General features: G+C 39.8%; 55 protein-coding genes (2 of these 55 running past the window's edge). 16 read left to right on the top strand and 39 right to left on the bottom strand.

The features are described from left to right. The 7 genes from GNP35_RS10055 to GNP35_RS10085 all read left to right on the top strand — a co-directional run. On the top strand, window positions 1-471 hold the end of the coding sequence (locus tag GNP35_RS10055) for an efflux RND transporter periplasmic adaptor subunit (RefSeq protein WP_155695957.1). It extends 741 nt beyond the left edge of the window; the window shows 471 of its 1,212 coding nt (coding positions 742-1,212); the start codon falls outside the window, past its left edge; its stop codon occupies window positions 469-471. After that, window positions 455-1,690 carry an ABC transporter permease gene (locus GNP35_RS10060; RefSeq protein WP_155695958.1) on the top strand — a complete coding sequence of 412 codons (1,236 nt, stop codon included), beginning with the start codon at window positions 455-457 and terminating at the stop codon, window positions 1,688-1,690. The genes GNP35_RS10055 and GNP35_RS10060 overlap by 17 nt, the downstream gene beginning before the upstream one ends. Window positions 1,691-1,693: 3 nt before the next feature. Continuing rightward, complete coding sequence (locus tag GNP35_RS10065) at window positions 1,694-2,365, top strand: ABC transporter ATP-binding protein (RefSeq protein WP_155695959.1); 672 nt, start codon at window positions 1,694-1,696, stop codon at window positions 2,363-2,365. Window positions 2,366-2,547: 182 nt separating this feature from the next. Then, entirely contained in the window at window positions 2,548-2,775 is a 228-nt protein-coding gene (locus GNP35_RS10070) for a glutaredoxin domain-containing protein (RefSeq protein WP_330997764.1), read from the top strand. A 358-nt stretch (window positions 2,776-3,133) separates the two neighbouring features. Beyond that, window positions 3,134-5,524: a TonB-dependent receptor gene (locus GNP35_RS10075; protein WP_155695961.1), complete on the top strand. Its 2,391-nt coding sequence runs from the start codon at window positions 3,134-3,136 to the stop codon at window positions 5,522-5,524. A gap of 12 nt (window positions 5,525-5,536) precedes the next feature. Further along, window positions 5,537-6,046, top strand: a complete 510-nt coding sequence (locus GNP35_RS10080; RefSeq protein ID WP_155695962.1) for a hypothetical protein — start codon at window positions 5,537-5,539, stop codon at window positions 6,044-6,046. Between the two features lie 56 nt (window positions 6,047-6,102). Beyond that, window positions 6,103-6,831 carry a hypothetical protein gene (locus GNP35_RS10085; protein WP_155695963.1) on the top strand — a complete coding sequence of 243 codons (729 nt, stop codon included), beginning with the start codon at window positions 6,103-6,105 and terminating at the stop codon, window positions 6,829-6,831. A gap of 87 nt (window positions 6,832-6,918) precedes the next feature. On the opposite strand, the gene GNP35_RS10090 is transcribed toward GNP35_RS10085, so the two are convergent. Then, on the bottom strand, window positions 6,919-7,338 hold the full coding sequence (locus GNP35_RS10090) for a MerC domain-containing protein (RefSeq protein WP_155695964.1): 420 nt from the start codon (window positions 7,336-7,338) through the stop codon (window positions 6,919-6,921). Window positions 7,339-7,556: 218 nt separating this feature from the next. Between GNP35_RS10090 and GNP35_RS10095 the strand changes: the two genes are divergently transcribed. Genes GNP35_RS10095 through GNP35_RS10110 form a run of 4 tightly spaced genes read left to right on the top strand, consistent with a single transcriptional unit; the run spans window position 7,557 to window position 13,028 of the window. Then, window positions 7,557-8,291, top strand: a complete 735-nt coding sequence (locus tag GNP35_RS10095) for an ABC transporter ATP-binding protein (RefSeq protein WP_155695965.1) — start codon at window positions 7,557-7,559, stop codon at window positions 8,289-8,291. Window positions 8,292-8,305: 14 nt separating this feature from the next. Further along, entirely contained in the window at window positions 8,306-9,721 is a 1,416-nt protein-coding gene (locus tag GNP35_RS10100) for a DUF3526 domain-containing protein (RefSeq protein ID WP_155696100.1), read from the top strand. Beyond that, window positions 9,721-11,004, top strand: coding sequence for a DUF3526 domain-containing protein (locus GNP35_RS10105; RefSeq protein ID WP_155695966.1), 1,284 nt, complete (start codon window positions 9,721-9,723; stop codon window positions 11,002-11,004). The genes GNP35_RS10100 and GNP35_RS10105 overlap by 1 nt, the downstream gene beginning before the upstream one ends. Further along, a complete protein-coding gene (locus GNP35_RS10110) occupies window positions 11,001-13,028 on the top strand; it encodes a TonB-dependent receptor (RefSeq protein WP_155695967.1) in 2,028 nt (675 codons plus the stop codon). The genes GNP35_RS10105 and GNP35_RS10110 overlap by 4 nt, the downstream gene beginning before the upstream one ends. A 169-nt stretch (window positions 13,029-13,197) precedes the next feature. On the opposite strand, the gene GNP35_RS10115 is transcribed toward GNP35_RS10110, so the two are convergent. Beyond that, window positions 13,198-16,098, bottom strand: a complete 2,901-nt coding sequence (locus GNP35_RS10115; protein ID WP_230961362.1) for a M16 family metallopeptidase — start codon at window positions 16,096-16,098, stop codon at window positions 13,198-13,200. A 21-nt stretch (window positions 16,099-16,119) separates the two neighbouring features. Further along, entirely contained in the window at window positions 16,120-18,417 is a 2,298-nt protein-coding gene (locus tag GNP35_RS10120; protein WP_155695968.1) for a winged helix-turn-helix domain-containing protein, read from the bottom strand. Window positions 18,418-18,769: 352 nt separating this feature from the next. On the opposite strand from GNP35_RS10120, the gene GNP35_RS10125 reads away from it, so the two are divergent. The 3 genes from GNP35_RS10125 (at window position 18,770) to dbpA (ending at window position 21,609) form a co-directional block, all read left to right on the top strand. Then, window positions 18,770-19,024, top strand: a complete 255-nt coding sequence (locus GNP35_RS10125) for a hypothetical protein (protein ID WP_155695969.1) — start codon at window positions 18,770-18,772, stop codon at window positions 19,022-19,024. 76 nt (window positions 19,025-19,100) lie between these two features. Continuing rightward, window positions 19,101-19,976: a TraB/GumN family protein gene (locus GNP35_RS10130; protein ID WP_155695970.1), complete on the top strand. Its 876-nt coding sequence runs from the start codon at window positions 19,101-19,103 to the stop codon at window positions 19,974-19,976. 247 nt (window positions 19,977-20,223) lie between these two features. After that, window positions 20,224-21,609, top strand: coding sequence for an ATP-dependent RNA helicase DbpA (dbpA, locus tag GNP35_RS10135; protein WP_155695971.1), 1,386 nt, complete (start codon window positions 20,224-20,226; stop codon window positions 21,607-21,609). 152 nt (window positions 21,610-21,761) lie between these two features. On the opposite strand, the gene typA is transcribed toward dbpA, so the two are convergent. Continuing rightward, the gene (gene typA / locus GNP35_RS10140) at window positions 21,762-23,600 is read right to left on the bottom strand and encodes a translational GTPase TypA (protein ID WP_155695972.1); all 1,839 of its coding nucleotides are present in this window, start codon (window positions 23,598-23,600) and stop codon (window positions 21,762-21,764) included. Between the two features lie 192 nt (window positions 23,601-23,792). On the opposite strand from typA, the gene GNP35_RS10145 reads away from it, so the two are divergent. Next, window positions 23,793-24,671, top strand: a complete 879-nt coding sequence (locus tag GNP35_RS10145) for a diguanylate cyclase domain-containing protein (RefSeq protein ID WP_196492483.1) — start codon at window positions 23,793-23,795, stop codon at window positions 24,669-24,671. 86 nt (window positions 24,672-24,757) lie between these two features. Beyond that, window positions 24,758-25,231 (top strand): chemotaxis protein CheX, encoded by a 474-nt coding sequence (locus GNP35_RS10150; protein WP_155695974.1) that lies wholly within the window; start codon window positions 24,758-24,760, stop codon window positions 25,229-25,231. Here GNP35_RS10150 and GNP35_RS10155 read toward each other — a convergent pair. The 35 genes from GNP35_RS10155 to GNP35_RS10320 form a co-directional block, all read right to left on the bottom strand. Further along, window positions 25,195-26,034: a hypothetical protein gene (locus GNP35_RS10155; protein WP_155695975.1), complete on the bottom strand. Its 840-nt coding sequence runs from the start codon at window positions 26,032-26,034 to the stop codon at window positions 25,195-25,197. The genes GNP35_RS10150 and GNP35_RS10155 overlap by 37 nt on opposite strands. A 67-nt stretch (window positions 26,035-26,101) precedes the next feature. Next, window positions 26,102-27,268: an N-acetylglucosamine-6-phosphate deacetylase gene (gene nagA / locus GNP35_RS10160; RefSeq protein WP_155695976.1), complete on the bottom strand. Its 1,167-nt coding sequence runs from the start codon at window positions 27,266-27,268 to the stop codon at window positions 26,102-26,104. Window positions 27,269-27,346: 78 nt separating this feature from the next. Then, window positions 27,347-28,630, bottom strand: coding sequence for a sensor domain-containing diguanylate cyclase (locus GNP35_RS10165; protein WP_155695977.1), 1,284 nt, complete (start codon window positions 28,628-28,630; stop codon window positions 27,347-27,349). Continuing rightward, window positions 28,608-29,024 carry an alanine racemase C-terminal domain-containing protein gene (locus tag GNP35_RS16305; protein WP_330997785.1) on the bottom strand — a complete coding sequence of 139 codons (417 nt, stop codon included), beginning with the start codon at window positions 29,022-29,024 and terminating at the stop codon, window positions 28,608-28,610. The genes GNP35_RS10165 and GNP35_RS16305 overlap by 23 nt, the downstream gene beginning before the upstream one ends. Further along, a complete protein-coding gene (gene alr, locus GNP35_RS10170; RefSeq protein WP_330997765.1) occupies window positions 28,913-29,710 on the bottom strand; it encodes an alanine racemase in 798 nt (265 codons plus the stop codon). Before alr ends, GNP35_RS16305 begins: the two co-directional genes overlap by 112 nt. Window positions 29,711-29,719: 9 nt before the next feature. Next, a complete protein-coding gene (gene dnaB / locus GNP35_RS10175; RefSeq protein WP_155695978.1) occupies window positions 29,720-31,120 on the bottom strand; it encodes a replicative DNA helicase in 1,401 nt (466 codons plus the stop codon). A 175-nt stretch (window positions 31,121-31,295) separates the two neighbouring features. After that, entirely contained in the window at window positions 31,296-32,258 is a 963-nt protein-coding gene (locus GNP35_RS10180) for a DUF4097 family beta strand repeat-containing protein (protein WP_196492484.1), read from the bottom strand. 19 nt (window positions 32,259-32,277) lie between these two features. After that, on the bottom strand, window positions 32,278-32,769 hold the full coding sequence (locus tag GNP35_RS10185; RefSeq protein WP_155695980.1) for a hypothetical protein: 492 nt from the start codon (window positions 32,767-32,769) through the stop codon (window positions 32,278-32,280). Continuing rightward, entirely contained in the window at window positions 32,769-33,395 is a 627-nt protein-coding gene (locus GNP35_RS10190) for an RNA polymerase sigma factor (protein WP_330997766.1), read from the bottom strand. Before GNP35_RS10190 ends, GNP35_RS10185 begins: the two co-directional genes overlap by 1 nt. Before the next feature lie 129 nt (window positions 33,396-33,524). Next, a complete protein-coding gene (locus GNP35_RS10195; RefSeq protein ID WP_155695981.1) occupies window positions 33,525-34,286 on the bottom strand; it encodes a PEP-CTERM sorting domain-containing protein in 762 nt (253 codons plus the stop codon). Window positions 34,287-34,511: 225 nt separating this feature from the next. After that, the gene (gene rplI, locus GNP35_RS10200) at window positions 34,512-34,964 is read right to left on the bottom strand and encodes a 50S ribosomal protein L9 (protein WP_155695982.1); all 453 of its coding nucleotides are present in this window, start codon (window positions 34,962-34,964) and stop codon (window positions 34,512-34,514) included. Window positions 34,965-34,991: 27 nt separating this feature from the next. After that, entirely contained in the window at window positions 34,992-35,219 is a 228-nt protein-coding gene (gene rpsR, locus GNP35_RS10205) for a 30S ribosomal protein S18 (protein WP_155695983.1), read from the bottom strand. Window positions 35,220-35,229: 10 nt separating this feature from the next. After that, complete coding sequence (gene priB / locus GNP35_RS10210) at window positions 35,230-35,535, bottom strand: primosomal replication protein N (RefSeq protein WP_210561020.1); 306 nt, start codon at window positions 35,533-35,535, stop codon at window positions 35,230-35,232. Between the two features lie 18 nt (window positions 35,536-35,553). Then, entirely contained in the window at window positions 35,554-35,892 is a 339-nt protein-coding gene (gene rpsF / locus GNP35_RS10215; protein ID WP_155695984.1) for a 30S ribosomal protein S6, read from the bottom strand. Between the two features lie 161 nt (window positions 35,893-36,053). Further along, window positions 36,054-36,641: a TlpA family protein disulfide reductase gene (locus GNP35_RS10220; protein WP_155695985.1), complete on the bottom strand. Its 588-nt coding sequence runs from the start codon at window positions 36,639-36,641 to the stop codon at window positions 36,054-36,056. A 61-nt stretch (window positions 36,642-36,702) separates the two neighbouring features. Next, complete coding sequence (rlmB, locus tag GNP35_RS10225; RefSeq protein WP_155695986.1) at window positions 36,703-37,464, bottom strand: 23S rRNA (guanosine(2251)-2'-O)-methyltransferase RlmB; 762 nt, start codon at window positions 37,462-37,464, stop codon at window positions 36,703-36,705. Window positions 37,465-37,472: 8 nt separating this feature from the next. Beyond that, window positions 37,473-39,971, bottom strand: a complete 2,499-nt coding sequence (rnr, locus tag GNP35_RS10230) for a ribonuclease R (protein WP_155695987.1) — start codon at window positions 39,969-39,971, stop codon at window positions 37,473-37,475. 75 nt (window positions 39,972-40,046) lie between these two features. After that, window positions 40,047-40,691 (bottom strand): tetratricopeptide repeat protein, encoded by a 645-nt coding sequence (locus tag GNP35_RS10235; RefSeq protein WP_155695988.1) that lies wholly within the window; start codon window positions 40,689-40,691, stop codon window positions 40,047-40,049. 66 nt (window positions 40,692-40,757) lie between these two features. Further along, complete coding sequence (locus tag GNP35_RS10240; RefSeq protein ID WP_155695989.1) at window positions 40,758-42,134, bottom strand: S41 family peptidase; 1,377 nt, start codon at window positions 42,132-42,134, stop codon at window positions 40,758-40,760. Window positions 42,135-42,268: 134 nt separating this feature from the next. Next, on the bottom strand, window positions 42,269-43,567 hold the full coding sequence (locus tag GNP35_RS10245) for an adenylosuccinate synthase (RefSeq protein WP_155695990.1): 1,299 nt from the start codon (window positions 43,565-43,567) through the stop codon (window positions 42,269-42,271). A 122-nt stretch (window positions 43,568-43,689) separates the two neighbouring features. Then, window positions 43,690-43,872 (bottom strand): DUF2065 domain-containing protein, encoded by a 183-nt coding sequence (locus GNP35_RS10250; RefSeq protein WP_155695991.1) that lies wholly within the window; start codon window positions 43,870-43,872, stop codon window positions 43,690-43,692. A gap of 65 nt (window positions 43,873-43,937) precedes the next feature. After that, window positions 43,938-44,813, bottom strand: a complete 876-nt coding sequence (gene hflC / locus GNP35_RS10255) for a protease modulator HflC (protein WP_155695992.1) — start codon at window positions 44,811-44,813, stop codon at window positions 43,938-43,940. A gap of 2 nt (window positions 44,814-44,815) precedes the next feature. Beyond that, complete coding sequence (gene hflK, locus GNP35_RS10260; protein WP_155695993.1) at window positions 44,816-45,961, bottom strand: FtsH protease activity modulator HflK; 1,146 nt, start codon at window positions 45,959-45,961, stop codon at window positions 44,816-44,818. A 109-nt stretch (window positions 45,962-46,070) separates the two neighbouring features. After that, window positions 46,071-47,360, bottom strand: a complete 1,290-nt coding sequence (gene hflX, locus GNP35_RS10265) for a ribosome rescue GTPase HflX (RefSeq protein WP_155695994.1) — start codon at window positions 47,358-47,360, stop codon at window positions 46,071-46,073. A gap of 113 nt (window positions 47,361-47,473) precedes the next feature. Continuing rightward, window positions 47,474-47,722, bottom strand: coding sequence for an RNA chaperone Hfq (hfq, locus tag GNP35_RS10270; RefSeq protein WP_155695995.1), 249 nt, complete (start codon window positions 47,720-47,722; stop codon window positions 47,474-47,476). 88 nt (window positions 47,723-47,810) lie between these two features. Beyond that, window positions 47,811-48,740 carry a tRNA (adenosine(37)-N6)-dimethylallyltransferase MiaA gene (miaA, locus tag GNP35_RS10275; RefSeq protein WP_155695996.1) on the bottom strand — a complete coding sequence of 310 codons (930 nt, stop codon included), beginning with the start codon at window positions 48,738-48,740 and terminating at the stop codon, window positions 47,811-47,813. Between the two features lie 36 nt (window positions 48,741-48,776). Continuing rightward, window positions 48,777-50,627 (bottom strand): DNA mismatch repair endonuclease MutL, encoded by a 1,851-nt coding sequence (gene mutL, locus GNP35_RS10280; RefSeq protein ID WP_155695997.1) that lies wholly within the window; start codon window positions 50,625-50,627, stop codon window positions 48,777-48,779. An 8-nt stretch (window positions 50,628-50,635) separates the two neighbouring features. Beyond that, window positions 50,636-51,946, bottom strand: coding sequence for an N-acetylmuramoyl-L-alanine amidase (locus GNP35_RS10285; protein WP_330997768.1), 1,311 nt, complete (start codon window positions 51,944-51,946; stop codon window positions 50,636-50,638). A 28-nt stretch (window positions 51,947-51,974) separates the two neighbouring features. Then, window positions 51,975-52,442, bottom strand: a complete 468-nt coding sequence (tsaE, locus tag GNP35_RS10290) for a tRNA (adenosine(37)-N6)-threonylcarbamoyltransferase complex ATPase subunit type 1 TsaE (RefSeq protein WP_155695998.1) — start codon at window positions 52,440-52,442, stop codon at window positions 51,975-51,977. A gap of 17 nt (window positions 52,443-52,459) precedes the next feature. Continuing rightward, window positions 52,460-53,932 (bottom strand): ribonuclease G, encoded by a 1,473-nt coding sequence (gene rng / locus GNP35_RS10295; protein ID WP_155695999.1) that lies wholly within the window; start codon window positions 53,930-53,932, stop codon window positions 52,460-52,462. Between the two features lies 1 nt (window position 53,933). Continuing rightward, window positions 53,934-54,497, bottom strand: coding sequence for a Maf family protein (locus GNP35_RS10300; protein WP_155696000.1), 564 nt, complete (start codon window positions 54,495-54,497; stop codon window positions 53,934-53,936). 6 nt (window positions 54,498-54,503) lie between these two features. Beyond that, window positions 54,504-54,983 (bottom strand): rod shape-determining protein MreD, encoded by a 480-nt coding sequence (mreD, locus tag GNP35_RS10305; RefSeq protein ID WP_330997786.1) that lies wholly within the window; start codon window positions 54,981-54,983, stop codon window positions 54,504-54,506. Between the two features lie 8 nt (window positions 54,984-54,991). Further along, entirely contained in the window at window positions 54,992-55,825 is an 834-nt protein-coding gene (gene mreC / locus GNP35_RS10310) for a rod shape-determining protein MreC (RefSeq protein ID WP_155696001.1), read from the bottom strand. An 87-nt stretch (window positions 55,826-55,912) separates the two neighbouring features. Continuing rightward, window positions 55,913-56,956 (bottom strand): rod shape-determining protein, encoded by a 1,044-nt coding sequence (locus GNP35_RS10315; RefSeq protein WP_155696002.1) that lies wholly within the window; start codon window positions 56,954-56,956, stop codon window positions 55,913-55,915. Window positions 56,957-57,105: 149 nt separating this feature from the next. After that, on the bottom strand, window positions 57,106-57,671 hold the 3' portion of the coding sequence (locus tag GNP35_RS10320) for a DUF6701 domain-containing protein (RefSeq protein ID WP_155696003.1). 5,866 nt of this gene lie beyond the right edge of the window; only the last 566 of its 6,432 coding nucleotides appear in the window; its start codon lies beyond the right edge, outside the window — the gene reads right to left on this strand; the stop codon is at window positions 57,106-57,108.

Genomic DNA, 57,671 nt, shown 5'->3' on the forward strand with positions numbered 1-57,671 from the left:
ACTAGCGAGCCCAACACTCCTTTGAAAGGAAAAGTTATTAAGATAGGAACTAAGTTTTTGTCAACATCACAAAGTAAAGGAAACGAACTTCCCATAAATATCGCATTAGATACTTCTTCACTAAAGTTAATCGATGGTATGACATGTGAAGTAGAACTGTTAGAAAGTAGTAAATCAAATACTATCACAGTTCCAATATCTGCAATTCAGTATGAAGAAGAAAAAGCGAGTTTTGATAAAGGCTATATTTCAGGCAGTATCAAGAAATACTTTGTATATAAAATTGTAAATAATATTGCTATTAAATCTTACGTACAAATCGGTATCTCAGATATTGAACGACAAGAAATAATAGAGGGGGTCGAGTTAAACGATATTATAATATCTGGACCATCTAGTCTTTTAGCAAATATCAAAGAAGGCATTGAGGTAACGGAAAATAATTGGATTATCAATGTACAAGATATATAGGTTGTTAATTATACTAAAGTCATCATTGGATGAGCTTAGAAGAAATAAACTTAGAACAGTATTAACTTCTTTTGGCATTACTATAGCGATAGCAGGTGTAACTGCAATTGCAGGAATTATGGCCGGAGTAGAACAAGATTTGACAAGAGATTTCCAAGAGCTTGGCTCAGAAACAATAATAGTCAAACCTAACATTTACCTATGGTATCAAACCAATAATTTATCTACTATGTCACTCAAAGAGCAGTTAGCTCTTCAAAGTCACGTCAGGGGAATTTCAAAAGTTGCAAGCTTTTCTCCATTTTCCTTCCAAGGTGACGGCATTTCTGGGACACAATTTTCTTTAGGAGACAAGAAAGCTAATGGTACAGTTTTAGCAATTTCTGAGTCATTAGCAAATGTTGTGAATAGATACCCGTTAAAAGGCCGTTTTTTTAAATTTAGTGACTCTGAATCTAGGCGTAGAGTATGTTTGGTAAACATTGGTTTAGCTAATCAACTTGATATCTCCGACATATCACAAACTAAATATTTACAACTAGGTAATATAAAGTGCCGCGTTATAGGTATTATGCCTGGTTCAAATAAAGATATTCTAGGCACAAGTGCCGACGTCTATTTGCCACTTGGTACAGCGGCACAATTAAATCTGAATGCTATTTCTTTAAGGTTTGCCTTTAAAGTTCTTGAAGACGCTAATGCTCAGGGCATTTTAAAAAATGTTTCAAATATACTGCGAGCTTCACAAAAAACACCAAGATCTTCACCTAATAATTTTATTATTCAAGATGCTAATGAGATAAAGTCATTGTCTAAAGAAGTTTACAGGAAAATCGCAGGAGTCCTATTTTTAGTTGTAAGCATTGCGCTGATTGTCGGTGGCATAGGCATCATGAATGTAATGTTGGCTTCTGTTAATGAAAGGACTAGGGAGATTGGCCTTCTAAGAGCAATTGGTGCATCGCAAGAGTATATTAAGGTAAAATTCTTAGTTGAGTCATCATTACTAACTCTATTTGGTGGTGTATTAGGAATTGCTTTGGGGTACTTAACCAGTATTGTTTTATCATCCATTTTGGGAACCTCTGGTCAATATATTCCACTTTGGTCTATTTACGCTTGTATAAGTTTTTCAATATTAATAGGTTTAGTTTGTGGTCTAGGACCAGCTATGAAAGCAGCTAAACTTCCTCCAATAGACGCCCTTCGAGCCTCGTAGCAAATGATAGAATTAAAAGCCATCCAAAAAAAGTATATAAAAGGGAAACAAGTAATAGATGCCCTTAATAATATTAATCTTCGTATTTCTAAAGGACAACTTCTATCAATTACTGGTTCTTCGGGTTCAGGGAAGTCTACATTAATGAATATTCTTGGATGCATAGATAATCCGAGCAGTGGCACATATTATTTAAATGGTCTAAATATTTCTGAGTACAATGATAAAGAGTTGTCAAATTTACGTAGTCAAGAAATCGGGTTCGTTTTTCAAAACTTTAACCTATTAGATCACTTAACAGCTGTTGAAAATGTTATGTTGCCACTAAATATCAAAGGAGTTTCATTTAAAAGCTCGTTTAACAAAGCTATGGAATTAATAGAACTTGTTGGCTTATTAGGTAGAGAACATCATACGCCTCTTGAACTGTCTGGGGGGCAGCAACAAAGGGTAGCTATTGCTCGTTCTTTAGCCAATAATCCAAATATTATTTTGGCCGATGAACCAACCGGCAATCTAGACTCAAAATCATCTTTAGCTATTCTAGATATTTTTTTAAAGCTTAACAAAATGGGCAAAACTATAATTTTAATAACACACGAACCAGAGATAGCGAAGGCTTTTGATAGAAATATCGTACTATCTGATGGTTCTATGATTAATGAAGGGGAATAGTTAACAATGAATAATAATCTTAAGGTCGTTTTACTTTTTTAATTTTAACTCCAGGTTCCGTAATTTTATCAAAACATCTTTTCAATCCGAGTGATGTCACTTCAAGCACTGCTGATAAAGTAGTTAATGGTAATTATGACTCATTTGGAATTAATTCCGAAAACCCTATCAATATATACACTGTGGAGTGGTGTAAGGCTTGCTCTAGATTAAAAAAATACTTACGAGTCAAAGGTGTACCATTTAAAAATATGGATGTTGAAAAAAGTAGTGAAGCGTTGGCTCACTACAAAAAGTTGGAAGGTGACCGTTACCCATTAATTCTTTTTAGTAATGTCAGAATAAATGGTTTTCACAAATTAGAATTAGATAACCAACTCCAAAAACTGCTTCAACAGCCAAAAAGTTAATACCCTATAACTGGGAAAGGTGGTGAATTAAACTAACTTTTGGTTAAACAAGAAGGTTGAATATATAGTTTTAAATGAGTAGTTAACATCAGGAGTACAATAAGGACTGATGATGCTCCCCCAAAACTTATGAATCAACCAAATACTTAAAGTTTTTGGGGCTGCTTAATTTAATAGACTTTTATTCGAGACCAGCAGATCTACCCATTTAAATAAAAGCATTAAGATTAAACTCTTAGTGCTTTTTTTTATCTTAAAAGTGCCTTTACCAGCTTGATGCTAAAAATGATATGTTATAACATCGCACAGCACATTTGTTACAATATATCATTTTTTAATATATGGATTTAGAGGCATCATGAAAAAATTATCAAAAGTTGTGAGTGCTCTGCTGGCATTGGCTGCTAGCAGCCAAGCTTATGCAGAGCCTGTAGCAGGTATTATTACCAACAAAGACGGCACTGCAATACCTGGTGCTGTAGTAAAAGTAATGGGGACATCGGCTTTTACAGTTACAAATGAAGAAGGCAAGTTTGTTTTAGACGTTAGCCCTGGTAGTTATGAATTACATGTTGTTGCAAAGCGTTATGTTCATGAAAATATTGAGGTGACTATTGAACCTAATAGCAATGAAAACGTGTTCGTTTCTCTCGACAAATCAGCTATCGAAATTATTGATATCACAGCGTCACCTCTACACAGTTCAAATATCGAATCTGCATTGCCTATTACGGTATTGCACGGTGAAAGCCTTCGCATGCGACAAGAAAGCACCTTGGGTGACACGCTAAGCAAAGAGATTGGCGTTCATAGTAATTTCCACGGCAGCGTTGCAAGTACACCTATTATTAGAGGCTTAGATGGTCCTAGAGTATTAGTAACGCAAAACGGACTTGATGCTGGCGACGCATCTCGAGTAGGGCCTGATCATGCAGTATCTACTGAAACATCAACAACGGAACGTATTGAAGTATTACGTGGCCCAGCTACTTTGTTTTACGGAAGTGGCGCTATTGGTGGTGTTGTGAACTTGGTTGATGAACGAGTTCCACGTTCTACTGAAACAAAAGGTGAATCGTTAACTGAATACAACAGTAATAATGAACAAGGTTTAGTTTCAGGATCTATTAATAGTGGCACTGGTAATGTAGCGGTGCATGCAGATGGCTTTTACCGTGAGAGCGAAAACTACCAAGCTCCTAAAAAAGACGGTGTCGACGAAATTGCAAACTCAGCAGCGGAGTCAACAGGCTTCACATTAGGCTCAAGCTACCTATTTGATAATGGTTTTGTGGGCTTTTCTTATCAGATGTTAGATCAAGAATACGGTATACCGGGCCACAGTCATGGTGATGAAGAAGTTGCTGTGCTAGCAGATCTAGAACAAAACCGCTGGCAGTTATTGAGTGAGTTTAATTTTGAAAATGAATTCATTAAAACCGTAAATTCCAAAGTTGCATATACAGACTATAACCACAGTGAACTAGAAGTTGGCGTAGTTGGTACCACTTTTGACAACGAAAGCCTTGAAGCAAGAATTGAAGTGTTGCACCAGGACTATTCTGATTGGCGCGGAGGCTTGAGTTTTCACTTTAAAGAAAGTGACTTTACCGCGGTTGGTGCAGAGGCCTTTACGCCTCCATCAGAAACAAGCTCAATCGCCCTAGCCTGGATTGAAGAACGTCATTTTGGTGATGTACTTTTACAGTTAGGTGCGCGAGTAGAACGCACTGAAATTACTGCGTCAAAAGTTAGACTGCCTGAACTAGAACTAATTGAATCTCACGACGAGCATGATGAGCACGAGGAACATGAGGAAGACTCGCACGATCATGATCATGACCACGCTCATGACGATCACGCAGAACAAACCATCACTAGAAACTTTGACGTAAAGCATACTTTTACACCTATAAGTCTGTCTGCTGGTGTTGTTTGGGATTTCACTGACGGCTATAACTTAGGTCTTTCTTTAGCGCATTCAAAACGTGCGCCATCTGCCTCTGAATTGTTGTCATTTGGTCCTCATATTGGTACTGGTTCTTACGAAGTTGGCGCTTTATTCTCACTTCATGATGATGAAGAAGGACATGAACCGCACTTTAGTTTGACTGAGCATGACATTGTTATGGAAACGTCGAATAACATCGACATTAGTCTTCGAAAGTTCAAAGGGGACTTTGGCTTAATCATAAATGCTTTTTACAACCAAATAGACGATTACTACTACGAACAAGCTACTCACTTTTCAGCAGGTGACGGACATGATCATGGCGATGAGGAAGAAGAGGCACATACGCTTCCTTTATACGTTTTTACTGCACAAGATGTGACCTTACATGGTTTTGAAGCTCAAGTTGTTTGGCAAGTTACCAATGAGTTTTCATGGCGCATTCAGGGCGATGTTATTCGTGCCCGTTTAAAATCTGGAGGTGAGCTGCCTCGTACACCACCAGCAAGACTAACAAGTGAATTTAACTATCAAGGCGAACGCATTTCCGCGGGCTTATTTGTGAGCAATTATTTTAAGCAAGACCACACAGCAGAGCTTGAAACATCAACGGATAGCTACGTAATGGTAGACGCCAACATTAATTACCACTTCACCGTTGGCCAACAAGACTTGGCCCTGTACTTAAAGGGCAAGAACTTAACAAATGAATATGCACAAGTGCATACCTCATTCCTAAAAGACTTAACACCGTTAGCTGGCCGTTCGGTTGCTTTTGGTATTCGTGGATCATTTTAATTAAGGAAAATCATGAAAACATTTCATTTAAAACCAATAATAATAGCGTGTGCTTTAGCCCTAACAGGTTGCGGCAATAGCGAAACAAATATAACTGAAATTGAGTCTACCGTTGATCCTGTAGAGAGCGAAGAAGGACACGATCACGCAGGCGAAGTTGGTGAAGGTCGTTTAGCCATTGCCGACGCTGAGCAAGCGCTGATCCATATATTTAATTTAGAAGACAACAGCTTAGTTGAGTCTTTAGCAATTACTAACCCAGCTGATTATTTGTACGCGAGTCCAGAGGGACGTTATGCTGTTGCCGTACAACGCTCTTTTGACACGGTAGAGTTTATTGACGGTGGAGTATGGCAAGAGTTACATGACGATCATTATGACCAACATGTAGACGAGCCTGTGTTAACAAGCTTCACTTTAACTGACGTTAAGCCAACGCATTATGTTCCGCGCGGTGACAAGGTTGCCGTATTTTTGATGGCAATAAAGACACGGGTGACAATGCTGGAATTAGCTTATTAAGTGATGAAAGTATTGGCGAAGAAGCAGTTATTGCCGAGCATCACTTTGATACTTATATGCATGGCACCGCTGAGATTCGTGGTGACTTTGTTTTAACAACATTAAGAGACAGTGAAGCAGAAAGTAGTCTGCCTGACAAAGTGGCTGTACTTGAAGTCCACGGTGATCACTTCCACCAAGAGCAAGTGTTTGATACAACTTGTCCTGCCTTACATGGCAGTTTCCAAACGGAAGATTACATCGCCTTTGCCTGTGGTGACGGTGTACTAGCCATTAAACAAGAAAACAGTGTTTTCACCGCTCAAAAAATTGCTAACCCTGCAGAAATTGCTGATGGTTCACGCATAGGTACATTAAAAGGCAGCGAAGAAAGTAACGTTATGATTGGCAAAGCCGGTGCTGACTTCTTTCTTGTCGATTTAGTAAACCAGAATATCGCACCATTTGAATGGCAACAAGAAGCAGGTGCTGTGTCAATTACCTATGGCTTTGATGGTCATAGTGAACATTTACTAATACTTGATAACGATGGACACTTGAACGTTTACTCTGCAGAATCAGATTGGCAGTTTGAAATGGCTATTGAAGTATTTGAGCCACTAGGCAACGACGCAAAACCAATGATTATTGCATCTAAAGCTCACGAGGTTATTTATATAATAAATGGCCAAGAAGTGACAGCGGTTGATTTACATGATGGTGAAGTAACTGGACACTTTGATTTAGACTTTGTACCAGGCAACGCTGCATGGCTTGGAGTAGCGGAAGAAGAGCACGACCACTAAAAGTGGTCTAAATTTCTTCTATTGAAGTTAAACAGAGCTAAACGCAAGTTAACCAATAACAAAATGGGCTAGCTTGCGTTATCGTAATTAGTTACAGCTTGAATCCGATTGATGACTCGTGCAATTGGTATGTAGTTGGCAACGTTTGAAGTTTCCTATATGAGCAAAAACAACCAAACTTGCACCTACCAAAGTTAATACCTTTTCTCCATACTCTCCAATCAAGTCATGGCCTAACAGTAGAGCCAGCACCATTAATACTAAGCCAGAACCACCCCACAGCAACAAACGATAACGTTGGTGCTTTTTACACCCAACGGTTAAGGCATAAATACTAATAGGGATCACGCCAACAATCATCCAAAAGTGAAATGCTTCATTTTGTAGCTGAAGCGCTGTTAAGCTTGGTAATAACACTAACAATATAGGCAACAATAAACAGTGTACGGCACACAATATTGATAACCCAACTGAAAATTTATCTGCAAATTCTTGTACTGTTTTCAATTTTTTTACCTTAAATGAAGAATAATCTGTGTTTAATTTCTAAATCACCACGCCAGTTATGTTATAACATATCATTTACAATTTGAAGTAAGGATCTACTTATCGTACCTACTTCAGATAACCAAAGCCTAAAACCATAAAAAGACTGAACAAATCTTGTTATCCAGAATGTTACAATATATCATCGCATAAATTAATTTTAGAACGTTGTAAATCATATGAGTATTTCTTCTAGTAATCCGGTCATCAGCGCCGAATCATTATCTGTTGTACTAAACAACAAAAAAATTCTTACCGACCTGAACTTTAATGTTAAATCAGGTGAAGTGTTCGCCCTTTTAGGTGGTAACGGTGCCGGCAAGTCGACTACACTAAAAACCTTCCTTGGAATGATTACTCCAACTTCGGGTTCAGCAAAAATCCTTAACTTACCTGTTGATCAGCACGCAACAGAATTAAGACAAAAAATTGCTTACTTACCTGAATCGGTCATGTTATACGCACATCTAACGGCACGAGAAAATATCAAATACTTTTTATCGTTAGCCGGGATCAATAAACGTGATGATGAAATTAACCATGCACTAGAAAAGGTGTCTTTGCAGCCAAAAGCATGGGATGAGCGTTTAAGCCAATATTCAAAAGGCATGCGCCAGAAAACAGCCATCGCCCTTTCAATTTTAAGACAAGCGCCGATCTTTTTCTTAGATGAACCAACGTCAGGCTTAGATCCGATCGCAATTGACGAGTTCAACCAATTAGTAAGCCAACTAGCGAGCTCCGGTGCAACCATTATGATGGTTACTCATGACGTATATGGCGCATGCCAAGTGGCTAATCACATTAGTCTGTTACGCGATGGTCAGTTGGTTGGTAATTTTAGTAGCCCAGAACAAGGTCACATCAATACGGAAGAAGTTCATGCTGCATTTGCTGCTAGGAGTCTTGCGTGAAATCCTCAGTATTAATGATAGCCATGGACGAATGGCGATATTGGTTTCGTTCAAAACTAGTCGTTACTATGATGGTGGTTGCATTGGTTTTAGCCGTTGCATCGGTGATCACTACAGGTTTGTCTTTAAGCCACGAAAGTCATGAGCGCAGCGAATTACAAAACAAAGCAGAACAAGCATTTGAATCACAACCTGACCGCCATCCACACAGAATGGTTCACTATGGTCACTACGTATTTAGAACACCGGCGCCGCTAAGTACCATTGATCCTGGTATTGATTCTTATACTGGCACCTCGATATTTCTAGAAGGCCACCAGCAAAATACAGCGATGTTTTCTGAACAAGGGAAGTCCAGTGGGTTAACTCGTTTTAGCCAACTAACACCAGCCTTTGTAATGCAAATTATTGTACCGCTTTTACTTATACTTATTGGTTACAGCATGGTTTCTCGTGAACGCGAGAACGGCACCCTTACGTTCATTATTATTCAGGGTGTGTCGTTAAATAAACTTATGTTTGGCAAATTTATCGCATTGTTAATGGCTGGGTTTGTCGCCTTATTGCCGTTGATTATTGGTAGCGCCGTAGCGGTCACTCAAGGCGAAGCGTTGTCGGTTGTATTGTCGTTCATCCTTGCTCATGGCCTTTATGTTGTGATTTGGTGTGCCTTGGTGGTGTTTGTTTCCACTTTAAACACTAAGAACAGCAGCAGCTTTTCTATTCTCGTTACTCTTTGGATTGTCTTGTGCATTGTTGCTCCTCGCATTGCAGCATCAACGGCTTCTTCAATGGTCGCTTCGCCAAGTAAGTTAGAAGCCGACTTTGAAGTTATACGTGAAGCACAAGCATTAGGTGGTGGTCACAATGTGTCTAGTGCTGACCTTAGCAAACTCAAAGCAAATCTAATGGCACAATATGATGTCGATGATGAGGGTGATCTGCCCGTCAATATCAGAGGCATTGTCGCGAGTAAATCAGAAGCGGACTTAACAAAAGTGCTCAACCGGTTTGCTGAAAAGCGCATGTCTGAAGAATTATCTCAAGCTCAAATAGCCCGCCAGTTTGGTTGGCTTACGCCTGTCTTGTCACTACGTACTGCGTCTATGATGTTAGCTGGTACCAACTTGGAAACTCATCATCGATTTCTTCGCGAAGCCGAAATACTGCGTTATGACTTTGTTCAAAGCCTAAATAAAGTGCATGCCGAAAAGCTGAGCTATAACGATGACGTTAATCGTTACAAAAATTCCGACGCTAACAATAAGGCAAAAGTAACCTCAAAAAACTGGGAAGTACTAGAGTCTTTTTCGTTCACGCCCGATACCGCTACTGCGCGTTTAATGAAAAGTATTGAGCCGCTCATGCAGCTTTTTGCATGGATTTTGGTGTTACTCATTTTGGCTTATAAAACAAGGAAGGTGATGTAATGACTCATTTTCTTCAAGAACTAAAACGAGAGCTGTTGTTCTCACTACGTCAAAAGAACGTAAAAATACTATTAGTGTTTGGTTTTCTTATCTCTGTATTTTCAGTGGTTACTGGCCTTATGGAGATCAATAAACAACAAGCGACCATCGAGCGTTTAGTTGAATATGATCAAGCAGATAGAGAGCATGTATTAAAAAAATACGACGAGTATGGCAACCTAGCTTATTACACACGTCACCTTACCTATTCACCACCTTCTGAACTGGCTTTTTCAGCCATTGGCCAACGTGATGTTCTTCCCTGGAAACACCGTGTGCGCATGTTAGCGCTCGAAGGCCAAATATATGAAACCGACTCCGACAACCCAGAGTTAGCCTATGTAGGTCGAATAGACTTTGCTTTTTTGATCAGTATTTTAGCGCCACTTTTTGTCATTTTGCTATTGCACGATGTTAGAGCGTCTGAACGTGCTGGCGGCCGTTATGACTTATTACTGACCACCAGCAAACACCCTGAGCGCCTTTGGTTAACTCGAATATTAGTGGGTGTACTTAGCTTATCAGTGGCGTTATTAACGCCTTTTATTATTGGCTCAATCATCTCGGGCGCAAATGGATTGGATGTTTTATTGGTCTTAGCCATTAGTGTTGCTCAACTTATATTTTGGGCTGCCATTTGTTATTGGGTTGGAAAAATTGATGCAAGTGCTCCACAACTGGCTTCAATGCTTCTGGGTTTATGGTTAGCAACTACGATTGTTGTGCCCGTTATTGGTGCTAAAGCAATTGAAGCGAGCATCCACAGTCCAAGCGGAGGTGATATCGTCATGACACAACGAGAAGCGGTAAATGGAGCTTGGGATAAGCCGTTTGAAGATACGTTTACGCCATTTTTAGAAACACACCCTGAGTGGCGTGATTACACAAAAATGAACGCCTCGTTTGAGTGGAAGTGGTATTACGCTTTCCAGCAAGTAGGCGACCTAACTGCACAGCCTTTGTCAGAAGAGTATCGACACGCACGCTTACTACAAAACGAGCGAGCTAGTCTTATTGCTTGGTTGTCTCCAGCTATGTTGGTGCAACGTTCAATGACACAAATCGCCCAAACCGACACACTTAGCATGATGGCTTATGAGCAATCAATTCGTGATTTCCACGCTCGTTTGCGCCATTTCTATTATCCATTTTTATTCAAAGCAAGTGCGTTTGATAAAAAACAAATTGAACAGCGCCCTAGCTATTCCCCAGATAAAATTAAAAACTCTAAGGAAACATTATGAACGTCCCATTCCGCTCATTGTCATACTTGAGCGTATGTCTATTTGCTGCCTATTCATCGTTAGCAACTGCGAACCAAGACTCTGAGACTAAGCAAGACAGTAACAAGAATAACGATATTGAGAACATTGTTGTTATTGGCAAGCACACGGGTGCACCTACCGCTAATTTAGCAGGTAGCTACGAAATCATTGGCCGTGACCAAATTGATTACTTAAAAGTAGATGACAACGTTGAACTATTCACAAAAATACCGGGCGTTTCAATATCTCGTTACAACCAAGGACCGGTTAATGCCGATATTTCTATCCGTGGTTTTGACGGTGACGGCGTTTCTCCGCACGCAAAGCTACTAATTGATGGTGTACCTGCAAACCGTCATAACGGTTTTGGTGAGCTAGATCAAATGTTTGCATTAAACATCGACTCAATCCAAGTATTCAAAGGGACCAGTGATGTTCGTTACGGTTTATTTAACATCGCGGGTAACTATCAAGTTTTCAGTCGAAGTGATGAAGATACCACAGAGTTAGAAATTACCGCTGGCAGCTTTGATACCAAAGAAATACAAGGTTTCTCAGGTCACAAAACTGGTAAGTTAAGTCATGCTTATGCTTTTGGTTACCGTGATACCGAAGGTTACCGTGATAATACAGATTTAGAGCGATTCGCCGTTTCGGGTAAGTGGTTCTATGAGTTGTCCGACGAAACCAGTGTTGGTTATATTCTTCGTTCATCATCATTTGATGCCGATGCTCCAGGTTATCAGTCACTTGCTGAGTCTAGAGCAAACCCAAGAGCTTCAGGCGAGCACGCAAACCAAGATGGCGGCGAGAAAAACACCTTGCACCACAGCGTCCATTTAACCACTGCATTTGATGAACTTTCGGTTAACGCAAGAGCCTATTATCAGACATTTGAAGTTGAGCGTTGGGTTCGTTTTAGTGAAGCGAGTTCCTTGTCTAACCGCTATGAAGATCAAGAGCAAGTTGGCTTTTTAGTGGATGCGCAATACCCAATTACGAGTGACCTAACGTTAAATACGGGTTTGTCTTATCAGTCTGAAGACATTCTTTCACAACGTTTTGCAGCCATCGGTCAAGCTAGACAACGCGGCGATGTGACTCGTCATCAAGAGAACACGTTAGATACGACTGGTATTTATGCATCAATTGAGCACAAATATAATGATCAATTCGAATGGAATCTAGGCTTAAGAGCCGACAAGCTTGAAGGTGATTTCACATCGGTTAGCACAGACGGTACTCGCACAGGCCGTGACATTTATGATTTTGGTTGGATTGTTCAACCTAAATTAAACTTGTTCTACCAAGCTTCGTCGGATATGCAATTCTTCTTCAACTTTGGTGAGTCATTTCAGCATCCATTTGGATCTTCGTTGTACACCGCTGGCGACGTGAACGCGAGAGATGTATCACGCAACGTAGGCTGGGAACTTGGTACGGCATTGTCTCTTAACAAAGAAACGAACCTTCGCCTGTCTACATGGCGTCAAACTGCAGAAGATGAGTTTGTGGTAATAGACGGTGACGCGCAAAACGTGGGTGAAACACTAAGAGAAGGCTTTGAAGTAGCCGTTAGCTGGACCCCTATCGACATGATTGACGTGTGGGCAAACTATTCATCTGTTGATACCGAGATTGTTAACTCAGGCTCTAGCAACGTTGACATGATTGGCAACGAGTTACGATCTATTCCTTCTTACACTACTTCTGTGGGTATTGATGCCTTTGTAACCGAAGCAATCACAGCTCGCCTGCACGTAGACGCACAAGGTGACTACTTTGTTAACGAAGCAAACGTGGGCGGTGAATTTGGTGGTTACACTATTACTAGCCTAAGTGTTGATTACAAACTCGATTGGGGGACGTTAAATTTAGGTTTAAACAACCTATTTGATGAATACCACGAGTACGTATACGACCTGACAATGGATGGTTCAGATACAATTCACTCTGCTGGTGATGGTCGCAACTACTCAGTGTCGGTACGCTTCGAGCTTTAAGGCTTTAGGCTTTAGGCTTGCGAAGTGTCAACGTTAGATAAGGCGGGCACTAAACAAAAAAAGGTGATGTTTATTAAAACATCACCTTTTTTATCAAAACTAACTCTGTATTAAACATAACGCTTAGCGATACTAACACCGCTAAATCTAGGTAATCGCCGTTCGGGTTTTACTTAGACGGATTACCTTCAATATCTAATACAACCGGCTCTCCGTAACCAAACTCTTTCATTCTAGCTAACTGAGTTTCTGCATCACCAGCAACAACATAAATCATTTGTTGTTCATTAAAGTGCTTGTCTATTACGTTATGAACGGCGTTTAACTCAAGTGATTTAACGTAATCTTGCTGTTGCTCAACAAAATTAGCTTCACGGTCAAAACGACTCATTTCAGTTAACATACCTAAAAGCTGATCTAAGGTTTCAAACTTACGTGAGTTACCTTTAATGATCATATTTTGAGTAACGGCTAAATCTTCCTCTTTGTAGGTCTCTTTGTAATTACTAATAAGGTCTTTAAAAATTTCTAAAGACTCCAACGTAACATTGGTACGAACCTGCGAAGATGCAATAAATGGAGATTGATAGCCTGCGCCACGAATATAAGAATACGCGCCGTACGTGTAACCTTTTTGTATACGAAGCGTTTGTGCCAGTCTTGCACTCATTCCACCGCCTAGGCGGTTGTTCGCTACCTGAATAGGATGGAACTCCGCGCTGTTACCACTTACTACAGGTTTACCTGCCATAATAACGGACTGTTTGGCACCCGGTACGTCTATAAAGTACAAGGTTGGCTTCTTACGCTGAGATACCATTGGTTGCTGAGGTAGCTCCACCGCTTCACCTTGCCACTTGTTTAATCTTGCTAACGCTTTGCTCACTTGTTTTTCAGTTACGTTACCCACCACATTAAACGTCGCCATTTTTGGCGTAATGTTTTGTTGGTAATACTGTTTAACATCTTCTAATGAAATATTACTGACAGTTTTTTCAGTGCCGCCAACTGGACTGCCCGCAACATGAGATTCTGTATAAAGCTTTTTATAAAATGCGTTTCTAGCGATGGTGCTTGCATCGCCCTTACCTTGGTTTATGCGAGTTAAGCGTGTTGATTTTAAACGGTCAAACTCACTTTCTTGCCAACGTGGCGACATTAACATTTCAGATAACAACGCAATGGTCGCATCAAAGTTTTTCGCCAATGAACTGCCAGATATCGTCACAGTTTCTAGGTTGCTTGAAACTCTTAAGCTCGCGCCTAACAGACCAATGGCTTCTTCCAGTTCCTGCGGAGTTTTGTTTTGCGTGCCTTCATTCATTAGCTGGGCCATGAGTGATGCTGTGCCAAGTTTATTGCCTAAGTCTAGTTGCTGACCACCTTCAATAACTAAGTTAAAATTTACAATTGGCAGCTCGTTTTGCTCTATACCATAAACCGTTAAGCCATTGCTTTGAGTTGTCTGCCACACGTCTGGCGTCGTTAAGGTAGGGAGGTCAGTAAGTGCTGGTTCGCTACGATCAAATTTTGTTGGCGTTTTCTCAAACTTAATGGCGTCATTCTCAACAAACTGTTGCTCTTTGCCTTGTTTAATCACTTCTTCAACAACGTTGGCTTTTACTGAACCAGAGACAACCAGCTCTTTTTGATCTTTTGGAACGAAGCTCGTAATGATGCTTGGTTTGTTTTTAATGTATTTTTTGAATACACGTTTCACATCGTCAACGGTAACTGACGTTATGTTTTTGATGTCTTGTTTAATAAATTCAGGCGAACCTGCAAATTCATTATACTGACCAAGCTTTTGTGCTTTATCCAAAACACTCTCAATTTCATAGAAAAACGACGTTTCTTGCTCCGCTTTTATCTTTGTTAACTGTGCTTCGCTAAAGCCATTTTTCTCAAAGTTATCTAGTGCTTCTTCAATCGCTTGATAAATCGTATCTAGCTTTGTGCCTGCATTACCGCGAACCAACAAAGTAAATGTGCCGGCAATTTCTTCCGAGCTGTTCCACGCATAAACACCTGGCGCTAACTTTTTCTCTTCAACAATGGTTTTATATAACGGCGCTTGTTTGCCTGATGATAAAATTTCGCCCAAAGCATCAAGTGCGTAAGCGTCTTTGTGGTAGCTCTCTACCGTAGGGAAGGTTAAGCGAATTTCTGGGATTTTCGCAAAGTTATCTAAATGATAGAGCTTCTTAGTTTCCGTTAAGCTAACAGGTTCCGGCGTCATTTTACCAACTGGCTTACCTGCTTTTATTTCACCAAACCATTGCTTTACTTTTGCTTTAGTTTCTTCAATTTCAATGTCACCTGCAATCACCATAGTGGCATTCGATGGAACATAAAATTGGTCATAAAATTCGCGTACATCCGCTAGGGTTGCAGCTTGTAAGTCTTCTAAGTCACCAATTACCGTCCAGTTGTATGGATGATCTTTTGGATAAAGTGCTTTTTTAACAACATGACCAACATGGCCATAAGGACGATTATCTACACGCTGGCGTTTTTCGTTTTTAACAACCTGCTTTTCACGCTCTAATGTGCCTTTATCAACGGTGTTAATCATATAACCAAGGCGATCTGAATCTATCCAAAGCAACTTATCAAAAGCATCTTTTGGTACAACTTCGTAATAGATAGTGCCGTCGCTCCAAGTACCGCCATTTCGAGAGCCACCTAGTTCTGGGATCATTTTACGGTTGGCACCTTTTGGCACATTCTCAGAGTCATTAAATGACATATGTTCAAAAAAGTGAGCAAAACCGGTTCGCCCAGGCTTTTCACGACTAGAACCAACATGAACTATGGTAGAAATGGCAACGATAGGATCTGACTTGTCTTGATGCAGGATGACTTTTAACCCGTTGTCTAAAGTAAACGACTCATAAGGCAGCTCAAAACTGTTTGGCGCTTCAACTTGGTTAATCTCTTGTTGTGCGTCCTGTTTCATCTGTTTAACAACGGCATCGGCATTTTTACTGTCCGTTACGGCAAAGTCTACTTTTCCGCAAGCGACTAAAACCATTGCAGAGGCTAAGGTAAGTGCTAGTTTAGTTTTCATAATCTATCCATTTGGTTTTTGTTATTTCCAGCTTGTTCGGTTAATTTGTGTATCGGTTTGCGTCGCTGTTGTTATTGCTATCTGTGTATCGTCTTTATTTACGGCAAAACCTACAATTTTTTGCGGCATGTCTATGTACGACGTTTCACCTGTTATTAATTCGGTTCGCACCAACTGAGCGTTTTTTCTATCGTAAACATAGAAGTAGCGATTACTTAAGCTCATTAGGGAGTGATAAATATTAATGTCTGCTTCTATTTCTAAGTCTACCGAAGTATTCAACCCAACAAGTCTGGTCCCAGTTGTGTAATAAACGTTACCACTAGGATCGTTTAGCATATGAATTGCATTTGCAGGTATGAGCATCTTGATATTATTTGAGATTAAATCGTATTCCCATACCTGGGTTTTTTCATTAACTGAAATTACCGTGTAGATTTTCCTTTTATCAGGGCCAATAGCTGAGCTATTTATGAAATGTTCATCTTTATATTCAATTTTTCTTTTTACGCCCGTGTCTGCCTCAACAAGGTAAAGTTCATACTCTGCTTGTAGTAAGTAAAAACTTCCGTCATTAGCTATTCGAGGAGGATAAATGATCCTGCTATATTCTTTATCATATGTGGTTATTTGCGATAGCTCTTCACCCGCCAGCCAATACTGATAGGCTCCACTTCGATTAGAGACAAACATAAGCTGATCATTAAAAAAGCGTGGGAAAAAGCTTTGTCCATCTGCTTGAAACTTCCTGTCTTCAATAAGGTTAAGCGCCATATCATAAATAGAAATACTACTTTTTGATTCGGCCCTGCTAACGGTAAGGGCTTGTGTTTTATTAATGGGCGATAAATTATTAATTGGCTCGCCGTTAGTGATGTTTAAGTGTGTTGTTAATCCGGTATCTAAATCCAACGTTGTTAAACCTGAATCCGAAGGCCAGATTAAAGAGTTGCTGTCGGTATACCAGTTTACGTTTTTGAGTATTGTAAATTTTGGAAACTCAAAGACTTTTTTGCTTTCTTTTGACTGAAAGTCATAGATATAAACATTAGTTGGTTTTGTGTGCTCTTCTTTAAGGTAAAACATCTTTTGGCCATCTGGCGATATTCCAAATTGGCGAATACCTTTGTACAAATCGTTTGACGATAAAAACATGCGAGATTGTTGGGCTTCTATGTCCCACAGTAATAGGTCAGTGGCATTATCGCCTTTACGAGAATAATATAAATTCTGCCCTTGTTTATCTAACTCCATTTTATAAAAAGGACTTAAAGGACAAGGCATTAAATTTTTTACAAAATCGACTACAGGAAAAGCACTAGCATCAAAAAGCCCAATGTGGCAGGTGGATGCTTTGCTATCACGTACGTATGCGATTAAATTAGACGACTCTACTTGCCAGGAAATAACATATATATCGAAATTTTTATATTCTAACTGCGTATTCGTGTTACCCACTAAACTACCAACAAAACTCTTTGTACCCTCGTCTGACTTGTTTAAATAGGAAAACATTGAGCCATCAGGGGAAACAATTGGTCTGGATTCCGCGCCAATCAGCCAACTTGCGGGCAGTGAATTGATCTCTATATCTCTTTCTATGCTGTTATCTTGATGGACATCATAATTGCCTGCAGCTTGACTACTTGCAACATCGTCGGCGGAGTTCGACGATGAATAAAACGCATAAACAAAATAGAAGACAACGAGCAATAAAATGGCCACTGCAATCGCTTTTATATTTAGTTTTGCCGTATTTGTCTTTTCACTTCCGGGTTTGCTCTGAGCGTCTTGGTCTTGGTCTTGGTCTTGGTCTTTAGAGTATTGAGTGTCTTGAAATAAACTGTCCTTTGATGCAGTTACTTCATCAATGCTGTTGGTTGTGTTGTTGTTAGAGGCACTGTGGTTGGTATTGTCGTTCGTAGCATGATCATTACTAACATTGTCGCTTGTGGCACTCGTGCTATTAGTTTTTATGTTATTAGTTTGATTAGTACTGGTACTAGCCTGAACTTGAACAGGAACATACGTCAGACTATAGCCTTTTCGATAATGTGTTTTTATATATATGTGATTAGAATCGGGAAGCTTTAGTTGCTTTCTAAGCTCTGAAATAGCTCGATTGATTGAGTTGTCATCAACATAGGCATGCTGCCAAACATGGTCAATTAGCTCTTGGCGAGAAATGATTTTATTACTATTCGAGATGAAGTAGTTTAATAGTTTTTCAATAAGTGGCTCTAATTCCCTAACGATGCCCTCACACTGAATTTCACTTTTTTCAGCATTATATCGCCACGCACCAAATTCAAACACCATTACTAACTTCCATTTTTTATTATTTTTACACCGACAGGTTACAAATTCATAAACTAGATAGCAAGAACATTATTTGCACAACAACGTTCAATCTTGAAACCTTATGAAAACCTAATACCAACAATAACATTTAATCACTATATTTCTATTTTTCAATAACATAACAAAATTACAAAACATAAATCCTTATGAATTTATTGTTAAGAGTTCCATAAGCGACATATTCACTTTTCATCTCTAATCTTGTCCCCACTGCAAACGAACACTCATCTCAGTTGATTCGAAATGCAGATATTTTTTAGCTGTATTTTAATTAACAAAATAGATTGGTTTAGCCAATAAGGATTTAAAAATGGAAAGCTTAAACAAAAATCAACTAGCTCTACTTACTTGCGTAATTGCTTTATCTTTTTCTGAAACGGCACAAGCATCTGCTACTGCACTTTCTCCAAGTAGCCCAGGGACGCCCTACAGCCAGTTATCTAATAAAGTGATGGCGATATCAAATGAGCGCATTGATAAGCAACTCAACCAAGAAATTAACAAGGTTAATGATGTGATGGCGACAAGAGTTTTGGCCAAGATTGGTGACTTCTCGAGCTACTAATAACTGAATAATTGAATAATTGAATAATTGAATAATTGAATAATTGAATAATTGAATAATTGAAAGGTAAATAAAAATGAAAAATCTAATTAAAAAAAGTTTAAAAGCCACTGTATTAGCAAGTGTTTTAGCAACATCATTTTCTTCTTTTTCAAACACGGTTTGGGAGGTTAAAAAAGGTGAAGATGTGGTTCATATTGGTGGCACTGTGCACCTACTCCCAATTACAGAGTACCCATTACCAAGTGCGTTTACTGATACGTACCAAGCTGCTGACAGCATAGTATTAGAAACTAAGCTTCCTACGCCTGATGATCAAGCGGGTCAAATGGCAATGCTTAAAGCAATGGCCTATGCAGATGGTGAAACATTGAGCCAACATCTGTCAGAGCAAACGAATGAAAGTCTTAAACAATACTTTTCTGCCGTTGGTATTGAATTTGAAAAGTTAAATAAATTTAAGCCTGGGTTTATCTCTTCAATGATTTTAAACATAGAAACTCAAAAAGCAGGCATGGCTGGCGCGGGTGTTGATATGTACTTTTCACAGCTTGCTAACCAAGATAATAAATCTATTGAATACCTAGAAACGTTAGACTTTCAAATTAATATGCTTGCGAATATGGGCGTTGGTAACGAAGAGTACGCGATTAAACATAACTTAGCAGAAGCAGAGGAAATAGTTCCGTTGTTGAAAAAGCTCATTAAAGCATGGAGAGTTGGTGATGAAAACGCCATCAATGAGTTGGCTTTAGTGCAAATGAAAGAACAATTTCCTAGTAGTTTTAAGGCAATGATGACAGATAGAAACCTTGATTGGGTGCCAAAGATTGAAGCGCTTTTTAATGACGACGATCAAGAGTTTGTTTTAGTTGGTGCAGCCCACCTTGTTGGTGAAGATAGTGTAATCGAGCAGCTAAAAGACAAAGGGTATAAGGTAACAAAACTATAACCTAAATATTGCTAAGATAAATTTATTAAAAACGGTCTATTTTCATTTACCGAATGATTATGGGCCATTTCTGTTTCAACCCTTTAAAATCATTATAGAAGCGGAGCTCTAGGGCTTTTAACAATCTCAAAAACGATAGGTAATTATCAACTAATCAACTGCTGTTTTTTCGAACAAAGGTGAGAAATTATTATTGATCAGTGCTAGAATGCGCTGGTAAATCCTTCCATTATTTTGAGAATCCATTTTGAGTCAATCTTCATTTTCCACACTTGGGCTAAAGCCTGAGTTATTAAACACTTTAGAATCGCTAACTTATACAGAAATGACGCCTATTCAAGCTGAATCTTTACCTCTTATTGTTGAGGGTAAAGACGTAATAGCACAAGCTAAAACGGGCTCAGGTAAAACTGCCGCTTTTTCTCTTGGTTTACTGCAAGCATTAGATGTAAAACGTTTTAGAATCCAAGCAATGGTATTGTGCCCTACTCGCGAGTTAGCCGACCAGGTAGCAAAAGAAATTCGTACATTAGCCCGTGGCATTCACAACATTAAAGTGCTTACTTTATGCGGTGGTTCTCCTATGGGTCCACAAATTGGCTCTTTAGAGCATGGCGCTCATATTATTGTTGGCACGCCAGGACGCATTGAAGATCACCTATCTAAAAAACGTTTAGATTTATCAGAATTAAAGACGCTAGTTTTAGACGAAGCTGACAGAATGCTTGAGATGGGTTTCCAATCATCTATGGACGCAGTAATTGATGCCGCTCCTAAACAACGCCAAACATTGCTATTCAGTGCTACATACGGCGACGAAGTGGCAGGTATTGCTAATAAAATCATGATTGATCCAACTTCAATTAAAGTTGAGTCGAATCATAATAAAGAAACGATTAAACAAAGCTTTTATGAAATTGATGACAATGAACACCGTTTGTTGGCAACTCAATTATTGGTTATGGAGTTTCAGCCAGAGTCATGTGTCATTTTCTGTAATACCAAACGCGAAACACAAGATGTTGCCGATGAGTTATGGGACATGGGATTCGATGTTTTAGCACTGCATGGTGACCTAGAACAACGCGAGCGTGACCAGGTATTGGTTCAATTCTCTAATAAAAGTGGCTCTGTATTAGTAGCGACAGACGTGGCGGCTCGTGGTTTAGACATTGAAGACTTAGATTTAGTAATCAACTATCAATTGGCACACGATACTGAAACTCACATTCACAGAATAGGCCGTACTGGTCGTGCTGGTCAAAATGGTCGCGCGTGCAGTTTAGTTGGTAAAAAAGACGGTTATAAAATGGGTCTAATTGAAGACTATTTAAGCCGTACTATTACACCTGAAGCATTACCAAGTGAAGCGGTATTAGGTAAGACTGTACCTGTAGCTGCGATGAAAACGATTCGTATTGATGGCGGCAAGAAACAAAAAGTACGTGCTGGCGACATTCTTGGCTGCCTTACTGGCGACGGTGGCATAGACGGAAGTGAAGTAGGTAAAATCCAACTTCATGACATGTGGGCTTACGTTGCTGTTAAAAAAGAAGTAGCGAAAAAAGCCGTTAAGAAAATTGAAAACGGTAAGCTTAAGGGACGTAAGTTCCGTGCTTGGACTTTGCGTTAATCTAGATAGTTATTTAATTTGATAAGGCCTCACCGTTGTAAAGCGAGTGAGGCTTTTTTATGCGCAAAAAAAATCCCCAACCAAGTTGAGGATTTAATCTTTATAACGAACAACTTAAGTGACCACGCTAGGTAGCCACTTATTGCTAACGATTAAATATCGTTAGGCTTTGAACGTGATGCACGCTTACGTTCGTTTTCCGATAAGAATTTCTTACGGATACGAATGCTTTCAGGCGTTACTTCTACTAATTCGTCATCATCGATAAATTCTAAAGCTTGCTCTAGAGTCATTACAATGTGTGGAGTCAGTGTTTGCGCTTCGTCTGTACCAGATGAACGTACGTTAGTTAATTGCTTACCTTTAAGTACGTTTACTGTTAAGTCGTTATCACGGCTATGAATACCAACAACCTGACCTTCATAGATGTCAGTTGCGTGTCCAATCATCATACGGCCACGAGACTGTAGATTGAAGATTGCGTTTGTTAGGGCTTTACCCGTCGCGTTTGCAATCAATACACCGTTCATGCGTTGACCGATTTCACCGCCTTTATGTGGACCATATTCGTAGAATGTATGGTAAATCAAACCAGAACCAGACGTTAATGTCATGAATTCAGTTTGGAAGCCAATTAAACCACGGCTAGGCATGATGAAGTCCATACGGATACGGCCTTTACCATCTGGTGCCATGTCAGTAAGTTCAGCTTTACGAAGACCCATTTTCTCCATGATCGCGCCTTGATGCTGTTCTTCAACATCAATCGTAACCGTTTCGTATGGTTCTTGTTTTTCGCCATCAACGTCACGCATGATAACTTCTGGACGTGATACTGCTAACTCGAAGCCTTCACGACGCATGTTTTCAATTAGGATACCTAAGTGTAATTCACCACGGCCTGATACTTTGAATTTATCAGCATCGTCAAGTTGTTGAACACGTAGTGCAACGTTGTGAACTAATTCTTTGTCCAAACGCTCTTTGATGTTACGTGAAGTAACAAACTTACCTTCTTTACCAGCAAACGGAGACGTGTTTACTTGGAACGTCATTGTTACTGTAGGCTCGTCAACTGAAAGTAAAGGAAGACCTTCAACTTCTGATGGACAACAAATAGTGTCAGAGATTTTTAATTCGCCAAGACCAGTAATCGCGATGATATCACCGGCACTTGCATCTTCTGCTTCGTAGCGGTCTAGACCTAAGTAACCAAATACTTTACCTACTTTACCGTTGTGGATTGTACCAGCAGCAGTTTGGATAGTTACTTGTTGGTTAGGCTTAACAGTACCACGAGTAATACGACCGATACCGATAACACCAAGGTATGAGCTGTAATCTAACTGAGAAATCTGCATTTGGAACGGACCATCAACGTCAGCTGCCGGAGGTGGCACTTGGTCAATGATTGTTTCAAATAATGGTGTCATGTCTGTACCAGTTTCGCCTTCTTCATGAGAAGCCCAACCGTTAAGTGCAGAAGCATAAACAACTTGGAAGTCTAACTGTTCGTCAGTTGCGCCAAGGTTATCAAATAGGTCAAATACTTGATCCATAACCCAATCAGGACGAGCGCCTGGCTTATCAATTTTGTTGATAACTAGGATTGGCTTAAGACCTTGAGCAAACGCTTTTTGTGTAACGAAACGCGTTTGAGGCATAGGACCTTCTTGCGCATCAACGATAAGCAATACAGAGTCAACCATTGACATAACACGTTCAACTTCACCACCGAAATCGGCGTGTCCTGGAGTGTCTACGATGTTTACACGGTAGTCGTTCCAGTTGATTGCAGTGTTTTTAGCAAGAATAGTGATACCACGTTCTTTTTCGATGTCATTCGAGTCCATAACACGTTCGTCATGGTCAGTACGCGCATCTAACGTACCTGATTGTGCTAGTAGTTTGTCTACAAGCGTTGTTTTACCGTGGTCAACGTGAGCTATGATAGCTACGTTTCTCAGGCCTTTATGGGCATTTGAGCTCATCAATTCTTCCTCAAAAAAGGGTATTATGTCGACTAAAGATCAACTGGATTCTATCTGGCGCGGGATTATACACGAAACAAGAACAGAATGAGTGTATTTAATAAAAATAGCTCATTTTTTTTACAACTTGTTATAGCAATTCAAATAAATATCCATAGAATGGGGACACATACATGGAGTAATTGTGCAATTATGAATACGGATTCTTTCAACTTTATGCAGGAAATTTTCAACACTGTTCTCAAAAACAGTCTTGATTTGTTTGCTTACATCGACAAAAACCAAAAATACCAATACGTGAGCAATAGTTACGCTCAGTTTTATGGACATAAAGCTCAGTCGTTAATTAATAAAAGCCCACAAGATATTTTTGAGTCTTTAACTTACGAAGATAAAATTCTTCCCAATTTAAATAAGTGCCTTACTTCAGCTCTCCCTATTAATTATAAATCTTGGGTAAAACCAAAGGGGAACAACGAAGAAAGCTTTCTGTATATCACCTATTTGCCTCATTTCAGTGAAGAACACCAGGAAGTAGTGGGTATTATTGTCATTGCCAAAGACGTGACAAAGTTTAAAAGAGCCGAAACTCTACTCGCCAAATCAGCTAACACCGATGCATTAACCAATATTCCAAACCGATTATTTTTAACCAATAAACTAAACGAGTTAAGCCAGAACGCTAATCGTCATACGGACCGCTACGCTATTTTATTTTGTGACTTAGATGGGTTTAAAAGCGTTAATGACAAATATGGTCATGCAGTAGGTGATCGCATATTGAGCCAAGTCGCTCAGCGCTTAAAACATGAAATTCGTGAAGAAGACATTATTGCTCGTTATGGCGGCGATGAATTTGTCATTCTGATCACCGACAGGGCCTCTTTAGTTACAATAAATGCGATTCGAAATAAAATATTTAGCGCTATTTCCCAGCCATTTCAATTTTCGGGTGACAATATCAACATTGGCATCAGTATTGGTTCCGCAATATACCCTGACCACGGCACAGAGCCTGATGATTTATTAATCAAAGCGGATGCAGAGATGTATTCTAGTAAAAATTCGTAACGATTCCGGTAGCTTTTTTGGTTCTTAACAGCTAAGTTTATAGAGTTAACCCTTACCCCATAATTAACTAAAAGAACCTTTTTACTATGAATGTAGAGTTTATTAATCCTTTTCTTAGCTCACTAATGAACGTGTTAGAGACCATGGCAATGACCAAGCTTGAGCCTGGTAAACCATCCATGAAAAAAGAAGAGGTATCTAGAGGCGATGTATCAGGCATTATAGGTATGGCAAGTCCTCAAACTAAAGGCTCACTTTCTGTTACTTTTGAAGAGTCATTAGCATTATCTATTATGGAAAAAATGCTTGGGGAACGCCCAGATACAATAAATGAAGAAGTTACCGATATGGTAGGTGAAATTACCAATATGGTAACCGGTGGTGCCAAAAACATGTTAGGTGATAAAGGATACGATTTTAATATGGCGACACCTACTATAGTGTCTGGTAAAAATCATACTATTAGTCACCAATGTGAAAGCTCAACGCTAATCATTCCTTTCACTTCTGAGCATGGCAAAGCTTATATTGAAGTATCTTTCGACGTATTAGTAAAGTGATCCCTGTTAGGTAAACCAACGACCTTTGGTGTAAATAGGTGAACTTCCGAGTTTTCACCTTTGCCAAAGGTTGAGTCGTAACTACTAAAGCTCTCTCGCATTGTCATTACCAACCTATTACCAACAACATCAAACCTTTGTAGTCGCGTACCTGCGGCTTTAACAGAAAAAACAACATAAGCCCTTCCACTGCCATTATAGTTGGCCAGTAATTCAATAGGTGTGCCATCAGCTTTAACCGTTAATGTCATTTCTCCATCAAATTTATCTACATATTCACGTGTTCGCTTATTAGTAATAATTGCTTCAACAGGCAATGTAAAGTGTAACTTTGAAGCTCCTTCAACTTGTTCTTTTAACTTCTCAACTCTTATCAATGTTGCCGATTTTAAAAGCTGATTAAGTGAATCAATTGGCGACAGTAAGTTATTAATATTACTCATGCTAAAGTCGTTAATGGCATCAATAGTCGGTGTTGAAGCATCTTCATCTTTTAATTTTGCCGCTGACTCTTGCTTCATGTTTTTCAAAACGTTCGTTGAGTATGACGTCGTTAGTCCATTCATATCCTCTCTAACCATCAACGCAACTTGGCCTGACTTCTCTTTGCGTTTTTTACCGTCACCTTCAACGTTATTAAATGACACGACTACATGCCCTGACACAGGTACCGCGCCACCTAGGTCACTGAGTGCGTCATTGAGTTTGTTCATTACTGAGTGAGTTGATATAGCTGTGGCACCAGTATCTGGTGAAAGAACAAGAAGTAAAAATACAGCGATGCTAGGTGATAATAATTTCATTTGTAATTCCTATTTACAAAAAGCCCTACTTACATGACCAACAAACCTAAAGTAAGTTCATTTTTCACTAATACGTATGGCGTTGAATTAAGTTCAAGTATTCATCCAACTGAATAAAGTTTGCTTCACTGCCTTTAACTACTGCGAACTTATTTGCATCTAAGCCTATAAATTCGGCGGGGTAAGTTATCGCCATTTTTAAACATGCTTCATTTGAAAGATGTAAATGTTGTTTTGTATTTTGAACAGCCATAAGAAGGTTTAAGTGAGCGCCAGCCAGCGTACCGGATTCGTTTGTTAGCTTGCCATTGCACACAGATACCGTTTGATTAAATAAATTAAAGCTCGTTTGGTCACTGCCTATAGAAGACATAGCATCAGAGACCAAATACAGCTTACCTGTCTTCTTTTCTGAGCTATCGGGAAATGCGGAGCTATTGGTTAGCTGATTTTTTATTTTCCAAGCTAACTTTGCAGAAACATAATCAACATGAAAACCATCTAAAATTATACCAGCATAAACACGCTCGCTATTTAGTGCCGCACCTACCGCACCTGGCTCTCTTCCGGTAAGCGGAGACATTGCATTATACAAATGAGTAAAACCACTTGCCCCAGCATCTATCGCAGCCTTAATGGATACGTACGATGCATTTGTATGGCCAACGGAGACAATACAATTGTTGGCAATTAAGTACTTAATATCCTCTAGCGAGACGGCATCGGGATCTAGTGTTATTAGCTTGATACCAATGTCGGATCTTGAATATAACTTTTTCTCTGCATCACCTAGTGTTCGAATAGACACTTCTGGATGCACGCCCTTTTTAGGCTCACTGATATGAGGACCTTCAAAGTGAATACCTAAGACACCAGCCAAACCTTGCTCTATAGCAGCGGAAACACTATCCGCAGCTTGTTTCATAACTTCAATTTTGTCGGTAATCACTGTTGGTAGAATATGAGATGTACCACTAACATTGTGAGCATTCACAATACGCTGCAAGCCATGAATGCTAGGATCATCGTTAAATAAAACCGCGCCCCCACCATTAACCTGTAAATCTATAAAACCAGGTGAAAGAATACCATTTAAGGATATTGCCGTTGGGAAGTCAGATAGCAAGGTATTATGATGTATCTCATAAACGCAACCGTTTTGAATTTCTAATACTGAATTTTGAATTAAACGATTGCCGTCAAATAAGTATTCTGGCGCTATAAATTTGTTCATAACGAGTCTGTTATATAAAAGGTGAGAGTCACTATTGAGTACGTCGTTTTATTTTACTGAATTAAGATAATGCCAAGGTTAACTGGGACTGTAAACGGTTACTTGATTACGGCCATTCGATTTAGATTTATAGAGCGCTATATCGGCTTGTTTTAATAACTCATTGATGGTTCTTGTGGTGAAGTCGCTTTGTGCTATGCCAAAGCTGCAGGTAAGCTTAAATTCAATATCAGAGCTAACACTGAAAGCACTGTCTTCAATTATTTGTCTCAAAAATTCAACTTTTTTGATTAAAATAGGCGGTGGATCACCTTCTAAAATAATGACAAACTCTTCACCTCCAATGCGAGCCACGATATCTCTAGCTCGTAAATTTTCTTTTAATAAATCAGTCAAGTGTTTGAGTACAACATCTCCAACATCATGTCCAAAAGTGTCATTAATAGTTTTAAAATGATCAATATCCATCATGGCCACAATAAAAGAACGTCCAGACTCGTATGCCGACTCAATAGCTTTACAGCCGTCAGAGTTTAATCCTCTGCGATTCAAAGCCTCAGTCAGCGTGTCTGTTTTCGCTAACTTTTCTAAGTTGAGTGTTTTATCTTTAATTTCCGTAATATCACGTTCAATCGAGGCATAATGAGTAACAATACCTTTACTATTTTTGAGTGGAACAATATTTAGGTCGACCCAATAAGGTTTGCCATCTTTTTTGTAATTGATGACTTCCTCTCTAACAGGTAAAAACTGAGTTAGATGATCCATTATTTTTTTAGTGGTGATCGGGCTGGTTTTTTCACCACTAAGTATGGAGGGCGTTTTGCCTATAACTTCTGTACTGCTATACCCCGTTAATTTACTAAATGCTTCATTAACGTATACAATTTCGGGCCCAGCGCCTTTAGTATCAACAGCTTGGCTAATTATGACGGCATCATTCGCTTTTGCGACAATGTCTTTAAATGGGATAATTTCTTTTTGGTCAGAGATGTTTGTAAACGTGAGAACGTAATTATCTAACTGCGTTTTCGTGCTTTTTTCTATGTAAGCGTTACATAAAAACCATGAGTAAACGTTGGTTGTGTGATTCAGAACCCCAATTTCATAATTGCACAGTGGCTTTTGTGTTCGAGCAACAACAACTGCGGGAAACTCTTCTGTAGCCAGTAAGTCTCCGTGTTTATCTACAATAGTCCAAAACGGGTCGGTGATAAGATTAGAGGTTTCAAGATCACTAGTGAGACCAAGCCAGTTAATACAGGTTTGATTTGCATATTCTATTTTAAACTCGTTATTAAATACAATTATGCCAATTGTTAATGAGTCTAGTAGTTGTTCATGATCTATTGTTAAATTCATTTTTTACCCGAGAGAAGCGTTTTTCTACTCGCCCTGTAACTCCACATAACAATTCATAAGGGACTGTTTTAGCATAGTCTGCAATTGTTTCTAAAGGCAAATTTTCGCCCCAAAGAATTGCTTCGTCACCCACGTTTATTGTTTTTTCATTACCAATATCAATTGAGATCATATCCATTGATACTCTTCCTGATAATGGATATTTTACGCCGTTAACTAAAATAGGAGTGCCGTTTTCTGCATTCCTAGGATAACCATCGCCATATCCTATGGCTATCACAGCTAAACGCGTGTCTTCTTTTGCAACCCAAGTGGCACCATATCCAACACTTTGCCCTTTTTTACTTCTCGAATCGCAATGATGCTCGACTTTAGTGTCATCACTGGTTTTAATTCATAATTTGAGGCACTTGTATTATTCACTGGCGATACGCCATAAAGCATGATGCCTGGGCGAACCCATTGATGATGACTATTTTTAATAGACAATATGGCAGCCGAGTTTGCAAAAGAGCATTCACCTTTATGGTGATTTTGTAGCTCTTCAAATACCGAAAATTGATAATCATTTAACGAGTGTGTGACGTCGTCGGCGCAACCAAAGTGGCTCATTAAAATAGGCTCACCTAAGATATTCTTGTGCCTAGATATTTTTTCTCTTATCGCAGGAAACGTCTCAGGAGGTAAACCTAGTCGATGCATGCCGGTATCAACCTTTAACCAAACTCTCACCGAGCGTGGTATGTCGGCCGCCATAAAATCATCAAACTGTTGCTCCGTATGAAGAACCGTATCTAAACCAAGGTTAGAAATAATTTGTAATTCATCAGCTTCAAAAAAGCCTTCAAGCAAAACTATTGGTTTGGTAATACCCGCCGCTCTTAGTGCGACAGCTTCGGAAAGTCTGGCAACACCAAAGGCGTCGGCTTGATGGAGGCTTTTTGCAATTTCAGTGGTGCCGTGGCCATATGCATTTGCTTTTAACATTGCCAAAATTTTACTGTTTGGGGCATTACGCTTAACAACGAGTAAATTATGTTGTAACGATTCTAAATTTATTTCAGCAACTGCAATTTTCATGTTTTTGGATTAATCCTCGATGATGGCATTACCAGCGTAGTTATCAAATCTTGAATAATGAAGTTGGGTGGTTAGTCTAATACGACCTATAGGACCGTTACGGTGCTTACCAATAATAATTTCCGCGGTACCTTTGTCGGCCGAGTCTTCGTGATAAACCTCGTCTCTGTAGATAAACATAATTAAGTCAGCATCTTGCTCAATTGAGCCTGATTCCCTTAAATCTGAGTTTACCGGACGTTTGTCTGCACGTTGTTCTAGTCCACGGTTAAGCTGAGCTAGTGCAATAATAGGAATGTTTAATTCTTTTGCGAGTGCTTTTAATGACGCGGAGATATCGGCGATTTCTAATGTACGGTTGTCTTTATACTCTGGAGAGCGCATTAGCTGAAGGTAATCAATCATGATCATGGACAAACCACCGTGCTCACGAGCAATACGTCTTGCGCGAGATCTCACTTCAGTTGGCGTAAGGCCAGATGAGTCATCTATGTATAGCTTACCGCTTTCCTGCATTATCCCAAGCGTACTTGCTAAGCGAGCCCAATCGTCATCATCTAAGTTACCGGTTCTTACTTTAGTTTGATCAATACGGCCTAATGAGGCAAGCATTCTCATCATGATTGAATCGGCTGGCATCTCTAAGCTGAATACTAATGCTGGGTAGTCAGATGTTAGCGCGGCAGTCTCCACCAAGTTCATGGCGAACGTTGTTTTACCCATTGATGGACGAGCGGCAACTATAATAAGGTCTGAGTTTTGAAAACCACTGGTCATTTTGTCGAGGTCAGAGAAACCGCTCGTTAAGCCCGTTATACCGTTGTTATCACTGCGCATTAACTCTTCAATTCGGTCAACGGTAGAACTCAAAATAGAATTTAGATCTTTTGGTCCTTCATTGGCGTTCTCTCGTTGCTCAGCAATTTTGAATACCTTTGACTCTGCAAAATCTAACAGTTCTTCACTGCTTCGACCTTCAGGGTTGTAACATGCGTCAGCAACTTCATTTGCCGTGCCTATTAACTCTCTTACTACAGCTCGTTCTCTTACAATCTCGGCATAAGCAACAATGTTTGCAGCACTTGGTGTGTTTTTCGCTATTTCACCTAAGTAAGCAAAACCGCCAACACCTTCTAATAGTTTGTCTTTTTCTAATGCTTCGGAAACCGTAATTAAGTCGATAGGGTTATTTTGTAATACTAGTCCCGCCATGGCGTTAAAAATGGCTTTGTGCTGACGTAAATAAAAGTCGTCTTTAACAACTTTTTCAGCTACCCGATCCCACGCATTATTGTCTAGCATCAGACCACCAAGTACAGATTGTTCCGCCTCAATTGAATGTGGTGGTAACTTTAGAGAATCAACTTGCTCTTTTTGCTCTCTACTTGGTTTATAAGAAGACTTTGCCATGTATTGCCAGACCTAATATTTAAATATTTGAGTACATTTGAAAATGTAATGAACTGACATTTTATGGGTAATAGTAACTAACCGCAATAACAATAAACCACAAGATTTTTGGTCTTGTGGTTTATTTATCTTTTGTATCAGCTTTGTTGGTAATTGACAGAGGCTTTATTGCCAATTAGTCCTTTTTAAGGATACTAATATCACCATTCACTGTATTCATATCAAACTTTATAAGTGCACCTGCGGTTTCGAATTCTAATGATTCACCTGGTCCATATCTGTTTTTCTTTGACTGCTTGCTTGTTAGTTTATTTACGATATCACCACCAGTATGAGTCTCTATTTGAAACCTACCAGAAATACTTGCAGGAACATAAAGGTCAACCTCTCCACCCACCGTAGAAATATAAACTTTGCCTTTTTTATCGTAGCTATAATCTAGTTTCACATCGCCATTAACAGTGTTAATTTCAGCGTCAGGAACCCCTCTCAACATTAAGTTCATATCGCCATTCACGTTGTCGATGGACAAATCTTGAGCGGTAGTTTCAATATTAATATCGCCGTTTACTGTGCTGACTTCCATTTCGCCTTGGCTGTTTTTGTCATCAACTTTGCCATTAACAGTACTTAACGTGATAGCACCATCTAAATCTCGGCTTTTAATTCGGCCATTGACGGTTTCAAGGTTAATTCTCTTTTTAAGGTCCGATGCGCTAATATTTCCGTTAACGGTATTAATACGTGAGCTGCCAACGATGCCTTCTACGTCAATTGAAACATTTACCCCTTCAAACCTTAGGTCACTTTGCTTAGGGACATAAAACGTAAGTGCAGCACTAGAATCTTTCCAGTTACCCCAGCGTTGTTCTGGCATTTCCACTTTAAAAATGACCCTATTGCTGTTGCTTTCAAATTGATAACCGTCAGCTTGGTCATCTAATTCACCAACCACTCTTACTTCGTTTTTGTCCCAACTTTTAATAGTGACAACACCCGTCATAACATCAATGGATACTCGACCATCCGCTTTTGCGGTAAGTGTTTCATCTATTTTCTCGCCTGCCCTCAAAGTTGCAGAAGAAAAAACAATGACGCTTAATAAGCTAAATTTCAGTAGACTCTTAGTTAAATTCATTACAATTATTCCTACTCTGTTAAATTTGAATATATTTAGGTTGATGACTTTTCGCAATAATATCGAGCTGTCGTTGATATACATGCGTTAACATTTTCATCAATGCTGGGTCACCAGGCTGCGACTTCAATGCTTGCTTTAGTGATTGCTCAGCCTGCTCTAACTCTTTTAAAGACTGTTGCCAGTTATTTGTTATTTGAGGGTGGTCACTCACTCTTTTTAAAAGCTGTTGTTTTTGCAGCTCAAAACTGGCCGTTACGGGCTCTAACCATGGCATGGTGTCTGTATTTGGATTGGAGCCATTAATGTAAAAGCCCGCTAAAAAAGCAATCGGTAAAAATGCTGCTGCTATACTTTTCCAATTTGAGTAAATCGTAGGCTTTGCGTGTTCTTGCTCAGTTTTAGCTACGGCTTGCTCTATACCAGCCCAAAGATCGCGACTCGGCTCTAACTCTTTAGGTAAGTCGTTGATTGCTTGCTCAAGAGCTTGCTCATTGCTTGAATAATTCATTAGGCAACCACTCCTCTATTTTGTTCTTCTAACGTTAAGGCCTCTTTTAATAGCTTTTTCGCTCTGTGATACTGAGCTTTGCTCGACCCTACCGCAATATTTAATTCTTTTGATATTTCTTCATGACGCCAACCTTCAATGGCAAACAAAACAAATACAATACGAGCTTGCTGCGGTAAATTGGCGATATGTTTGTCCAACCCACTTCTAAATAAAGCAAAATCATGTTGCTCGTCATTTGTTGGAATAGTGTCAACCATGGCTTCACCTGACGTGCTGTCTTTATCAACAAACCAACTTTGCCACCAACGTTTTTGTTTACGCATATAATTTATCGCTTGGAAACTCGTAACAGAATAAAGCCAAGTGCTAAATTGACTATCACCTTGGAAGTTTCCGATTTTTTTCCAAACCTGCACAAACACCTCTTGGCATATGTCTTCCGCTAATTCCGCGTCACCAGAGAGCCTGTAACACAGCGCATAAACCTGTTTACCATACTTGTCGTAAAGTGGCTTTAACGCAGTTTGTTTGCCCTGCTTTAATTGCTCTATCCAACCTTGCTCATCATCAGCATTGTTTTGACGTTGCTTAAACGCTGCAGGTTGAATTACATTTCCAGTCACGGTCCTATGCTCACTATATATTTGTCATTATTTTTGTTTGTTATAGCTTTAGTAACCATCAAACCAAAAAAGGTTTAAACAGGCAAAAAAAAAGACCTTAAAAAGGCCTTTTCTTTATTTAGTAATAAGTTAACTACGTATTTTCAATGTTTTTCTTGTTAACGCTAGTAAACCTAAACCAAACAGTGCAATTGACGAAGGTTCTGGCACTTCATTAAATACTTCTTCCGATGTACCTTGAATTCCAACAGTAAAGCCATTCCAAGTTTCATCGCTTAAGCTTCTCCACGAAACGTCCGTAAAAGAACCTGTAAATTGGATTGTTCCATGTGGTTCACCTGTTCCAAGTAAACGGTATTCAAAGTCGCCATTGCCAAGATCTATAACTTGTTTATACGATGAGCCCGCACCGAAGTACCCATTGGCATTACCATCTAACCCGCCGTAAGACAAAATGTCGAAGTCTTGGTCAAAAGCGTATCCATTCAAATTTAAACTAACATAAGAAAAAACTAAGTTTGCAACAGACTCAGAAAAATTTAATGTTTGGCTTCCTTGACGATTCAGAGCAATCATCTCTGACGCCGTTGGTGTGTTGTCTACTAACGCACTTGTATATGGCGAAATAGATGGGTCTTGAATGCTATTAAAGTAATCAACACCTGTACCTGTTTGAAGAAAGTGAATGCCCTGAGAGTTAGCGTAACTTACGTCAATCACTGATGTAGACGTTGTCATAGTACCGTTAACTTCAGTGATTCTATTGATTGTTGGATCAACAGTTCCCGACTCCCAGTCAGCCCAGTAAATTAATTCAGCATGTGCATTAGAAGCAGTAAATATTGTCGTTGATAGTAGCCCTATTAGGGAAAGTTTCTTAAATATATTCATGGAATTTTTTAGCTCTCATTGATAAAAATTAAGACGTTTATCTTATACAAGCAAAAAATGAACCACGATATTATACCTTTAGAAACAGATAGATACGATTTGGCAGCCAGGGCTTGTAAAAATATCTGACATCTTTGGTTTGGTGTTATTTCTAATCATGAGTTCTAGGCAAAAAAAAACACCGCACTAGGCGGTGTTTTGTATTAAAAAGATAAATCTTTCTAATTATGCTTCAGCAATAACTGCAACTTTAACGTTGGCCATTACTTCTGCGTGCAATTGAACTGCAAGTTCAAATTCACCGATTTCACGGATTGCACCTTCAGGCATTTTAACTTCAGCTTTAGCTACTTCAACACCAGCTTCAGTGATCGCGATAGCGATGTCACGTGTGCCAATTGAACCAAACAATTTGCCTTCGTCACCAGCTTTAGAAGCAATAGTGATTGCTGCTAATGCATTAAGTTTCTCAGCGCGTGCTTGTGCAGCAGCTAGTTCTTCAGCAACTTTCGCTTCTAATTCAGCGCGACGTGCTTCGAACATTTCTAAATTTGCTTTGTTTGCTGGAACTGCTTTTCCTTGAGGGAAAAGGAAGTTACGAGCAAAACCCGATTTAACGTTAACATTGTCACCAAGTGAACCTAAGTTGGCAACTTTGTCTAAAAGGATTACGTTCATAAGTATTAAACCTCTTAATTACCAATCTTATTGATGTAAGTCTGTGTATGGTAGCAATGCTAAGAAACGCGCGCGTTTGATTGCACGAGCTAGTTGGCGTTGATACTTTGCACTTGTGCCAGTAATACGGCTAGGTACAATTTTACCGCTCTCTGTAACATAGTTACGTAGAGTTGCTAGATCTTTATAATCGATCTCTTTTACGCCATCTGCTTTGAAACGGCATACTTTACGACGTCTGAAATAACGTGCCATTAGTATTCTCCTAATTGAGTCTTTCTATATGTTGGGCGTGAATGGCAATAATGGCTTGGCCGTTTTTGCTTTCATGTCGGTTTAAAAAACCAGACACTTGAACTTCATCACCTACAATAAAATTTTTGATTAACTGCTGCTGTTGCTCACCACAAGTTACTACATGAAGCCGGACATACGCATTGCGATTAAATCCATCTTCCTGTTGTATTGATTTATGCTCAATTGAAAACTGACCATGAATCACACCTGCAGGGCTGGTTGTAAACTTGGGTGACTTGCAAACTTGGCCGGTTAAAACCAACTGATTAAACACCTAAGCTAACTCCCTAAATTAAGCAGCTTGTTCTTTTTTCTCTTCTTTTACTAAAGGAGAAGCTTCAGTAACAGCAGCGTCTTTACGGATAGTCAAGCTACGTAAAACAGCATCGTTGTAACGGAAAGTCTCTTCTAATTCAGCAATAACTTCGCTAGTCGCTTCAACGTTCATAAGAACATAGTGCGCTTTGTGAAGTTTCTCAATTGGATAAGCTAGTTGGCGACGACCCCAGTCTTCAAGACGGTGGATAGTACCATTTGCTTCAGTGATAGAACCAGTATAACGCTCGATCATACCAGTAACTTGTTCACTCTGGTCAGGGTGAACCATAAAAACGATTTCGTAATGACGCATCGTTAGATTCCTTATGGATTAGTAGCCTCATCGACAAGCTCAGCCAAACTTGAACAAAGGCAAGGAACAAAATTAGTAATAGCTGATTTGGGCGCGCAATTATAAGGATTTTTGCGCGTTACACAAGTTAATTGAAGGAAATTTGAACGGTTTTATTGAAGTTACTCTGAATCATCATCTTCACCGTCTTCAGACTCGGGTTTTGGGGGTGCTTCAAAGTCCGCTTTTAGCTGCTCGTAAGCTACTCTCAACTCTGGATCGTTTGGATCAAAGCCGGTATGTCTGTAGATTATCTCGCCTTCGTGGCTAACAAAAATTGTGGTTGGTGTACCAATTACACCAAAGGCTTTTGCTACGGCATCACCTTCCAACAAAACGGGAAACATTAAACCTCTACTTTCCATTTCTTTGACTGGTTTTGCGCCTGGATTTTCCCACCAACTAACCGCATAAGTAGGAATGCCACTTTCAATATAATCTGCCGCTATATAGTCCAAACCAGGCTGAAAGCGTTTACAGTAGGGACACCATGTTGCCCAAAAATGAAGTACGTAAGGTTTTTCAGCTAAGGTTGCTGATGAAACTGTATCGCCTTGTCCATCGACTAACACCCATTCAGGCGCTTCGTCTAATTTTACAATTGGATTACCATCTTCATCTAATTCAACTTCAGGATCATCTGCTGATACTTGAACTGAAATAGATAAAAACAATAAAATGAGTGTGGAAAAGAGTTTAGATAACTTCAAAATACGACCCTAAATAAATGCTCAATCTTTGACTATTATTATAGACCAAGGTTGAGCATATTTAATTGCAAATTATCGAGTTTCTTTGACGAACCGCTTCATACAAAATGACACCCGTTGCTACAGACACATTTAAACTAGAAACTGAACCAGCCATAGGAATTTTGACTAATTCATCACAATTTTCACGTGTTAACCTGCGCATTCCTGTGCCTTCAGCGCCCATAACAATGGCTAATGGTCCTGAAAACTTCATTTCAAAAACATCCGCCGTTGCTTCGCCGGCGGTACCAATAATCCAAACGTTATTGTCTTGAAGTATTTTTAAGCTTCTTGCCAAGTTAGTAACAACAAATAGTGGCATGACTTCGGCAGCGCCACAGGCAACTTTTCTAGCGGTGCCATTTAGCTTTGCAGATCTGTCTTTAGGGACAATAACACCGTCGATGCCAGCGGCGTCTGCTGTACGTAAAACTGCACCTAAATTGTGAGGATCAGTTACGCCATCTAAAACTAATAAGAATGGAGGCTTATCTCTATTCTCCACACTTTGAAGCCATTGCTTTAAATCACCTTCATCACGCTGTTTAGCTGGGCGAACTCTTGCTACAACACCTTGATGTTGCTCACCATCACATTTGTCGTCTAGTGTTTTTCTTGACGTGTACTGTACCGAGAAGCCTAATGAATAAGCTTGCTCTAAAATCGGTTTCATACGATCGTCTTCTCGTCCTTTAAGGACAAATAACTCAATAATTCTTTCCGGCTCGTGTTCAATGATGGCCGTTAAAGAATGGATGCCATAGGCTATTTCAGAACTCATATCTTTCTCTAATCACTTTTTTTCTTGGCAATACGTTTTGCCGCTCTAGACTTAGGTTTTTTCTTAGGTTTGCGTTTTCCCTTAGCCGCTGTTTCATCTTTTTTAGGCTTACGCTTAGCACTTGGTTTGGATTTTTCTTTACGCTTACCCTTTGAATCCGAACCTTCCTTTTCAGACTTTGATTTTGACGTTAACTTGCCACTCTTTAACTGTTCTCGCACACTTGGCTTTTTAGAACGACTAGAACCAGCATTTGTGCTTCTGCGTTTGCCACCGCTGACACCTACTAATTCAAAATCAATCTGCTTATCTTCTAGATTCACAGACACAACTTTGACTTCAATGGCATCACCTAAGCGATATACCTGTCGGCTATTTTCACCAATTAAGGCGTTTCTTTCAGGGCTAAAGTTAAAGTAATCTTTACCTAACGCGGTAATGTGAACTAAACCTTCTATATGCAAATCTACCAAGCGAACAAATAGTCCAAAAGAAGTTACAGAGGCAATAACGCCCTCGTACTCTCTATCGATATGGTCTTGCATAAACTCACACTTAAGCCATGACTCCACGTCTCTTGTCGCGTCGTCGGCACGGCGTTCAGTCATTGAACACTGCTCACCAAGTTGTTCTAGTTCATCTTCTGTATAAGCATAATGGCCTGAAGTGCTCTGACCTTTTTTCTTCACTATGGCTTTAATTGCGCGATGAACAATTAAGTCTGGATAGCGACGAATAGGCGAGGTGAAATGCGCATAACCTTCAAGTGCCAATCCAAAGTGACCAATATTATCTGGCTGATATACGGCTTGGCGCATACTCCTAATCATCATGGTTTGAATTAACTCACCATCTGGACGCGATAAATACTGATTAACCTGACTGCTTAACTCTTTAGGTGTTGGCTCATCACTAAAGGTCAGTTCGCCACCCAATTCACTTAAAAATGCTCTAAATGTTGCTAGCTTGCTAGGGTCTGGTTTGTCATGTACGCGGAATAAAGCATGGCCATCATTGCCTTCAATAAATTGAGCGGCAGCCACGTTTGCCATGATCATGCATTCTTCAATAATTTTATGCGCGTCATTTCGTTCAACCACTTCAACGTGGTCAATCTTTTGCTGTGCATTAAATATGAACTTAGGTTCGATAGTATCAAACTCAAATGCACCGCGTTCGGCACGAACCAACTTAAGCGCTTTATAAAGATTATTTAAATCTTGAACGTGTGGCCATACATGCTGATAACGTTCTTGAAGTTCTTTGTCACCCTTCAGCATAGCTGAAACTTTAGTGTAAGTTAAGCGAGCATGTGAGTGCATCACGGCTTCGTAAAAGGTGTGCTCTTTTAATTTACCCGATGCGTCAATATCCATTTCAGCCACTAAACACAATCTGTCTGTTTGCGGGTTTAATGAACATAATCCATTGGATAGTGCTTCAGGTAGCATTGGAATTACTTTTGATGGGAAATAAACTGAATTTCCTCGTTCAATAGCTTCTTTGTCTAAATCTGAGTTATGTTTTACGTAATGGGAAACATCAGCAATGGCAACATAGAGTGTCCAACCGCCTGTTGATTTAGGCTTACAAAAAACGGCATCATCAAAGTCTCTTGAGTCTTCACCATCTATGGTAATGAGTGGCATTTCTCTAAGATCAACTCGGCCCGCTTTGTCTTTTTCTAATACTTCAGAAGATAATTTAGAAACGTATTTATCAATGCTTGCTGACCACTGGAAAGGGATATCGTGGTTTCGAAGTGCAATATCAACTTCCATGCCTGGTGCCATATGGTCACCTAACACTTCAGAGATTTTACCTATGGCATTGCTGCGTTTACTTGGTCGCTCAATAAGGTCAACAATCACCATTTGACCGTGACGAGCACCATTCTCTTGACCTTTCTCAATCAAGATCTCTTGTTTAATTCGACTGTCGTCTGGGATCACAACGGCAACGCCCATTTCCACGAAACAGCGGCCAATGATAGGTGCAGAACGACCTTCAATAATATTTGTAATTCGTGCTTCAGTTTTACCTTTGTATTCGCCAATTGGCTGCGCTAATACGTAGTCACCGTGCAGTAAGCCACGCATTTGGCTGTGACTGATGTACCAGTCATTTTTACCGGATACTTTGCCGTCTGGCTGAAGAAAACCAAATCCGTCCCTATGGCCTAATACTTTTCCTTTAACGATTTCTTTCTCGTCAGGAATGGCGTATTTCTTAAATTTATTAAAGATAAGTTGTCCGGCATTTTCCATCGCTCGTAGTCGGCGCTTAAGTGCGACAATGAGTTCTTCATCTGAAATTGAACAAACTTTGATTAATTCATTAAATGTTAGGGGCTTATCGGCCTGCTTAATCGCGTCGAGGATAAATTCGCGGCTGGCAATAGGGGTAGAATACTTTTCTTTCTCCCGAGCATAATTCGGGTCTTTTTTGGCATTAATGTTCACTTTTTTCAGTTGTAATAAAAGACGCCGCGTTTGCGCCGTCCTCATTAGTATACCAACTGAGCAAATTAATGTTCGAAACTTTTATTAAATATGATGATATTTGTGTATTTAATAACTAACTCATTGAGCTTTTGCGGCTTTTACTGATTTAGGGTGCATCAGTTTTTCTAGTTTTTTCAACTGCCTAGTGGCTTTGCTATGTAACTTTTCATCGGCAATAATGGCGTGATGAAGCCAACGGTATGCGTTTTCAAAATCATAGGGGCTGCCAACACCTGCTAGTTGCAAATCGATTAAGCGCAATTGAGCTTGTAAATTACCCAGTTCTGCGGCGCGCAAAATATAGGTGTATGCCTTTTCTGAATCTTTTTGTACAAAACGTCCAACGTGGTAATAACGCCCAAGCTGTTCGATGGCCGCAACGAGGCCTTGTTTTGCCGACTCGCGAATATAATACATACCGAGTTCAGCATTTTGTTCTACACATACACCCCAAGCTAACATGTCGCCATATAAAAACTCATAACTTGGCAAGTGAAGCTTTACAGCTCTGTCTTCTATGTCTCGAGTTAGCTGGCACCTATCTGCTTTAACTCTATCTAAGTGCTTGTTTTGTTTTATTAAATCAAGCAACTCATCTTGTGTGTATATTTGTACGGCTTGTAGGGGTTCATCATTTGCTGCATATAAACGTGCGCTAAAAAGCGAACAAGCCAGTAGGGCTAGGGAGGAAAGTGTAACGAGCAGATAATTAAATACTTTCATAATAACCTTCAAGAAAGACAATGGAACTGAATACTAGTACTCAGTTCCAAAGCAATTACTAGGCCATTATAAAAGGTTTTGTGCCTTTATTGGGCCTTTTGTCCAATCAATTTTTTGCTTCGCTTTCTTCTCCGTCGCGGAGCTTTGAGCCGTAACTAGTCCATGTTTCTGTGTCCCGTTACTACATGAACCTGTTTTAAGGTAATTAATTCCTTCAGCGTACATTGGGTCCGTATCAACGCCCCAATCTCCCGTAACCACTTCGTCAACTTGGCAGTCAACTTCTAATCCATCGTAGTACTCACCTTCGCCTGCAGCATTTACAGAGTCAAAGTTAATAGCAAATACAACGTCGTCACATATTTCTGTCGGGCTCATACCCACTGGTTTGCCACAGGTTTGATTACCTACGGTAACCACTTCGATGAATGGCTTAAGTGAGTTAATAACAAGCTCACTTGATGAACAACTGCCTTCAGATGTCAAAACAACCACTCGGTCAAGATTCATTTTCTCAACGCCTTGCCCCAAGCTGAAAGGAACGGTTTGGTTGTTGGCACTTTGTTTATTGTTGTAGCGATATTGAACAAAGGTTTCGTCAATGACTGCGTCACCTGCAATTTGACTACTTAACTGGTTCGCCACACGAATTAAACCACCACCATTATAACGTAAATCTAAAACTAGCTCGTCAATACCATCTGATGAAAATGAATCAAATGCGGTGTTCAGCTCTTCTTCAGATACAGAGTCAAAAGAGTTAAAGACTAAGTAACCTACATTTTTTTCTTCTTCATCTAAAGTAACCTGTTTGACTTCTTTAGCCAGTACCGTATTTGCTGTGATACTGCCTTTTGTAATGGTCGCTTCTTTTACATCACCGTTTGGTTTTTCAAACTTAATATCAATTGAGTACCCATCTTCATTTGGTCCAAAGAAATCACCAAGCGTTTTTGAGCCGCCATTTACTTCTGCAATAATTTCAGACATTGGCTTACCATTAATCTCTGTCATGGTATCGCCACGGCGCAAACCATTTTGAGCTGGTGTACCCGCTTCATATACGTAACGAATCAATAAACCATCTTCGGTTTCATTAACACTATGAGAAAATCCATAACCAAAAAAGACCGAGTTTACGTAGTCATCATATTCTTCAGTTGACATGGAAAAGCTAAACTTATCTTGGGCCACACGCATCGAATCAATTGCTGATGAGATATCCGCATAAGCTTCTGGATCAAACTCAGTTGGTAAATCTCTATTCCAGAAGTACCAGTTTTTCATATAAGTGAACAGTTTTGCATTGGCGTCTGGCGCTGAACAATACGAATACCCACCACCTGTAAGCTCAACCTGCTCAACACTGTCTGAGCCTCCCCCGCAAGCACTTAGGAGACCCGTTGCGAAGATTGCTGCCACTAATTTTTTACTACTAAACATGCTTATTCCTACTAATTAATTTTAGTTTTTATTATTAGCGGTCAGCATACAAAAAAAGCCGTCGAATGACAGCTTTTTAAGAAGGGTATTGGCACTATAAAAATGTAACTAATTGTTATAGTGCAATAGAGCATTTATTCAGAGAACGGATTTCTCAAAATAAATGTTTCGCTACGGTCTGGACCAGTAGAGATAATATCCATTGGGATACCTGTAATCTCTTCTAGGCGTTTAATGTAAGATTGAGCAGCCTTTGGAAGCTTATCAAACTCAGTAACACCAAAAGAGTTTTCAGACCAACCAGGTACAGACTCATAAAGAGGTTTTGCGCTTGCATAACCTTCTGCTGCCATAGGTGGAACATCTACAATTGAACCGTCTGCTAATTCGTAACCAGTACAAATCTTGATTTCTTCAAGACCGTCTAGAACGTCTAGCTTAGTTAAACAAAAACCAGTAATTGAGTTTAATTGTACTGCGCGTTTCATTGCTACAGCATCAAACCAACCACAACGACGCTCACGTCCTGTAGTTGCACCAAACTCATGACCTTTAGTACCTAAGTGATGGCCTACTTCATCGTTTAATTCAGTTGGAAAAGGACCCGAACCAACACGAGTTGTGTAAGCTTTTACGATACCTAGAACGTAATCGATATGACAAGGACCAAAACCAGCACCAGTGGCAACACCACCAGCAGTCGTGTTAGACGAAGTTACATAAGGATATGTACCGTGGTCAATATCAAGTAGCGTGCCCTGTGCACCTTCAAATAAGATTGATTCGCCAGCAAGACGAGTCTTATCAAGTAAGTCTGTTACATCAACAACCATTGCTTTTAGCATATCTGCTACAGCCATTGCGTCATTGTATGTTTTATCGAAATCTACCGCTTCAACACCGTAATAGTTTACTAGTGCAAAGTTGTGGAATTCTAAAACTTCTTTTAATTTTTCTGCGAATAATTCAGGATTGAATAAGTCACCTACGCGTAAACCGCGACGAGCCACTTTATCTTCATACGCAGGACCGATACCACGACCGGTAGTACCAATTGCTTTATTGCCACGCTTGATTTCACGAGCTTGGTCTAATGCAATGTGGTAAGGAAGAATTAACGGACATGCTTCAGAGATTAATAAACGTTCTTTTACAGGAACGCCACGATCTTCGAGCATCTTCATTTCTTTTAATAACGCTTCTGGAGATAGAACAACGCCATTACCAATGATACATTTAACGCCATCGCGTAATACGCCAGATGGTATTAAGTGAAGAACGGTTTTTTCACCGTTGATAACTAGAGTATGGCCAGCATTGTGACCACCTTGATAGCGGACCACATAAGAAGCCTTATCTGTCAGCAGGTCTACAACCTTACCTTTACCTTCGTCACCCCATTGGGTGCCTAAAACAACAACGTTTTTGCCCATATTTAATTCACTCAGAAAAAATTAGGCGGGGATTCTACCAAAAAAGTGGTGTAAAGATCACCCGCTTTATCGAAAAATTAGAATAAAAACTGCTAGATGCCTGTTTTAACGATTAAAAATATCTATCGAAACCAAAGCAAAAGAAGCCCAATAGTGAATAACACTAGACCAACTTGGCGAATTACCCCAATCGGTTCCTTAGATAATTTTTGAATGTAACTTCGCCATGTTTTGGGAAACAGCAGTGGCATCATGCCTTCTACTATCAAAACCATCGCGATAACCACAAACCAATCGATATCCATATTGCACCTCTAAAACAACAAAGGGCCCCTAAGAGCCCTTTATATTTTATCTAATTAAAGACAGATTATTTACCTGACGTACTCTTCATGTAACGGAAGAATTCACTGTCTGGTTGAATAACCAAAATATCATTTTTGCTATTAAAGCTATTTTTGTAGGCTTCTAAACTACGAACAAATGCGAAGAACTCTGGGTTCTTGTTAAATGCATCTGCGTATACTTTAGCAGCCAATGCGTCACCTTCACCACGAAGAGTTTGGGCTTCACGCTCAGCTTCAGCAAGCATAACGGTAATTCTTGCATCAACATCTGCACGAATGATTTCCGCTTTCTCACGACCTTCTGAACGGTGAGCTTTCGCTACTTCTTGACGTTCGGTACGCATACGTTCGAATATTGAATTACTTACCCTTACTGGTAAGTTAATTTGCTTCACTCGAACATCTAATACTTCAATACCTAAGTCGCTTGAGCTTTTTGCAGCTTGAATAGCTTGCTGCATTAACTCTTGGCGCTCGCCAGAAACAATCTCTTTAATGGTTCTAGAACCAAAAGCAGTACGAAGACCGTTATTAACTTTCTGTTCTAATAGCGTCTCAGCGTTTAGCTTGTTGCCACCAGTTGATAGATAGAACTTAGCAAAGTCAGATATGCGCCATTTAACAAATGAGTCAACTATTAAGTCTTTTTTCTCTACTGTTACAAAGCGATCTGGCTCACCATCAAGTGTTTGAATACGAGCATCAAGGGTTTTTACTTTTTCAACTAAAGGAAGTTTAAAGTGCAAACCTGGTTCGTTAACGACTGGCGCACCAGCGTCATCACGTTTAACTTTACCAAACTGTATTACAATACTTCTTTGGCCTTCGTTAACAACGAATAGCGAGGAGAACGTCATGAATGCAAACACGACGATTAAAATCATACTAAATGTTTTCATGCTTAGTTTCTCCCATCATTAAAGCGGTCACCACGACTTGGGCGATTGCTTTGTGTCGGCTGTGTCGTTTGACCTGAGCCTGTATTGTAATCTGTTGCTGGGCGTTGACCAGTGGCTGGTAAAACACCTTGCTGCTGCATGATTTTGTCTAGAGGTAAGTACATCATGTTGCCATTACCTTTAGTATCAACTAACACTTTTGATGTATTTGATAATACTTGTTCCATCGTTTCTAAATATAAACGTTGGCGCGTTACTTCTGGCGCTGCTTTATATTCAGGCAGTAGTTGGTCAAACTTAGCTACTTGACCTTGTGACGCTAAGATCTTGCCTTGTTTGTAAGCTGTCGCTTCTTGAACCATACGGTTAACTTGGCCACGAGCACGAGGCTCAACTTCACTTGCGTAAGCTTTTGCTTCGTTAACATAACGAACTTCATCTTCTCGGGCGGCGATAGCATCATCAAACGCATCTTTAACTTGCTCAGGAGGACGTGCGTCTTTGAAGTTAACATCAACAATTGCTAAACCTAACTTGTAAGGTTCAATAATTGCTTCCAATTCTTCACGCGTGCTTTGACGAACAATTTCACGACCAGATGTTAAAATGTCATCCATTCGAGAGTTACCAATAACCGAACGCAATGCACTGTCAGTCGCCTGACGTAAGCTGTTTGTTGGATCTGGAACAGAGAATAAATAGTTCTTTGGATCTAGTACTCGGTACTGTACTTCCATTTCAACTTGAACCACGTTCTCATCTTGAGTCAGCATGAAACCTGATGCAGGAATTGTACGAACCGTTTGAATATCAACTGGAATAACCTTGTCAATAAACGTTGGGTTAAAACGAAGACCTGGCTCTTTTAATTCAGTGTATTCACCAAATCTCAATACCACACCGCTTTCTGCTTCGCGTAATGTATACCAACCCGATAAGAACCAAATAACAAATGCAACAACAAGTACTATAGAAATACCAATGCCGCCAGGTCCTTTACCTTCTTTACTCGGCTTGCCGCCAAATAAACCATTAAATCGATTGCCTAAATCTTTAAATAACTCGTCCAAGTCAGGTGGCCCCTGATCTTTGCCGCCGCGATTTTTCCACGGATCGTTATTATTATTTCCCGGCTCATTCCAGGCCATAAGTTACTCCAGTTTCATTCAGAAAAGTTACTGTTTAATTTAGCAAAGTCGTTTGCATAACTCTATGAAATTGAGTCAATACTGCAAACAAACTGCACTGTCTGTCTATTTAGTGGCTACTTTGCCATTTTTCAATGCCATAGCCCATTTGTTTATTCAAACGTTGCTGGTCTATTTTGCTAATACGCACGCTTAAAACAAAATGACCATTTTCGTCTATTTTCTCATCCAAGATTCCGTTGAGCTGATACAACTCTGCTCTTAGTTTACCTTCTTGTGGCGGTAGAATAAGCTCTACATCCCACATTGCAAGACCAAGCAACTCTGACATTGCTTGTTGAATAAGCTCTAGGCCTTGGGCTTTTTGAGCAGTTAACCAAACGGATACCGGCTTGCCTTCATCGTTTCGCTCAATGTGTGGCTCAGCGTCTTTTAATAAATCAATTTTGTTAAAAACAAGTAATTGAGGAATATCGTCCGCTTCAATCTCCCTTAACACTTCTTCAACTTGGAAGATATTGTCACTACGTCTAGGATCAGCAACATCAATCACATGAAGTTGAAGGTCAGCTTCTCTCGTTTCCGTTAACGTTGCTTTAAACGCCGCAACCAAGTCATGTGGTAAGTGACGAATAAAACCAACGGTATCTGCAAGAATTGTCTCGCCAACATCCGCTAAATCTATTTTTCTTAATGTTGGGTCTAACGTAGCAAACAATTGATCAGCCGCATACACATCGGCATTTGTCAGTGCATTAAACAATGTTGATTTACCGGCGTTGGTGTAACCAACTAACGATACCGTTGGTACTTCCGCTTTTTTACGAGAGCGACGGCCTTGTTCACGCTGTTTAGATACTTTTTCTAGTCGAGAAAGTATGTGAGAAATTCGAGCTCGTAATAAACGTCTATCTGTCTCTAACTGAGTTTCACCTGGACCTCGTAAACCAATACCACCTTTTTGACGCTCTAAGTGAGTCCAACCTCTGATTAATCGGGTAGAGATATGTTTCAACTGCGCAAGCTCAACTTGTAACTTACCTTCATGAGTTCTTGCTCGCTGGGCAAAGATGTCAAGAATAAGACCAGTTCTGTCCAATACTCTACATTGAAACAGCGCTTCTAAGTTACGCTCTTGAGAAGGCGATAAAGAGTGATTAAATATTACAATGTCCGCGCCTTCCGCTTGCACCGCATCTGCTATTTCCTGAGCTTTGCCGGTACCTACATAATATTTTGCGTCTGGGGAGTGTCTGCTTGTTGTGACTACAGCAAGCGTAGAAACGCCTGCAGAGGATACTAGTAATCCAAGTTCTTCGATGTCTTCTCTATCATTTTCAGCAGAGAAATTAACGTGTACTAAAACGGCCTGTTCGCCGACTTCATATCTATCAAACAAATGTTTATCCTGGGTTGGGGTTGATTAATTTTGCACAGTTAAAATGCAAAAAAGGAAATACGTTTATACGTATTCCCTTTCAAAATTAGTTTAATAATTATTGAAAATAATAATTATTGTTCTGGTTCTTCATTACCAGCGTAATGCGGGTTGGTCTGGAATGGTCGCGCAGGCACAATTGTTGAGATTGCATGCTTGTAAACCATTTGACTCAATGTATTTTTTAACAAAATGACAAACTGATCAAATGATTCAACCTGACCTTGTAATTTTATACCGTTCACTAAATAGATCGAAACTGGGATTCGTTCACGACGTAATGCATTTAAAAACGGGTCTTGTAAGGACTGCCCCTTGGCCATTGTCAATGTTCCTTCTTTTTAGTTTTATTATTTATTGTTTTTGTTAGGTAAACCTTGCACATTAACGATAATACAACTTTGTCTAAGACTAGCTTAGCGAGTTTATTACCCGTTGCAAGTTTTCTTTTTGTTTTCCTACTTCTAGGTACATCACGTTAGGCCAACTACGTAACCACGTAAGCTGCCTTTTAGCCAACTGCCTTGTTGCTACAACACCACGAAAAACCATTTCGTTCCAATCAAGCTCACCTTTCAGATGTTGCCACATTTGGCGGTATCCAACGGCTCGTATTGACGGCAAATCTAGATGCAAGTCAGGTCTTTGGATCAAACGCTCCACTTCCCCTTTAAACCCTTGCTCTAACATAATATCAAAACGTTGTTCTATTCTTTTATGTAGCTCAGTTTTATCATCGCACATAAAAGCGAACTGCTTGATATTATAAGGTATCGGCTGTTTTTCCTGAGACATTAACTCAGTCATCGACTTTCCACTTATCAGGTACACTTCGTATGCCCGATTGATTCTTTGCGGATCGTTTGGATGAATTCGCTTTGCTGCTACCGGATCAACTTCAGCTAATAAGTCATGAACATGTTGCCAACCTTTATCGTTTGCCAACGTTTCTATTTGTGTTCTTATTTCGCTGTTGGCTTCCGGTAAATCAGATATCCCTTCAACTAAAGCCTTAAAATACATCATGGTACCGCCAACTAATATAGGGGTTTTCCCCTTATTGAAGCTTTTTTCGATAGCCTCTAACGCATCTTTTCTAAAATCAGCTGCCGAATAAACCTCAGCTGGATCTAAAAAGCTAATAAGTTGGTGCGGGTATTTAGACAGCTCATCTGGCGTTGGTTTTGCGGTACCAATGTCCATGCCCTTGTATATAAGAGCGGAGTCGACACTTATCAAGTCACCATTGATTAAGTCGGCCAGCTGCATCGCTAAATCAGTTTTTCCTGATGCTGTTGGACCCATAATAGAAATTACGGTTTTATTTTCGTTTTCAAACATTGATCAAGGTTTCTCTGAAGGTTGTCGTTTAAACGGTTAAAGCGTTTTAAATAATTGCTGCAGGTCTACAGGTTTTGCCACCAAAGACCATTTTATCGAAAAGTCGCTACTTTGTTTAAGTATATGCAATTGTTTGAGTATTTGCGCCTGTTCTAATGGAATACTGTCTGTTTGATTTAAGATATTAGTAATTATTCCAGTGGTAAGTTTGTCACGTTTAAGTAACTCGCTAAATAGCTCAGGCAAATATTGGCTATTACTTCTACTTCGAACAAACGTTGGCACTTGCTTTATAATCAAATAGTGTTGATGAATTTTAGTATCAAATCCACTGGCTAATATTTCTTGCTCATAGGCCTTAAATTTAATGAGTTCTGCCTCAGTTAATTTAATTCTAATAGGCACAAGTAATGGAGCTGGCTTCAACTGTTCCGTCGTTAATGAGCTTGTAGAGTGCGAGTTAGAGTTAGAATCAAATAACTCCGATAGATCTATTACCCAATGTTCATTTTGATATTGTATTAAAGCGTGTCTCAGTTGAGTAAAAACGATGCTGAAATCACTGCTGACGTCACTAACACTCTTAACCTGTGATGTTGGCTTAATTTGGTTCGACGAGTCTATACCTACTTTATCACTCAACGGTTTTTTATACTCGGCATGCGGGGTGTTCAATAATGCAGAAGAAGCATCTTCAAATAGTGACGGATTTACCGAGTCCACTGAGTGTTGTTTTGGTTTTAAACCGGAGAATGTAGTGGGGTTGCTGTAGCTCGTCTCTGCCTTTTCACTCAGCGTTTTAGGTTTTTCGTTTGCAATAACACTGTTTAAAGCTTGCGGTTCCGCTAGCCACTCTGGTGCCGTTTGTTGTACTTGATGAAAGTCAGTTAAGCCTTCTTGAATAGTGCCAACAATTAAGTCATGCAGTAATCTTGAATGATGAAAGCGCACTTCGTGTTTAGCTGGATGAACATTTACATCAACCTCGTTAGCTGGCAGTTCAACAAATAAAACATATTCCGGTTGTTGTTCTGAATTTAACGAGCTTGAATATGCCTGACGAATGGCATGCTGAATCAGCTTGTCCCTCATCATTCGACCATTTACAAAGGAGTATTGCGCAGGATTTACCGACTTACATTCACTTGGTGACTTTGCCCAAATGGATATGGAAATATTGTCATATTGAGCGGTTCTGATACTCGACTGCTCGACAAACTGTGCATTAATCACTTCGGCTATTCGAGCTGACTGCTGAGCAACCTTATCTTCCGTTTGAGACTGCGCTCGATAGCGCTTAACGACTTTGTTGTTGTGTTGAAGTACAAAACTGACGTCTGGTCTGCTCATGGCGATTCGACGAATCAGGCTTTCAATATGACTAAATTCTGTTTTTTCAGCTCGTAAAAACTTTCGGCGGGCTGGCGTATTAAAAAATAAATCTAAAACTTCAACTGTGGTGCCATTTGGATGCGCGGCAGGCTTAACATCAACCTCCATATCTAACCCTTCTGCAATCGCAGACCAGGCTTCGCTTTGAGACTCAGGCTTAGATGTCATGGTTAGTCTTGCTACAGAGCTTATTGAGGCTAATGCTTCACCTCGGAAGCCTAAGCTTAAAATAGCTTCTAAGTCAGATATATTGGTAATTTTACTGGTTGCATGTCGAGATAATGCTAGCGCTAACTGGTCTTTTTGAATGCCTTTGCCATTGTCTTTTATTAAGATTTTTTTATGACCGCCACGCTCAATATCGATCTCGACTTTTGTGGCACCGGCATCAAGCGCATTCTCAACCAATTCTTTCACTACCGACGCGGGACGCTCTACCACTTCACCGGCGGCGATTTGGTTTGCCAATTGTGGCGGTAATATTTTAATTGTCATTGGCTGACTTATGACTGAGGAATGGAAAGGACCTGACCAACTTTGATCATGTCATTTTTAAGTCGATTAGCCGCTTTAATAGAAGAAACGCTCACTTTATAATTTTGTGCCACAAGTGATAATGACTCGCCACTTCTTACCTTGTGTTTTAACACTTTATGAAGCTTGGCGTATCGAGTGCCATCAGGTGGACGTTTTTTAAAATGCGTTTTTACTGCGTTAACAATAGCTTTAGCAAGACGGTTTTGCTGCCATGCGTTGGTCAGCATTTTTTCTTCTCTAGGGTTAGAGATAAAACCACCTTCCACTAATATAGACGGAATATCCGGTGACTTTAAAACACCTAAGCTTGCCGACTGAGGCTTGCGTTGATGAAGTTTTGTAATCTTTTTTAGCTCGCCTAATACAGTATTTGCAACCGTGAAGCCTTGGTCGCGTGAATGGTCCATTGATAAATCGATAAAGGTTCTGGCTAAATACTTTTCTGTATTTGTATCTTTTAACGCTTCCGATACACCACCAAGCAGCTGGCCGTATTCTTCTCGTCTTTCTAACGAACGACCGACTTCAGTGGTTGCTCTTCTGTTACTTTGAACCCAAACCGAAGCGCCATTTGGGCCTGGCGAAGTGAAGGCATCTGCATGCACAGAGATTAATAAATCGGCTTTCGCGTCTCGTGCTTTTTTTGTTCGTTTATTAAGATCAATATAATAATCACCGGTACGAGTCATAATAGCTCGCATACCGTTTTCTTTATTGATGAGGCTCTCTATTTTCTTAGCTAGCTTTAACGTGACATGTTTTTCATAAGTGCCCGCGCGACCAATAGAACCTGGATCTTCACCGCCGTGACCAGCATCAATAGCAATGACAATGTCTCGGTCGGTTTCAATTTTACGCTTAGCTTGTTGAACTTTTTCTTCAGCATTAAAAAGGTCAACCACTAGTCGGTGACCGTAAGGCCCCGCAGGAACTAATGCAAATAGCATTGGATTTACATTTTGTGAGAGGTCTAACACAAGACGTGTTGAACCTTTACTTTTTGGTGTGCTTTTTCGGACATTTGTTAGCACTTTTGCATCATCGGCAAGGCCATCTAATGACGTAGACAACTTTGTGTTTTTTAGATCAATAACCAGACGTTGAGGATTTTTAAGTTCAAAGTAGGTGTATTCTGCAGGTCCTGATAAGTCTAAAACCACTCGAGTTGAATCCGGCGCTGGCCAAATACGAATACCATCAATCTTTTCACCAGCAACACTTTGAGGTGCTAGTAAAAGTAGGCAAAAAATAACTAACGAATGTATTAGTTTAGACACTGTAAAAATTTAACCTCATAACCACTTATTAATACTTGGACTCTATTTTTAAAACAGTCTGCTCGCCTATTTCCGATAAGGCTTGAAACCTTATTTCACGCTGTTCGTCGGCATATGTCAAATATAACTCAAGGTCTGCCTTAGGTAAAAAGGCTTGGCCCTTTTCTGGCCACTCAATTAAACAGAGCGCTTTGTCATTAAAATAATCACGAAAGCCCATAAATTCAAGTTCTTCAGGGTCTGCCAAACGGTAAAGGTCAAAGTGATATGCACTTATATTCTCAAGCTCATAAGGTTCTACCAAAGTATAAGTTGGAGACTTTACTCGACCATTGTGACCTAAGCCTTGAATAATGCCTCGACTTAATGTGGTTTTACCCGCACCTAAATCACCATGAAGAAATATGGTCATGCCCTGCGACAAAGACTGCGCAATATGATTGCCCATTGCAACCGTTGCTTCTTCATTTTCTAATATGGTTGAAAACTCTTTCATGACCTTTTGAAACCCTACTACATCATTACTACGTCAAACTGGTCCTGATTATACATAGGTTCCGTTTTGACTTTAATTTGTTTACCAATAAATACTTCAAGCTCTGCTAGATTATGATATTCATCGTTTATTAGTGACTCAGCCACGGCCGGTGAAGCATAAACAATAAATTGATCTGCTTTATAAGCTCGGTTTACACGAACAATTTCACGCAATAATTCGGCACAAATAGTTTCTACCGTTTTTACATAACCTCGACCTTTACAAGCTGGACAAGTGCCACATAAAACGTGCTCTAAACTTTCTCGTGTGCGCTTTCTCGTCATTTCAACTAAGCCTAAACTAGAGAAGCCATTTATCTTAGTTTTTACCTTATCTTTACCCAGCGCCAATTCCAAACTGTGTAGGACACGACGTTGATGGTCAGTACTGTCCATATCAATAAAGTCGATAATGATGATGCCACCTAAATTACGCAATCTAAGCTGACGAGCAATGGCTTGTGTTGCCTCACTATTAGTATTAAAAATAGTGTCTTCTAAGCTTCGGTGTCCCACAAAAGCACCAGTATTTATATCTATTGTGGTCATTGCTTCCGTTTGGTCAATAACCAAATAGCCGCCGGATTTTAGCTCTACCTTTTTGTCTAATGCGCGCTTAATTTCAGCTTCTACATCAAACAAATCAAAGATTGGACGCTCACCAGGGTAATACTCTAACTTAGACGTCATCTCTGGCATAAACTCTTCAGTAAATGCGGTAAGTTCTCCATACATCAATTTAGAGTCAATTCGAACACGTTCAAGTTCGTCGGTAATAAAGTCTCGGATCACTCTAAACGCTAGGCTCAAGTCTTCGTATAAAACGGCTTGATTACGCGTTTTTTTCTTTTTCTTTATGATTTTTTGCCACAGTTTTTTTAAGAATAAAGCATCTTGTGCCAATTCCTCTTTGCCTGCGCCTTCAGCCGCAGTGCGCACGATAAAGGCGCCTTCACCTTCTTCGTAATGCTCTTCAACTATGGATTTTAAACGACTTCGTTCTCTGTCATTTTCTATTCGCTGTGAAATACCAACATGTTTTGAGTCTGGCATAAATACTAAGTATCGAGAGGGCAACGTAATATCCGTCGTCAGTCTCGCACCTTTTGTGCCTAGAGGGTCTTTAACTACCTGAACGATAATTTTCTGTCCTTCACGAACTAACTCTTTAATGTCTCTTGCGGTATTGCTATTGGAGGTAATCTGATCTTTTTCATCGTCATAAGTAATGATATCGGATGCGTGTAAAAATGCGGCTTTTTCCATACCGATATCGACAAACGCTGCTTGCATACCTGGTAATACTCGACTTACTTTGCCTAAGTAGATGTTGCCAACAATTCCGCTCGCACTTTGACGCTCAACGTGAAGTTCTTGCAACATGCCATTCTCAACCGCTGCAACTCTTGTTTCACTTGGAGTAACGTTAACTAGTAACTCTACACTCATACTACTTAAATTCCTTCAATGTCGCGTCTAATTCAACGAGTGGCAATCCGACAACCGCACTCACACTACCATTTATAGAAGTAACAAATTTGCCACCAATGCCTTGTATGGCATAAGAACCGGCCTTATCTTGCGGCTCTCCGGTATGCCAATAGTCAATAACTTGCTGCTCGGTTACTGTTGCAAACTGCACGCTTGTAATTACCGTTTTAGTCACTGTTTTAGCTTTAGTAACTACACTATAGGCCGTCATTACTTGATGTTCTTTGCCTGATAGCGCCATTAACATGCTTTTGCATTCGTCCAGGCTTTCTGGTTTACCTAATATCTCGCCATTGTTAACCACCGTCGTATCTGAACCAATAACCAGTGAGTCTTCAGGGCTGATGATCTTATTAAATATGGCAACGGCTTTTTGATTTGCAAGTCGTTCAACGTAATGTTGAGGATCTTCGTTATCTAAAACGGACTCATCGATATCGGCACTTTGTTGCTCAAAGCTTGGGACTAAGTAACCGAGTAATTGCTTTCTTCTTGGAGACTGACTAGCGAGTATAATTTTCATAAAGCCTCATCGTATTTTAAAGCGTCTTCTGTAACCACGAAGAACAGGAAACAACCATAGCCAAAAGAGGCTACTTGTAAGTGCTGGATACAAATACTCAATGGAAAAACTAACATCAATCAAAAATCGATTAGTCCAAAAAATAACAAAATGGTAAAGAATCAAAAATATAAAAATAATAGACGCCTGTTGCCAGATAGAAAAGTTTCTTAATTTTTGAAAGTTATTAGCCGAGATATAAATAACTATGGACATAGCAAGGGCGTGAACGCCCAAAATAGTGCCGAGTAAAATATCCAATGCAAAACCTAATATCCACGCTACGCCAACATTAACTCGGTGTGGTAATGCCATGGTCCAATATATTAATACCAATGCTAACCAGTCTGGGCGAAATGCTTTTAATTCTAAAGGTAGCGGCATAATGCTTAAAATAAGCGCAATAAAAAGAGTAATTCCAATGAACCACCATGAAGACTTTGTAATTCGAGCCACTATTCAAGATCCTTTTTATCTGGCCACAGTAAAAGAACGTGCCTGAGTCTATTAACCTGTGCTACTGGGGATGCACTCACAATTAGAAATGGTTTTGAGGGATCGTTGTGTACCTCTTTAACCACAGCCACCGGGTAACCATCTGGGAATAATCCACCTAGGCCCGACGTAATTAATTTATCGCCCACTTTAATATCTGTGTCGTGAGGCACGTTATTAAGCACCATACGGTTGATATCGCCGGTACCACTTACAATTGCTCTTATATCGTTTCTTAGATTGCGCACTGGTATCGCGTGGGTTTGATCCGTTAACAAAATAACTCGGGCGGTATTATTGCCCGTTGATATTACCTGACCAACTACACCGACCTCATCTATAACAGGTTGCCCAGCAAAAACATCCGCAGACTGACCTTTGTCTATTAATACATTGTGTGAAAATGGATGATTGGCTACCGCCATTATTTCAGCTACGACTTTTTTTGCTTCAATACGCGCGTTTGTATCGAGCAGCGCTCTTAACTTAGCGTTTTCATTAAGCAACATTTGATAGCGTTGCAGCTTTTCGTTTTGGATGAGTTGTAAATTCTTTAGACGAGTATTTTCGTCTAAAATAAACTGCTTACGTGCCGCGTACTTTGAAAGGCTATCGATACTTTGTTGCGGTAAGTCCGCAATATATTGAATAGGAGCAACAACACTACTGAGAGTATTTCTAATTTGTTTTGAACTATCCGTATAAACATCAACTGTCATTGCAACAATGCTTAAAACAAAAACTATTGCAAATCTTAGTGTTAGGGCTGGTCCTGCGCCAAAAATGGGATTCATACGGTTACCTAATATTAAACGGATTGTCAGCAAAACGGCAGTCGAAACTGCCGTTATTGTTCAAGCTTTAATTACCTAACCAGACTATTAGTCGTAGCTAAATACATCTCCGCCATGAACATCAATCATTTCTAACGCTTTACCACCACCTCGAGCAACACAGGTAAGCGGATCGTCAGCAATAATTACTGGAATACCCGTTTCTTCCATCAACAAGCGATCAAGGTCTTTTAGTAATGCACCACCGCCAGTTAATACCATGCCGCGCTCTGAAATGTCAGACGCTAGCTCAGGAGGAGATTGCTCTAACGCAACCATTACCGCACTAACAATGCCAGAAAGTGGCTCTTGAAGCGCTTCTAAAATCTCATTTGAGTTCAGAGTAAACGAGCGAGGAACACCTTCAGCTAAATTACGGCCACGTACTTCTAACTCTTTTACGTCTTGCGACGGGTAAGCAAAACCAATTTCTTGTTTAATTCGCTCAGCCGTTGCTTCACCAATTAAGCTACCAAAGTTACGACGCACGTAGTTAATAATCGCTTCATCAAAGCGGTCACCACCAATACGTACTGATGAAGAGTAAACCACACCATTTAACGAGATAATTGCAACTTCAGTTGTACCACCACCAATATCAACAACCATTGAACCCGTTGCTTCTGATACAGGTAAGCCGGCACCAATTGCAGCGGCCATCGGCTCTTCAATTAAAAATACTTCTCTTGCTCCCGCACCTAGTGCAGATTCACGAATAGCTCTTTGCTCAACCTGTGTGGCTCCACAAGGAACACAAACTAGAACTCGAGGGCTCGGACGTAAAAAGTTGTTGCTATGCACTTGTTTAATAAAGTGCTGTAACATTTTTTCAGTCACGTAGAAGTCTGCAATTACGCCATCTTTCATTGGGCGAATTGCTTTGATATTTCCAGGCGTACGGCCAAGCATTCTTTTTGCTTCACCACCAACTGACGCTACGCTTTTAGGGCCACCAGCTCGTTCTTGACGAATAGCAACTACTGAAGGTTCATTAAGAACAATTCCTTGGTCTTTAACATAAATAAGAGTGTTTGCCGTACCTAAATCGATAGACAAATCATTTGAAAACATGCCGCGCAGATTTTTAAACATGGCGCTTTTACTTCCTTTAAGAACTTCATCAAGATAATAACCACTAACTTTACCTAACGGTTATTCACTGGGCAAGAGCCTAGAGCAAACAAATTGAAAATTCGGTGATTAAATTACAAAAACCGATTTTAATTTTCAATTTTTACCCATTACCGCTCTCTTTTATATATTATTCTTTCATTACCGCTGAATCGGCCAAAGGTAACTTGGGTTGTTGGTAGGTTTAAATCAAGTGCATCGTCTATACCGTCGCCATCAACGTCAGTGAAGGTGACCGTTGCATCAGCATCCCAATCCCAGCGTAAAAATCCATTTTCGGTTTCTAAATCAACATCTATATTGAAGCTGCCAATATTTAAACTACCTGGACTTTTAAACGGCAACACAATAAACCCATTATTGGCCGTAACAGTGGATTTGCTATCAAAACCGTCCAGCTCCGTGGTTGCATTAGTTGTATCTAACGTATACTTAGGTCCATTGTTTGCTACATCAAATTCATTTAGGCCATCAATTGTAATTGCATCTTGGGTAAATACAGTGCAATTGTCATCGTTGTTTCGCTGCCAATTTTGACTATTAGTAAAAACTTGCAACTCCGCTCGCCACGGTAAGTCTTGTAGTTCAGAGCCGTACGCATTATCAACCTTCATACGAGCATACTGCTGCTCTGTGCCTTGGATATTATCAATTTGAACCGTCTGATATGAAGTGT

It is taken from the genome of Psychrosphaera haliotis, from assembly GCF_009728465.1.
GTDB lineage: Bacteria > Pseudomonadota > Gammaproteobacteria > Enterobacterales > Alteromonadaceae > Psychrosphaera > Psychrosphaera haliotis.

What these genes read in the sequence shown, in the direction of transcription:
- GNP35_RS10240 (WP_155695989.1), bottom strand. Translation starts at nt 42,134, where the DNA reads ATGTTTAGTAGTAAAAAATTAGTGGCAGCAATCTTCGCAACGGGTCTC.
- mutL (WP_155695997.1), bottom strand. Translation starts at nt 50,627, where the DNA reads ATGACAATTAAAATATTACCGCCACAATTGGCAAACCAAATCGCCGCC.
- rnr (WP_155695987.1), bottom strand. Translation starts at nt 39,971, where the DNA reads ATGAGGACGGCGCAAACGCGGCGTCTTTTATTACAACTGAAAAAAGTG.
- GNP35_RS10145 (WP_196492483.1), top strand. Translation starts at nt 23,793, where the DNA reads ATGAATACGGATTCTTTCAACTTTATGCAGGAAATTTTCAACACTGTT.
- GNP35_RS10100 (WP_155696100.1), top strand. Translation starts at nt 8,306, where the DNA reads ATGATAGCCATGGACGAATGGCGATATTGGTTTCGTTCAAAACTAGTC.
- alr (WP_330997765.1), bottom strand. Translation starts at nt 29,710, where the DNA reads ATGAAAATTGCAGTTGCTGAAATAAATTTAGAATCGTTACAACATAAT.
- rpsF (WP_155695984.1), bottom strand. Translation starts at nt 35,892, where the DNA reads ATGCGTCATTACGAAATCGTTTTTATGGTTCACCCTGACCAGAGTGAA.
- GNP35_RS10235 (WP_155695988.1), bottom strand. Translation starts at nt 40,691, where the DNA reads ATGAAAGTATTTAATTATCTGCTCGTTACACTTTCCTCCCTAGCCCTA.
- mreC (WP_155696001.1), bottom strand. Translation starts at nt 55,825, where the DNA reads ATGAATCCCATTTTTGGCGCAGGACCAGCCCTAACACTAAGATTTGCA.
- miaA (WP_155695996.1), bottom strand. Translation starts at nt 48,740, where the DNA reads ATGTTTGAAAACGAAAATAAAACCGTAATTTCTATTATGGGTCCAACA.
- GNP35_RS10315 (WP_155696002.1), bottom strand. Translation starts at nt 56,956, where the DNA reads ATGTTTAAAAATCTGCGCGGCATGTTTTCAAATGATTTGTCTATCGAT.
- GNP35_RS10245 (WP_155695990.1), bottom strand. Translation starts at nt 43,567, where the DNA reads ATGGGCAAAAACGTTGTTGTTTTAGGCACCCAATGGGGTGACGAAGGT.
- hflK (WP_155695993.1), bottom strand. Translation starts at nt 45,961, where the DNA reads ATGGCCTGGAATGAGCCGGGAAATAATAATAACGATCCGTGGAAAAAT.
- GNP35_RS10185 (WP_155695980.1), bottom strand. Translation starts at nt 32,769, where the DNA reads ATGAATTATTCAAGCAATGAGCAAGCTCTTGAGCAAGCAATCAACGAC.
- GNP35_RS10075 (WP_155695961.1), top strand. Translation starts at nt 3,134, where the DNA reads ATGAAAAAATTATCAAAAGTTGTGAGTGCTCTGCTGGCATTGGCTGCT.
- rng (WP_155695999.1), bottom strand. Translation starts at nt 53,932, where the DNA reads ATGAGTGTAGAGTTACTAGTTAACGTTACTCCAAGTGAAACAAGAGTT.
- GNP35_RS10095 (WP_155695965.1), top strand. Translation starts at nt 7,557, where the DNA reads ATGAGTATTTCTTCTAGTAATCCGGTCATCAGCGCCGAATCATTATCT.
- GNP35_RS10165 (WP_155695977.1), bottom strand. Translation starts at nt 28,630, where the DNA reads ATGAATTTAACAATAGATCATGAACAACTACTAGACTCATTAACAATT.
- GNP35_RS10060 (WP_155695958.1), top strand. Translation starts at nt 455, where the DNA reads ATGTACAAGATATATAGGTTGTTAATTATACTAAAGTCATCATTGGAT.
- GNP35_RS10300 (WP_155696000.1), bottom strand. Translation starts at nt 54,497, where the DNA reads ATGAAAATTATACTCGCTAGTCAGTCTCCAAGAAGAAAGCAATTACTC.
- GNP35_RS10080 (WP_155695962.1), top strand. Translation starts at nt 5,537, where the DNA reads ATGAAAACATTTCATTTAAAACCAATAATAATAGCGTGTGCTTTAGCC.
- rpsR (WP_155695983.1), bottom strand. Translation starts at nt 35,219, where the DNA reads ATGGCACGTTATTTCAGACGTCGTAAAGTATGCCGTTTCAAAGCAGAT.
- rlmB (WP_155695986.1), bottom strand. Translation starts at nt 37,464, where the DNA reads ATGAGTTCTGAAATAGCCTATGGCATCCATTCTTTAACGGCCATCATT.
- rplI (WP_155695982.1), bottom strand. Translation starts at nt 34,964, where the DNA reads ATGAACGTAATCCTTTTAGACAAAGTTGCCAACTTAGGTTCACTTGGT.
- GNP35_RS10125 (WP_155695969.1), top strand. Translation starts at nt 18,770, where the DNA reads ATGGAAAGCTTAAACAAAAATCAACTAGCTCTACTTACTTGCGTAATT.
- GNP35_RS10120 (WP_155695968.1), bottom strand. Translation starts at nt 18,417, where the DNA reads ATGGTGTTTGAATTTGGTGCGTGGCGATATAATGCTGAAAAAAGTGAA.
- GNP35_RS10180 (WP_196492484.1), bottom strand. Translation starts at nt 32,258, where the DNA reads ATGAATTTAACTAAGAGTCTACTGAAATTTAGCTTATTAAGCGTCATT.
- GNP35_RS10115 (WP_230961362.1), bottom strand. Translation starts at nt 16,098, where the DNA reads ATGAAAACTAAACTAGCACTTACCTTAGCCTCTGCAATGGTTTTAGTC.
- nagA (WP_155695976.1), bottom strand. Translation starts at nt 27,268, where the DNA reads ATGAACAAATTTATAGCGCCAGAATACTTATTTGACGGCAATCGTTTA.
- tsaE (WP_155695998.1), bottom strand. Translation starts at nt 52,442, where the DNA reads ATGAAAGAGTTTTCAACCATATTAGAAAATGAAGAAGCAACGGTTGCA.
- GNP35_RS10110 (WP_155695967.1), top strand. Translation starts at nt 11,001, where the DNA reads ATGAACGTCCCATTCCGCTCATTGTCATACTTGAGCGTATGTCTATTT.
- GNP35_RS10065 (WP_155695959.1), top strand. Translation starts at nt 1,694, where the DNA reads ATGATAGAATTAAAAGCCATCCAAAAAAAGTATATAAAAGGGAAACAA.
- GNP35_RS10105 (WP_155695966.1), top strand. Translation starts at nt 9,721, where the DNA reads ATGACTCATTTTCTTCAAGAACTAAAACGAGAGCTGTTGTTCTCACTA.
- hfq (WP_155695995.1), bottom strand. Translation starts at nt 47,722, where the DNA reads ATGGCCAAGGGGCAGTCCTTACAAGACCCGTTTTTAAATGCATTACGT.
- GNP35_RS10085 (WP_155695963.1), top strand. Translation starts at nt 6,103, where the DNA reads ATGCATGGCACCGCTGAGATTCGTGGTGACTTTGTTTTAACAACATTA.
- GNP35_RS10250 (WP_155695991.1), bottom strand. Translation starts at nt 43,872, where the DNA reads ATGGATATCGATTGGTTTGTGGTTATCGCGATGGTTTTGATAGTAGAA.
- typA (WP_155695972.1), bottom strand. Translation starts at nt 23,600, where the DNA reads ATGAGCTCAAATGCCCATAAAGGCCTGAGAAACGTAGCTATCATAGCT.
- GNP35_RS10195 (WP_155695981.1), bottom strand. Translation starts at nt 34,286, where the DNA reads ATGAATATATTTAAGAAACTTTCCCTAATAGGGCTACTATCAACGACA.
- hflC (WP_155695992.1), bottom strand. Translation starts at nt 44,813, where the DNA reads ATGAAAACATTTAGTATGATTTTAATCGTCGTGTTTGCATTCATGACG.
- GNP35_RS10130 (WP_155695970.1), top strand. Translation starts at nt 19,101, where the DNA reads ATGAAAAATCTAATTAAAAAAAGTTTAAAAGCCACTGTATTAGCAAGT.
- GNP35_RS10150 (WP_155695974.1), top strand. Translation starts at nt 24,758, where the DNA reads ATGAATGTAGAGTTTATTAATCCTTTTCTTAGCTCACTAATGAACGTG.
- dnaB (WP_155695978.1), bottom strand. Translation starts at nt 31,120, where the DNA reads ATGGCAAAGTCTTCTTATAAACCAAGTAGAGAGCAAAAAGAGCAAGTT.
- GNP35_RS10155 (WP_155695975.1), bottom strand. Translation starts at nt 26,034, where the DNA reads ATGAAATTATTATCACCTAGCATCGCTGTATTTTTACTTCTTGTTCTT.